The organism is Brumimicrobium mesophilum (assembly GCF_003025005.1).
Lineage (GTDB): Bacteria > Bacteroidota > Bacteroidia > Flavobacteriales_D > Crocinitomicaceae > Brumimicrobium > Brumimicrobium mesophilum.
Genome location: NZ_PVSS01000002.1, coordinates 1 through 57,671 on the forward strand (window position 1 = coordinate 1; position 57,671 = coordinate 57,671).

Genomic DNA, 57,671 nt, shown 5'->3' on the forward strand with positions numbered 1-57,671 from the left:
GTATGGAAACCCAAGGCCACGAGAAAGCGAATATCTAATAGGTAGCGTGGGTTAATTAATCTTTTTTCCATTAAGTTCTATTAACTTCCGCTTGTCATAAAGTTGCTTCCTTTGAATTTCATTATTCGAAATCTGATAAACGGCATATCTATAGTCTCCAAGGTAGGATTCCCACTCACTTCCAAAAGGTTCAATATCTTGCCCAAAATTAGTGCTGTCAATACCCCAACCTTCCTTATATAAAGTTATAGTTATTGATTTCTCTTTAAGCGCTTCTTTGACAACCATACTATCAATTACATTCTTTTTTTCGTATAAATTATCACCTGTTACGATAAAAAACAGATGTTCTGAACTATTTATATTACATTTCTCATAAAATTTCGAAGGAAACTGGATTAACATATTTTTCTCACTCTTACATGAAAAAAGTACAACTGTTATAAGGATTAAAATAAATTTATACATATTAAAAACTACCTTTTATTGTGATAGGGATAACTAAATCATTTTTCATGGGCTCATACCTTCTTTGATACTGTAAAACCCAAAATACGGCAAGGGGAGAAAACATTCCTCGACCTCGCTACGGCGAGATTATTCTCGTGGTAGTATGAATCCTAGCTTCTACCAAAGTTAAAACTATAACTATTTTCAGATATTTACCAACACTACTCCATATAAAATTCCTTTCTCCCCGCTAAAATCAATAACACTGCTGTATGAATAATCTTTTGGTCGAAAAACATAAACTTGCGCTGTCTGGTTCATTTACATTTCTAAAGTAAGTGTTTTTTCTTGTCAAATATTAATTAATCACTTTTTTAATTTGCATTTATTTGCATTATATTTGTTTAATAATGTGATGGTAGGATTTTATTCTAAAAGCAATTACTAAATTAATAACATCATGAAAGAAATTACATTAAAAGTTCCCGATACAAAATTAAACTTCTTTATGGAACTCGTTAATCAGCTTGGTTTAGAGATTAAGAATGATGAAGTAAATATTCCTTTAGAACAGCAACAAGAAGTTCAAAGACGATTAGAACTTTTACAAGAAGGAAAAATGAAAACTAGAAGCTGGAGTGAAGCCAAACAAGATATTTTTAAACCATAATTGAATATTCTTTATCTATTTCAGAAGCCGCTGAGCTAGATATCCGAGACGCCTTTCTTTGGTATGAAGATCAAAAAGATAATCTAGGCCTAAACTTTGAAAAACACATCTCCAAAACCATCCAAAACATTCAGAAAACCCGCTGAAGATTCAAATTCGTTACAATCAAACCAGAGTGGCATTTTTAAATAAATTCCCTTACGGTGTGCATTTTAACATCAACGAAAATGAAATAATTATTATTGCCGTTTTTCATACTTCGCAAAGCCCGAAGATGTGGAATAAAAGTTAAGCCACGTCCTCGAAAAAACTTCATCAATATTCTTGGCAGCCCTTTAGGACTCTTTTATGGATTTTAAATCAAAACAAAATTAGAATTAGCGCATCCCCCACAAACGAGATGAAACCTCTCTCAAGTGGGTTCTAACTCTCACCTCTTTTGCTCTTGAGCAAAAGCAATTCATCTGGTACGGACGTTTTGTAAAACGTCCACCCACACCAGATAATGGAATTGCATATTATTCAAAAAAATGATTTCTACTAGTTTTTTTCTTTTTTAAGAACCCTATCTATTCCTCAATAATTCCCGATAAGAAACCACACGCTAACCTCAATAAATCCTTATCTTTGCAGTAAAACAAGTATTGTGAATTTCAAGGACAAAGAACTTATTATTTTCGATTTTGATGGAACACTCATAAACAGTATTCCAGATCTTACATCAGCTATCAACAAAATGTTGTCGCATTACAGCTTGTCTGCTTTAACCATTGAGCAAGTGACTCCTTTTATCGGAAATGGCGCAAAACCTTTGGTGAAAAGATCTTTAGAAGCATCGGTGAATCAGAATAGTGAAATAAAAATAGAGTTTGATGAAGCGTTCGACATTTATTTGTCAGCGTACAATGAAATAACGTGCGAAGATACTTTCATGTATCCTGGCGTTCTTGAAACCTTAAACTACCTTGATCAAAAAGGAGTTAAAATGGCAATTTGCACAAATAAGCCTTTCAAATTTATCGAACCTATTTTAGATACTTTAAAAATTAAACATTTCTTTAAATCTTGGGTTGGAGAAGATTCTTTGGCCGAGAAAAAACCAAATGCTTTACCGCTTGTTCACTTAGTAAATACGCTAAATTCATCAATTGAAAGAAGTATTATGATTGGAGATTCAAAAAATGATATTCTCGCTGCTCAAAATGCTAAAATGGAAAGTATTGGTGTGAGTTATGGATATAATTATAATGAAAAAATCTCTGATTACCACCCAACTTTAGTTGTCGATGATTTTGCCGATTTACAAAACTATTTCTAAAATGGATAAAATTTATAATGTAGGTGTCATTGGAGGTGGTGTTTCGGGCGTTGTTACCGCGTTAGAATTGGCTAAATACGGAATTGATACTGTTTTGTTCGAACAAGAAAATAGTGTTGTGAACGGTCCGCCTTTCTGTCATTTGCATGCCGGTGGAAATCTTTATCCTGATATTTCTGATGAACAATGCCGTTTGCTGATGAAACAATCCATTGAAATGGCGCGCTTATTTCCGCAATCTATCGATAAAAGACCTACGTTTATTAGTATTCCAAAATCACAAAAATATGATGTTGATATGATTCAGCATCGTTTAGATATGCTGGTTGAATACTACAAAACTTTAATTGATGAAGATCCGTTAAATGAAATTCTCGGAACTCCAGAAAATTATTATAAAACATATTCAAAAGAAGATTTAATTGAGTTAGCAAAGCAACCAACAGTTGATATCCCGAGTACTCCAGACCAATGGATCACTAATGCGATTAAATTTATTGATTACGAAAAATTGAAAACTCCAATTACTTTAGTTCAAGAATATGGATGGAATCAGTTTAGATTAGGAGCTCAAGCACAACTGGCCTTAAATAAATCGGAAAAGTGTCTTTTAAAAACGAATACTGAGGTAAAGCTAATTAAAGACGTTCGCAATGAAAATGTCGACTACAATTGGGAAATCCATACAGAATATGAAGTTTTTAAGGTCAATTATTTAGTCAATTCTTGTGGATTTAAAACAGGAAAATTCGACGAGTCTCTTCACATCAATTCGGGTAGACTAATTGAATTTAAAGCAGCCTATGTTTCAAAATGGCAGCCTATCTCTGGTTTAATTCCTGAGTTGATCTTCCATGGAGAACGCGGTACGCCTAACGGAATGGTACAATTAACTCCCTACAGTCAAGATTATTATCAAATTCACGGGATGACCCAAAATATCACCCTATTCAAGGATGGATTAATACATTCTAATGATGATGAAGCACAACCAGAATTTAATGATGACATCAATCAAAAATTGTTTCGTGGTTGGGAATCGGATGATATAAAAACGAGAACAGAAAATGCAATTGACTCCGTTTCCAAGTTCGTTCCATCTTTTACAAATGCGACGGTTGGCGGTCCTCCCCTTTTTGGAGCCCAACAAATTCCTGGTGATGACGCAACTTTAAGGGTTGGCGAAGTAAGTTTTCCATATAAATCTTATGCAAGAAGCGAAATCGTGAAGGCTTCTTCAGCATTAACTGTGGCCAATCAGATTTTAGATAAAATTCAAGAAGAGAAAATTGTTCCTTTTATTTCAAAAAGAATTATCCAAAATTCATTACTCGAAGCTGTTTCTAAAAATGAAATTGATGAACTTTCAGCGGAATTAGCTATAGAACGTGGTTATCCAGAAGCGATGTCGAGGTTGATTATAGAACGAAATTAAAATTAAGAATTGAGCAATTACGAATGAGTTTAAGTTCAAATGTATTTCATTACGAATCACTTTCAAAATTCTCAAATTTATCTTTTTCTTTTGGGGCTGCCCTATTCAATTCTTTAACCAAAATAGCTCCATTTAAAAAGCAAATACAAAGAATTGAATAGGTCGGGTCATTCGCTATATCTTTTTATTTCCGCGAGTTTTCAACTCGTGATAATAAAAAGGATGCCGCTGCTACCCCTTAGCCGAGATTTAAGCTTGACAGAAAACTGTTCCCTCAAATTTCATTAATGAAATTTCCCTGCCATAGTACGGACGCTTTGCAAAGCGTCCATACAAGGCAACCGCTTTTTCGTTTGCGAAAAAGAAGGAAAAGATTCCTCATACATCTTTTAATAACATTTTTTTCTTAAACATTATGAACTTCAACCCAACCAACCTATCCATTATTTTTTGGTTTTCCAACAATCACATATTTCACAAAATACTCATACAAATATATCAATCCAATTAAGCTGAAAATGTAGACAAATGCTAGAAAATAGATGCTTAAATTTTGACCCCATTCATCAGAGTTTGGTCCATACAACACCCTACCTAAACGAACGAAGGCAACCATCAAAATCGCTCCTGCTATTATAGTAAATAAAGTTTTCAAAGCGACAGAAAGTATGGAATAACGAAACAATTGATCTCTTTTGTATTGTTGGTAATTCATTTTCGAATGGGCTTGTGCCCTACTATTTCCTTTTCTCGTTCTACGGTTTACATCTTGCTGATATTTTTGCTTGACCCTTGGATTCGCTCGCTGCATACGTTGCATCTTAAGCAATCTGTCATAAGCCAAACGCGTTTTTCTATCAGACAAACAACTATATGCAACTTCAATTTCAATAAATTTATCTTTCGCGTTTTCCGATGAATTTAAATCTGGATGGTATTGTTTGGCTAGTTTTCTGAAAGCTTTTTTTATTTCAGATGAATCTGCATTTTCCGATATTTCTAATGTTGTGTAGTATGTGGACATGAAATAAATAATTCAAAATAACAAACCTACTAAATATTTCACTACCTAATTTCAATCAGGTTAAGAATTAACCGTCCATACGGACGGTTTTCAAACCGTCCCCAGCAAACCAACCTTTCCCTCAAATTTCATTAATGAAATTTCCCTGCCGTAGTACGGACGCTTTGCAAAGCGTCCGTACAAGGCAACCGCTTTTTCCTATGCGAAAACAAGGGAAATCTAAACTCCATCTTTAGATTGTATGCTACTTAATTCATTTTTTTTGGACGACTCAATTCTAGCCTTTTTTCATTCAATTATAAAATTAGTCTTACTTAAAAATATTACTTTTACAACCCTTGAATAAAGAAAATATTGATATTCTTCTTTGAAAGAATCCAAACTTTTAAATTCACTCCATAAATTAAAACAATTGAGTTTGTTAAAAAATAAATTCATATCCCCATCTAATATTTGTCTGATTATAATTTCAGTATCAGCAATTTTGTTCTCAATTCACGGGGGATTAACGGATATGAATGGAAATAATCGAAACACTATTTCTAGTGATGGCCTTGGATATTATAACTATTTACCTTCTATCTTTATTCATGACGACTTTTCAGATAAGTTCGAAAATAGCACATTCATTTTACCTTTGAATGACAGTACAGCCTATAATAAATACTTTTCAGGTACTGCTGTACTCATTAGTCCTTTTTTTGCTGCAGGCCATTTATCAGCCTATCTTTTCGGATATGAACAGAATGGATTTTCTATTCCGTATCAAACTTCTGTCGCATTTGCAGGATTATTCTATCTATTTCTAGGATTGCATTTTCTTCGGAAATTATTAAAGTCATATAATTTTTCAGAATTCTCTATTTCTGCAACATTACTTTTATTATTCTTTGGAACAAATTTGCTGTCATATAGCACTTTGAGTCCTTCTATGTCCCATGTTTACTCCTTTTCATTAATTTCAGTCGGACTTTATTTGGCAAGGAGTTATTGGGTTTCAAATGAAAGTAAAACCAAAAATCTGATTGCTTTTAGCATTGTTTTAGCCCTGATTGTCTTGATTCGTCCAATTAATGGTTGCGTTCTATTCCTTTTCCCCTTTCTTTCAAACAATTACATTCAATGGAAAAATGAATGGAAATCAATCCTCGGCGATAGAAGCACTTATTTTTCTGCCATTATTTTTATTGCAATTCTGTTTGTTCAACCCTATTTGTGGTATTTACAAACTGGTCAATGGTTTATTTGGAGTTATGCTGGTGAAGGTTTTAACTTTTCGGAACCTAGAATCACAGATGTGCTCTTTAGTTTTAGAAAAGGTTGGTGGATTTATACTCCATTGATGATTATTTCTACAATTGGATTATTCTTCTGGTTCAAAAAGAATGTTTTTTTAGCAATTGGTCTTAGTTTCTTCGTTTTATTTTTCATTTATATAACGAGTAGTTGGTGGAATTGGTATTATGGATCCTCATTCGGACAACGACCTTTTATCGATATATATGGAATTATGGCATTGGGCTTGGCTGTTCTTTTGGATCATTTCACTAATTGGAAAAAATATGTTTTGCTTTCCCTTGGTGTCATTTTTTCTGCTTTAAACCTAGTCCAAACTTACCAATATGAAAATCAAATTTTGTCTCCAGATTTTATGACAAAAGAGAAATATGAATTTGTTTTCTTAGAAACAGACGAGTCTTTTAAAGACATTTTTGGTGGTTATTCTGATATTGAGCCTTTCAATGCAGAACTAAAATCAGTATATCATCATAAAGTTGAAAATTTCGATTGTAAAAATGTAGAATATTGTGGTATTCCAAAGAAGAATATTGACACCTATGAAAGTCAAGGTTTGTGGTTAGAAGTGAATGTAAAATGGGAAACTTTTGAAAAACTTAGCCCAGATAGTGTTCTCTTGGTTGTTCAATTAGCAAATCAAGAAAAGAGTATTTCATATTTTACAGCAGGGTTAACACCAGTTCCTAGAAATAAAGCAAATTTAGTTGAGGATGAAAATTATACTTTCCACTTCAAAGAATACCGCGAAGATAATTGTGATGTATCTATTTTTATATGGAATAGATCTTTGTCAGACTTTAAAATAAATTCAATCGACGCCGAAATTTCAACAATTAATTTCAATGATTAACTCCTTGCGAAACTGTAGCGTAATTATATAGAAGAAAATCAAATTCAATCAATAATTATTGATAAAAAACACTGTAATTGAATCTCATGTTTTTTAACTATTTTAGTAACATGAAAAAATTATCACTACTGATATTAGTTATTTTTGCATTCACCTCTTGCAATAAAGAGGGAGTTAAAATTGATGATTCCATTTCTTTTTCAGATGTAAAAACTCAATTCTACTCTGATATTATTGTTATTATAGAATATGATGTAACCGTAGAAGGAAATCCTATTTTTCGAGAAAGTGGAACAATTATTACCGTTGATCCTGAAGTTTCATATTTTAATCATAAGGTTAAGAATGAAGAGGAGTTTAAAGAAAACGTGAGCATAAATTTGAGTGTAGAGGCTGAAACGCAATATTATGTAAGACCTTATGTTATTACTTTTGAAGATACTGTTTATGGAGATGTCCAATCCTTTATGTCTGGCTCATATTTTAAAGATGGAAATGGCGTTTCTGATGCTTCAGGAAATAATTATGAGACTATAATTCTTGGAAATCAAGAATGGATGGCTGAAAATTTGAAAAGTTCTCAATACTGTAATGGAGATTCAATTCCATTCTCGGTGAATGACACCATCTATTTTGAACGCTATAACGAAGCACAGTCAGTGTATTATGACTATGACACAAGCAACTTCAACACTTATGGCATGATGTACTCCGGTTATGCCATTTTAGATAGTAGAAATATCTGCCCATGTGGTTGGAGTGTGCCAACAAGCTATGATTGGGATGAATTATTTACGTATTTAGGGAATAACAAGTTTGTTGGAGGAAAAATGAAATCAACGGGTGTCTTAGAAGACGGAACTGGCTTATGGGAAAGTCCAAATGGTTTAGCTAATAATCTATCTGGATTTACAGCTCTCCCTGGAGGATACCAAGTAAGTCCTAGTTCTTTTTATGGAAAAAATTCCTACGGAAACTTCACTTTTATAAACGCAAATGAATCACAACCCTTTGTACAAATGATTTCAATTGATTATATACGTGGCCAAATACATGTTTTAAATAATAATAACAGCAGCGGAATGTATGTAAGGTGTATAAAAGATGCTTAACTGGCATGAATAATTGAAATCGACATAACGCAAATATAATTTAGTTATACTATTTAATTAATGATTTTAGTCAAAAGAATTATAGCTTAATCAGTTTAGCTGTTTTACTTTCATCTTCGCCATATAAATTGATAAAGTAAACACCTTTTCTTTGACCAGTTAAATCTATCTTTAAAAAGTTCTGATCTAGGACTTTTCCTTCTTGAATTAATTGACCCATGGCGTTGACAATTTTATAGTTTTCAAAATCAAACTCCATATCCTGAAAATTAATTTCGAATGTAGATGTGAAAGGGTTAGGATATACATTTAAGTTTAGGTTTTCATCAACATTTCTAACATCCATTGGTCGAATTGTTTGTGGAGTTAAAACCCAATCATCAATTTCAAATTTTAATACAGAAAGAACTGGTGAATATCTCCAGGTATCGGAAATTGGATATTCACTATCTGCCGAAAAACTTGGACCAGTTAAAACAAAAAAGCCATCCTTAACATCAAAAGATGCCTCCCAAGCTCTTTGATTGATCAACTTCTTCCCTTTATATTCTCCATCTAAGCTATACCGTTGAATCATGGTGTTTTTAGTTTCAAAATCTTCACCCATAAAGTAGATGTAGTTTTCGTCTTTCTTTACTTGCAGTGGTACCATTCCTTGGTTGTCCGTTGTAACATTTGCCCTCAATACTCTATTTTGTTTTTGATCATAAATCAAGGTATATTCTGAGACTTCGAAGCACTCATTCCCTATCTCATTTTGAAATTCATATATATCAGTCTGAATTACACCACTTGAAAGTCCTTTTACTAATACTTTTCCGTCATTCAGTTGTGTTGCCACACCATTATAGTGCAGGCTGTTTCCCGAGATTACCAACCTTTGTTTTTCATTACCATCAAAATCATAAACAATTAATACACCTCCCCAACTATCAGTGGCACATGACCAACTCCTATTTTGAGAACAATAAACAAGAATTTCCTTGGTTTCTTTATTCAGTTCTATACTTCTAATATCACCAATAAAATCACTCCAATTGGTTAAAACATTTTTGGCCCATATAAAATTACCTTCATCATCATATTTTGCTAAAAAACTTTGATGTGTCCAATCACTTAACAGTATAGTGTCGTTTAAATCAAGTTCATAATCATTGTATTTTCCAGACATATAAAAATTGTCTTCACCATCAACCTCAACTTTAAAAAATTCAGGGTCATCTGTAAATGTTGTTTTATACAAGATTTTAATATCTGTGACGTCACCAGTTTCACTGTCTAGTTTTGCCCAATACCTGTTAGATTCACTTAGCGCTAGGGTATCAGAATCAAAATAACCTTCGTTGTATAAAACTCCATAAACATGAACATTTCCTTCACTATCCAATGAAAACTGATCATAATCAGAAAAGAGTTTGTAATAACTTCCTATTCCTTTCATCCACTGAAGTTCGCCATACTTGTCATATTTGGCATAAACATCTGATATTCTATTTTTAACACGTGATTTGCTCGCTAAATCATAATAAATATTATCCTCACGCAAACCTCCGTATTGATTATTTGTAAAACTAACATAGGTTGCCCCTGCATTATCAATAATTGTGTTTTGAGATCGTAAATTGTCTGCATATTCCACACATACTCTACCCTCATGATCAAATCCAATTTCTGTGTACCACGTTTCTGAATCAAAAGATCTGTTGGTGGGTTGAGGGTTTACAACAGCGTTCCATTTCCACCTATAAACTTTACTTAATTCTGATTGTGAATTTTGAGTTATGTAATAAATATAATCATCATAAGGAAGTATCCTTACCCTTGAAGAGTTGAATTCAGGTGCTTTACTCAATGATACCAGGGAATCAGGTCTTACTTCATAGAGGTAAACACTTTCATCATTACCATTACTTAAAAAAGCATATGATTTATTATCATGTTCGAAAAACGCTGTGTTATAACTCGGAGTGCCTCCTATACTGCAATATCGAAAAGGTACGCTAGAAAATTCCCCTTCATTTAAATCTTTGATCAATTCTATTGAATCATTCTGATTTACAACACCTAACTCTATTCCTAAATCGTGGTCAACAATACTATAAATTTTATTCCGTCCCGACTCAAGTGAATAGGAATGATTTTTATTTAACAACTCACTTTTCAGCTTCATCTCAGCCCCAATAATCAAACTATCATTTACAAATTCTCCTTTAAAAAAACCACCTGAATAACCTTCTGTTCTAACGTTACACTCATTATTTGAGGTAGGATGAATCTCTTGAATATTATTTGCAGTAATTGTTGAAGTCTCAAATGTATTTCTGTTAATCCTTACGACATGAACTGAGTCTGAGTTAAAATTATTTCGTACGTACCAATTTAAAGTGTCACTCGTTGGTACTAAATAGGGGTCATATACATACTGATAGCTATCATTTGCCAAAATGGTTTTAACTCCATTATGATCCAATAAAATCACATTACCAATCGAAGGAGTAAAGTGTTCTATAAACAAAAGTCCTTCTTCAAAGACATTAATGAACCTCAAATCTCCAGTACTTTGATATAATGTATCTTGTTCTTGAGTATGGGTATTAAATTTAAAAAGTATTTCCCTGTATTCTTTTTCAACTTCGTAAAATAAGTTTTCGTTGTGTTGATAAAAACTCCTTAGATAATCTGGATTATCATGTGATAGGATTTGACTTACCTCCTGATCTGCATTGCACATGTGCAACTCTAAGACATCAGGGTGATCATCAATGACGAAGAAATATAAATTTTCATTTATTTCATAAAATTTAGAAGAAACCGATTCATAACCGAAATCTTTAACCAATTTCGGAACACGTTCATCTTCATTTAACACATAGAGTTGTCTGCGATAATTTCTCGATGCGTAATACAAATTAGATTGCATCTTTACTACAGATACATTTGAATAACTATCGTAAAAATCACCTCGTTTATCATAGGGTATTTCTCCCATGAACTCAAATTGTGAAAATAGGGAGCTCGAGAATAAAAACAATGTACAAATCAAAGTTGCACATTGTTGTAAATAGATTTTTTTCAGAGTAGTCATTTTATAAAAATATAGAATTTAATTTTTTAAAACTATAAATCTTAAATTAAAACTAAAATCAGTTAAAAAGCTCAACAACTATTTGAACTATGAACCAGGTATAATCTTAACAATCTCCCCCGCACCATTCCTATCAAATCCGCTATATTTACATCCATGGAATACAAAAAGATAATCATCTCAGAATTTGGTGGTCCTGAAGTTTTAAAAGTAGTTACCGAACCAAAACTTCCCGAACCCAAAGAAGGCCAAGTTCGTGTAAAGGTTTCTGTTACAAGCGCTGCTTTTACTGACACACTCATTCGACGAGGAATTTATTTAGGAATCAAAAACAAACCTCCATTTTCTCCTGGATATGATCTTATTGGAACAGTTGATAAACTCGGAGAAGGAGTAACAGATTTCCAAGTCGGTCAAAAAATTGCTGAGCTGACGGTAATTGGAGCATACACAGAATATATTTGCTTGGATGTAAAAACTCTTGTTCCTGTCCCAGATAATTTAGAGGATTCAGAGAGTGTGAGCTTGGTACTCTCCTATATAACGGCCTACCAAATGCTTCATCGTTCCGCAAAAGTCAAAAATGGTCAAACGATACTAATTCATGCTTGCTCCGGTGCCGTTGGAATTGCCATACTTCAACTTGGACAATTGATGAACCTAAAAATGTATGGTACAGCATCCAAATCAAAGCACGATTTTATCAAACAATATGGCGCTATTCCTATCGATTATAAAAACGAAGACTTCCTTGAAGTTTTAAAAAAGGAAGAACCAAATGGTATCGATGCTGTTTTTGATCCAATTGGAGGAAGTTATTTTCCGCGTTCCTTAAAAGTACTCAAGAAAAAAGGAACTTTGGTTGGTTTTGGTTATCAGAATTCTGCCAATGGAAAAGATGGAAATGTTGTGCTGGACTTCTTTAAAATTCTATTTTGGAACATACTTCCCTGGAAACCTTCTGCTAAATTTTACATCATTAGTGAATTGCACAAAAAACATCCAGATTGGTTTAAAGAAGATATGTCTCAACTTTTAAATCTATTGAAAGATGGAAAAATCAAACCAGAAATAGGATTAACGCTCCCATTAAGTGAAGCTGTTAAGGCCCATAAACTGGTTGAAGAAGGTGAAATCAAAGGAAAGATTGTTTTGAAAGTGGGGTAATGCAACCAAACACATCGAACAGAAGTTTTGTAAAACATCCCTTTTGCAATGACATTTTCGGATACAAAATAGAAAAAAGAACCAAGGCTTCATGGTCTTGTTTTTTTTGCTGCATTTTTTTTTCGATTCATGAAATCAAACATATTAGACCAAAATCAGCCTTTCCTCAAATTTCAATAAGAAAATTGCCTTATGTACATTCCCGTGTTTTGACCTTTTTGCATTTAAAAAAAAGTGTTAGTAAAAATTTTTAACCCTAACAGGCACTATTACAATCTGGTAATCAAACCTGTACGATAAATACTGGGATTCTAGGCTTGTTTTTCAATTCTCAAGGGACATTTTCAAGAGAAAATTATTATGTTTGCGCGCATCAAACCTAGGATATCTACTTAATTATTTATCCTACTAAAAACTACTATAATGAACAAAACAAGAGCTCCAGTACCCAATTCATATCTTTAAATAAACTTTTTAAAACGTGGAAATATTTCCCAAAACAAATACAAAAAAATATAAAAATGAATTCATTAAAACTAATTGCCACAGCCCTATTTATTACAATTTTATCTTCTCAAGCCTACTCTCAACTAAGTTTGGGTGGACAGGTTTCTTACCTAAATTTATTTGGAGGAACAGGTCTAAAAAGCTTTGGTGTCGGGGTAAAAGGAGATTATGCTATAGACGACAAAACAGTGCTTTCAGGTGGATTAAACTTTTATTTGCCTTCAACGTTAACAGAAGGAGCATATGCAAATGCTTTCAGCAACCAAACAAGTCCTAGTCAAATAGTGATTGATACTGAAAATAAAATTTCATTCATTCATTTATATTTTGGCGGAAAAAGATATTTCGTTGGTGACTACGAAGATGATTTTGGATTCTATGGATTGGCTGAAATAGGTATCCTACTTGCACCTACAAAAACTACTCTTGAGGAATTTGATGAATCAAAATACTACTCAACTGTAGAAGAAGGAAGAGAAACCTTATCCAACTTCACTATAAATTTTGGTGCTGGAGTTGAAAAAGAAATCGATTTTGGATATATCTTCTTAGATTTGAAATTAAATCTACCTGCAAATCAAGCGAACGGTCAAACAGTGGCTGTGGAAATTCCATTTTCAGCTAGTATCAATGCTGGTGTGAGAATTCCACTATAACATTCTTATTCAATTACTCAAGAAAACCAAGGCTTCGAGTCTTGGTTTTTTTTGCTTCAAATTCTTATCGATTCATAGAATCAAACCTTTAATACCAAAATCAGCTTTTCCTCAAATTTCATTTATGAAATTTCCCCACCCATCGCACGGAATTTTTGCAAAGCGTCCACTCCAATTCAATCGCTTTATCACTTGCGAAAAAGAAAAAAAATATTTCAAATTCTTCCTTTTCATTTAAAAATCCCCTTACCTTTAAAATCATAAATTATTCTCTTGAAAACATCATTAAAATACCTATCAATATTCGTTGTTGCAATTATTACTGCAAGCTGCTCTAAGAAAACTGAAGTTACTCGAGGTTTCTATGCTTGGCAATCTCATTACGATGTTGATGAAGTAAAAAATCAAAAATTATTTCAATCTTTTGCAGGTGAACGTCTTTATTTAAAGATGTTTGAAGTCACTTATGATGAAAAGTCTGGTGCTATTCCTGTTTCTAAAACGAACACGAAATTACACAACGAATTTATGTCTAACGCTGAATTGGTACCTTGTGTATTTATTGAAAATGAGGTGTTGAGTAAATTAAGTTCTATTCAACTCAATGAGTTGGCAGATAATATTATTTTCCTGGTTAATAAATATGTTGATAATGAAGTGTTTCAATATTCAGCAAAGAATAATACTTATACAGAAATTCAATTGGATTGCGATTGGTCAAAAGCCAATCAAAACAGCTATTTCGAATTGATTAAGCTCATAAAGGAAAAATCTCAAAAGACTGTCTCATGTACAATGCGCTTGTATCCTTACAAATACAGAGATGAAATGGGAACACCGCCTGTCGACCGAATCATGTTGCTGTGCTATAATTTATTGAATCCAACGAAAAACACAGATAAAAACAGTATACTAGAAATCGAAGAATTAAAGAAATACATTGATTTTGACACGCCATATCCTGTTCCTGTGGATGTCGCGCTTCCAGCCTACTCTTCTGGATATCGCTTCGATCAACAACGTTTTGCAGGAATTTTTCATGCTGTTCCCGAAAATTTCGAGGAAATTGCTGTTGCCACAAAGGATAACTTGCATTTCATCGTAAAAGAAGACACTTCAATTAATCATAAATATTTCCGGAAAGGAGAAAAAATCAAGATTGAACGAATAAGCGAATCCGTTTTGTTAGAAGCCGCAGAGTTAATCTCAAATCATATTAATCAGTCCGAAATGAATGTGGTAATTTACCATTTGGACCATGAAGAAATATATCAATACAAACATGAAATACTGGATAGCGTCTTTTCTATTTTTAACTAGTTTCTCTATTTCATTTGCCTGCGGACCTTGGTATCCTTATGGCGAAGAAACACGTTTCTCATTACTCTATCCAGGGTGGTTTGACAATGGAGGACTTTCTGAATTTTACTATTCTGCAGACTATATTGCGGAGGTTTATGAGTTCTCTGCTGAGAATGATAAGAATGTTTTAGACTGGTGCGAAACGACGGACAATAATGTAAGTAAAGAATCTGTTTTTCATGTACTTTACGGCATGAGTATTAAAGAAATACATGAAGCTAAAAACGAACCATTTATCAATGCGTTAAAATACAATGGGAAGGAAGCCTATATCGATTATCTTGTATTTGCGAAAACATATTCTCACCTCAATGATGTCACAAATGACTATTGGGAAAGAGATGAAACCTACCATGACTCATTAAGAAATGTTGCAGTAGAATTAGCCATTCAAAAAGCCGAATCCACAACGGATGAAATACTCAAAAGAAGATATGCTTTTCTTGCTTTGAGGTTCCAATTTTATAGCGGAAATGAAGCTGAAGTTGTTGAATTGTATCAGCACTATTTTTATGGAAAATCGGAATTAGCAATCGATCGTTGGGCGGAATATCACCGTTTACATTATGAAAATAACTCGGTAGAAAGAAATTTCCGTGTTGCTCAATTGTTTGCTTCTGTTCATTCAAAACGACGTGGACTTTGGAATTTATTTAATAAAAACGTTCCTAAATCTCAAATCCTCGAATTGGCCAAAACAAATCAAGAAAAAGCCAATATTCACGCGATGTACATGTTAAGAGAAAGAGGGAAATCACTGGAGAACATCAAAACGATTTATCAATTAGATCCCAAAAATGAACTCTTACCTTTCTTTGTGATTCGTGAAGTGAATAAATTGGAAAACTGGGTTTTAGGTCCTGAAATTACCGCGTATGAACCTGTAATTCGTTCGCATGAAGTTAACGAAGAAATTGCATCTGGCATAATGAAAGAACGCATCGTTGAAGATCGTTTGTATGCAAAAAAGTTGCTGAATTGGATTACAAATGATGCCATGGAACTTAATGCTGACGTAAAATCTGCAAGTATCGCAATATTGTCACTTGTGGTGAATCAGCCAAAAATTGGATTGGAACATCTAGAAAGTCAAACCTTCTCCTCTCCTGAACTCTCAAATTGGAAAAAGAATATTTCAATTTTGTTGAATGTCAAGAATTCGAAAAATCCAAAATTGGAAGATTTCGAAATTGATACTTTGTTGATCACTGATTATCGTTTTAAAAATGCATTGATTTTTGCCATCGGAAGAACATTAGAGTTTAGCGGAAATATCACCGAATCGATGTTGCTCTTCAGTCATATCAATCACAACAACAAATATTACAATTCATTTACTTGGTCAGAATCGAATGGCTTGGCAGCCTACAATGTTGACTTTTACTATGATGGTTTCGATTATTTCGACGCCAATTATTCTGCTGCTGAAATTGAAAAAGGCTGGAATAAAATTGAAAAGCAGGGAAATTCTTTCTTAACAGAACCAATTTTGAATGACAAATTGAACTGGTTAGACCTGATAGGAACAAAGTATTTACGAGAAGAAAATCTAAAGAAATCAATTGCCATTTGGGAGGAAATTCCAGTTGAATATTGGTCATCGGAAGCACGTAACTACGATGATTATTTACAAGCCAATCCATTTTATGCCGACTTCTACTCTAGTCACGAGAAAACAAAAGGCGACACGATTTCATATACGAAACTAGAAATCGCCCAAGAATTACAAAAGCGAATCAAACAAAGCAAAAAGTTGAAAGGAAATGCAAGAGCGAAAGTTTTGTTCGAAATAGCGAATTGCTACTACAACATGACGCAATACGGAAATTCCTGGATGATGAAACGTTACTATTGGTCAATACACAATTACAACACCATTTACGCCGACAACGTTGATTTCAACACTTGTGTAAACGCCAAAAAATACTACATGCTCGCAAAACAAGCCACGCAATCAAGCGACTTTCAAGCCCTTTGCCTCCGCATGGCCGGAAAATGTGAATCTTTGAGCGCTCGTTTTAACAAAAACTATTACGAAAACAATAAATATTACAATCAGCTGAAAAAGGAATTCCCTAATGATCAGGAAGAATTGTTGACGAATTGCTTTTCTTTTGAGAGGTATTGGGAGTCTTTAAAATAAATTGATAATTCAGGGAAAGAATTAATTGTATATTTAGGATATATAGAAAACAATAAAAATGGAATTCAAATTTCAAAATGAGTTGATTTAATAAAATTTAACTTTGAAAACAACAATATTGACATCCATTAATAAACCCAAAATCAGTTAAATGACAAAAAGAATTTTACTGATTACCATAACATTTATGAGTATGTTGAATCTATTCGGACAAGGAAAAAAAGGTAAACCTGAATTTAAATTTAGTGATGCAGAAAATAAAGCTGTTTTCACTTGCAATCATGTCCTAGATGAGAAAAATCCCATTTTATATGCTATTCATGACAGTGACGGAGATTGGCAATTCTTATGTGGACTGAATGAACATACAGAAGGAAATGCAAAGATTATTTCTTTAAAAAACGCAGTAGAATTAGACAACTCTCTAAACGATTTGTTTGAAATGCCATTAGGAGTTGGAGCGGTACGCAATCGAGTTGGCGAAAAATGGAAACCGTTTAAATTGTAAATAAAATACACGTACCTGAAAAACCTAAGAAAAGATGGACAGAAACCCACTTCTAAATCCCTATGCTTCTTAGTTAGGTCATAATAAAGGCAATATCGATGATAACAAAAACCTACATTTGGAAACTTCCTATTTTCTTACTTTTTTGGTGTATAAATTATGCGTGTTCAGTTGAATCCAATCCCGCTATACCTGATTCTTCTAATAATCTAGTTAAATTAAATAAACTTATTAACCTAGAGACCTACCCTCCATCAAAGGCAAAATGGACTTTTAGCAAAATGGGAAATCAGTCTGAATCAAGGACGCCAGGACCGAATGATTACAAATTGCAAGCAGTTCTCGAATTTGATTATGATGTCATCAAAAAATTAAAGGAAAATTACAAGTATCTTTCTACTACCATAAGTGAATTACATAAAGATCAATTTAGATTTAAATGGTTAGACAAAAAAAACTTGAAGAAGCTTAATAACAAAAACAACCTTTTCTATTATCATCCCTATTTCTTCGAGAAAGGATCTTTCAGGCATGGTGGATATGTAATAATAGATGATTATACCGTTTTACTGAGCCTGGTTACAATGTAAACAGATAACTAAAACAATAAAGAAACTAAATCTTAATAATTAGTATCTTGCAGGGAAAATTGATTTAAAAATGAAGTTGAAAGAAAAAATATCGTTAGAAGAAGTTCGTGATCAATCATTTAATGATAAATTGAGGGAATCTTCCGAATACGGTAAAGCAGTATTTACTCATTATTTACATAACTATAAAAACGGATTTTCAAAAATTTATAAAAAGGAAGCGGTTTCACACGTAAAAATTGCATTAGAGTATAAATATCCTGAAGAAAACTTCTCTTCAGAAGTTGCTGAAGAAGCTTTACAATATATGCTTTTCGATTTTAAAGAAGATATTCCATTCCCCAAACCAAAAAAGCCAAAGTTTAAATTTATTGACCTTTTTGCAGGTATTGGCGGTTTTCGGTTAGCACTGCAAAATCTACAAGGAAAGTGTGTTTATACCAGTGAATGGGATAAATATTCAAAGAAAACTTACGAAGCTAATTTTGGAGAAATTCCATTTGGAGATATCACTAAGCCAGAGACAAAAAACTTTATTCCAGATAACTTTGATGTACTATGCGCAGGATTTCCATGTCAAGCTTTTTCGATAGCAGGAAGACGTGGCGGATTTGAGGATACAAGAGGAACGTTGTTTTTCGATGTAGCAGAAATAATAAAGAAAAAACAACCAAAAGCTATTTTCCTCGAAAATGTCAAAGGACTTCGAAGTCACGACAAAGGAAAGACTTTAGCTACTATTTTAAATGTGCTAAGGGAAGACTTAAACTATTTTGTTCCTGAACCGCAGGTTATAAATGCAAAGGAGTTCGGTGTTCCTCAAAACAGAGAAAGAATTTTTATTGTTGGCTTTAGGAAAGATTTAGGGATTTCTGATTTTGCATATCCTAAACCGACAAATAAAAAAGCTGTCTTAGAAGACATTTTAGAGAAGAATGAAGTTTCTGTAAAATACTATTTATCGACAACTTATGTACAAACTTTAAAAGACCACAGGTCAAGACACGAAAGTAAAGGCAATGGTTTCGGTTATGAAATCATTCCAAATGATGGAACTGCAAATGCGGTAGTTTGTGGAGGAATGGGTCGAGAAAGAAATTTAGTCCTGGATGATAGATTAACGAACTTTGTTCCCATAACCCACATTAAAGGTACAGTCAATCGAGAAGGAATAAGAAAAATGACACCACGAGAATGGGCAAGGCTTCAAGGTTTTCCTGATGAATTCAAAATTGTAGTTTCAGACGCGCAAGCGTATAAACAATTCGGAAATTCAGTAGCAGTTCCAGCAATTCAAGCAACAGCAAAAAAAATCATAGAAAAACTTAACATCATATGATTACAGGAAATAAAGGAGAATGGAGCGAGATATATGCTTTATTTAAATTATTAGGAGATAAACAGTTATTTCTTGGTAACAAAGACATAGAAAGATTAGAAGGTATAGTATATCCCATTATTAAAATACTTCGCACTGAGAATAATGGAAATTTTGAATACTCAATTCAAGATGAAATAATTTTAATTTCAGGAAATGAATTAGTATTAAAAATTCCAATTTCAGATTTTAAGAGTAAGGCAATTTTTCTTCTTAATGCGATTAAAGAAAATAAAGAAAGAACGTTTTCTATTCCTGAAATAGAGGAATTCATGCAATCTATTAATTGTATTTCTCTAAAAGCAGGTTCGTCAGCAAAAACGGATATTACAATTGTGGTCCACGACCAAAGAACAAATCAACAACCAACTCTTGGATTTAGTATAAAATCTCAACTTGGAAGTCCTTCCACTCTCCTTAATGCAGGTAAGACAACAAACTTCATTTTTAAAATTGTTGGAACGGACTTAACTAAAAATGACATTGATCAAATCAATAAGATTGATTCCAGAAGCAAGATAATGGATAGAATCGTGCAAATAAAAAACAAAGGAGGAGAGTTTGTTTTTGTGAAAACCGAAAGGCAAATATTCTCAAATAATCTTGTTTTAATAGATAGTTTACTTCCAGAGATTTTATCTCAAATAGTTTTTGATTTTTATTCAAGTGAATATTCACACTTGACAGATCTAGTCCACAAAACAGCTATCAAAAATCCATTGAACTTTGATATCGAAAATGAACACAAGTTTTATGAATACAAAATTAAAAGATTCTTAACTGATGTTGCACTTGGAATGATGCCTTCAAAAGTTTGGACAGGACAATATGACGCAACGGGAGGATATTTAATCGTAAAAGAAAATGGGGATGTATTATGCTATCATATTTACAACAGAAATGAATTTGATGATTACTTGTTAAACAATACAAAACTTGATACGGCAAGTTCATCCCGACACGGTTTTGGGGAAATTTATGAAGCAAACGGAGATTTATACTTTAATCTGAATTTGCAAATTAGATTTACTAAATAAAGAAGAGATAAATAATTATATATTCTAATCATTTTTATTTCGAAAATGAAAGACTATTGGTAATCACACCCCCAAAAACCCAAAATGAGAAAATACATCCTCCTCCTTCTAATCATTGGAATTCCATTATTGGCATTCAACAGAAAACATCTTTTTGTTTATGATAGTGATGAGTTAATTATGGATATTCAGCTATTAGGATTGGCGCTTGTATTGCTTTCTCTTATTTTATCTCTGATTCCAAAGCTTCGCAAACCAATATTTTTAAGGGTTTTATTAATAATCTCAATTTCAATAGTCTCAACAGAACTAATTCTATCCTACAGATCATTACAAGTATTCAATAGAATTAGTTTTACAAATAACTATAATGACCACAATTGCGATAAACTTTTGGAACGGTTTGAATATGATAAAACTCAAAATAAATTCGCTTATTTTGAAGCTGGAATAGGAATTGATTCAGAAGGAATTAAACGTGAATTTAAGGAGAAATACAATGTCGACGTTGTTGCTATTGGTTTAGGCTGTTCCGGAGATAGTGAAAATCATTGTTACAATATGGCTTTAATGGATTATTTAGAATCAAAGAAATAATTACGAGAACAAACACGCCCTTGCGCCGGATGAGCTTTAAAAATAAAAGGTAAAACGACAAAAATGAAACTACTCGATTGGTTTAAATTAGCTATAAATCTGTTTATAGGTTTTCTGACTCTTTTGCTTCAGAATTTTATACCTTTTGATAACGAAATTTCCTTGGTTTTTCTAATCACCTTACCCATTACCATAGTTTTATCATTTCTTTCTTCAATTATCTACATTATTCTAAGGAATAAAAAATCAAAAAATATGGTCTTGTTGATTACCATAATTATAAACTCATTCATCTCATTCGCGATGTATCCTTATGCTTAATATCGAATGAAAACTTTCAATTTTAAGAAATACAAATCTTGGACTATATATTTAATTGTACTTCCCGTTATTCTTATCCTAACTATTGGAGTTGAATATTTATTGAATGTCAAAGAAACTTTGAACGGTAGTTTCAAATATGAATTTATGTTTGGTGCAGATTCTATTCCAATTCCATGGTTCATGAAAACGAAGGATTTATACATCAAATATTGTTTACTGTATGGCTCATCCCTAATTCTTATTGTGATTGGATATTTATTGGCTATTTTTAAAAGAAATAAAATTATTCAAATTGTAACTGGGATTATTGTTGTTCTAATTTTAATCTTCGAACAAAACGTGTATTTTATTTCACTACCGTGATTGATACACATGTTAAAATCACAATCATATGAATTGCTTACTCTGTAATGATTAGTTTATTGAACAATAAAATAGAATTCATTACCTTGCAACCTTGAATAACCCAAAATCTACTCCATGGAAATAAAATTCGCAAATAATAATTCCTTCACTTTTGAAGAAGTCATAGAAGCAAAAAACAATGGCGGATCATTTGTCACTTATCAATGGATTATTCCTCTACCTCTATTTTATCCTGTGCGTAGGTTGTCGAAAGTTTACTTTATTCCAAAAGGTGGAAACCAAGCCAAGTATGCGAAAAAATTCAATATAATTTCATTAATTTCTTTTGGGGCTGCCCTTTTCAATTCTTTAATTAAAATAACTCCATTTATAAAGCGAATACAAAGAATTGAATAGGTCGGGTCATTCGCTGTATCTTTTTGTTACCGCGAGTTTTCAACGCGTGATAATAAAAAGGTTGCCGCTGCTACCCCTCAGCCGAAATCATACGTTAAAGTGAGCATTTTTCCTCAAATTCCATTTATGAAATTACCCTAAGCATGCTAAGGACGCTTTGCTGAGATATGGATGGTTTGCAAACCAATTGTACGGACGGTTTGCAAACCGTCCTCAGCAAACCTACTTATCCTTGCAACGACTTTCTCACATTTATAATAAGAAGAAAAATATACTTGAGTTTATAGTTTATTTTTCACAATATTTGAAACACCCCTTCGTTTTCTAAGAAATTACTAAAACATAAAAAATGAAATCTAAAATTGTTCTGCCTGCCTTTGCAATCATGTCTTTATCTTTTCTAACAATAGGACAAGAGAAATTAGAAACTCCTATAAAAAGAATTACCGTTCATGATATTTATATTTCAACTGGAACAATCAATAACCGAGTAGCCAGAGGGACTTATGATGATTTTAAAGCCTTAGCTCCTCAATCTGATTTATTAAATCAAGGTGAATTTAACTTCTCGCAATCTGGTGGATATAGTTACAACGGCAATTCTACAATCGCTATTATGTTAGGCTTAAAATTCAGCGATAAAGAAAAATCTAACTATAAATTAAACCCTGTTTTACGTTTAGGGTTTAATTATTCCAATGGAACTAATCTATCAACTGGAGGTTATAAGGAAACACGTGAACCTTTCGATACTTTGATATCTTCTCAAACAGGTCAAGCTACCTATATTGATTCAGTTTTTACTGAAAATTATGGGGCAAATTATTCAACTGATCAATTAAGTATTGTGGGTTCTTTGATTTTCAGTACAGATCCTGAAGCGAGATGGTCTTTGTACTCAGGAATTGGTATTGCTGCTGGAATATCCCTAAATTCGAATACTCACATTTATTACAGTACGGATAGATATCAAGAAACTTTATTTGACAATTCAAATGGTTCAGGATATGGAAATTCATATGGTAGTTCAACAGAAACGGAACATGAAACAATCACCAACAAAACATCTTTTGGAGGTATGGCCTACATTCCACTAGGAATTGATTTTAGAATAGCAAACAGAAGTGAATTTTGGAAACGTGTTCATGTTTTTTATGAAATTAAACCTGGTCTAGGATTTACCTCAATTCCAGAATTAAACACTATTGTTAACACCAATTTCCAACAAGGATTCGGACTGAGGGTAACTTTCGATTAAATGAAATATAAAAGTAGAATCTAACTTTTCTCACGATCCGTTAGATTCTACTCTTTACAAGGAAAAATTTATTTGAATTATTAAAACTTATTCCCCATTATCCTTCTGATGTTAATATTTTCGCTTTTGATTTTTTCTTGAATAGATAGATCTTTAGTTGTAATAAACCGACCATTGAAACAAACGCAACAACAGAAATTAAAATAAGCATATTTACCTCTGTGCTAATGGATGACATATCTCCACCGTAAAAAGCAACTTTTCTAAATCCTGCCAAGAATTGTGTCAACGGAATATATTGTGCAACATTTGATATTGCAGTAGGGATTGCCATGGTAGGCCAAGTAAATCCACTCAAAACAAAGGCTGGCGTAGAAATCACCATGAGTAATTCTGTCGCTTTCAATTGACTTGGAATTGCGATTGAGAACAACATACCTATATACATTGATGCAATTGTTAACAATGAAGCTAAAATGATCATCGGAGTATTAAAAATCGAAGCATCTACACTAAAAAATGGTAAAAACATACTTACGCCAATCCACATAATTGGGAGCATCAATAGAAATGGAGTTGATTTAAGTAAAATATGATATAAAGCGTTATTGCTTTTACCTACTAATTTCCCAAAATATCCATCTTCAAAATCACGTGAAAACACCAAGGCCATTCCCAGAAAAATAATTTGTTGCATTATTCCAGCCAATAATCCAGGCAGCATGAATGTGACGTAGTTTCCCGTAGAATTATATAATTTATTGAAGTTGATTTTAAAACTTTCATATGAGGAAACCGCTTGCTCAGGATGCATTCCTTGTTTTTTTAATCCTTCAATCTCTATTCCTGCATTCAAGGTCATTAAAACAGATTGAATATTTTTACTTGCTGTATTTGCATTTAAAATATTCGCCATATTTAAATCAACGCGCACCTCTGGATGTTTTTTCTGTAACAATTTTGCTTCAAAATCATTAGGTAAAGTAATCACCGCCGCATATTGTTTTACGGGCATTTCTTCGATGATGTTTCCTGCTGTATATCGAATATCTTCCACAAACAATCCTTCATTGTCTTGAAAGGCATCAATTATTTTATCAGACATAGGACTTCTGTCCTGATCAACAATAACAATCGGCAAATCAACTACTTTAGCTTGTTGATAAACATATCCAAATAAAAAACCATAAAGTACAGGTGCTCCGAAAAAAATCGCCATTAAAACACCGTTTGAAAATATCCGTTTAAACTCAATTCGGATCAACGCTAAAAATTTCTTCATGATATTACTATTTAATTAAAACTGTACTGTTCAAGTAAAATGACTGATTATTTACTTTGCCTATAGGAACAATTTTCAGTTCATAAATTGATTCATCCAATTCATACAATGGCGATGTACTTGTGATATTCGCATATTGAGGGAGTTGCTTAATAGCTATTATTTTTGCTTGGTAATCTTCCTTGGTATATGGGTTTGTTAAGGTTAACTCTTGATTCACTTTAAACTCATAAATCTTCGATTCAGGAATTGTAAAACGAAAATAAATACTATTCGTTTTGTATCCGTTAAACAATGTATATCCAGGCGTAAGTAGCTCTCCTTCATCTAAACTAATCGTCTCAATCGACATATCAGTTGGCGCAATTAAATACTTTTCACTCGATGCAACAGTAACCTCTTCTTTCGCTCCCAAAGCTCTGTCTAATTGACCTTTCGCTTGACTAATTTGCTCAAAACGTGTACCTTTTGTTACCTCTTGTTTTTTCGCTTCTACGGCATGTACCTGTGCTTTAGCCATGGTTAATTTCATTTTCACTTCGTCAAATTGTTGCTGACTCACCAAAGAATCCTTATGCATTTTTTCTAAACGATTAAATGATTCTTGCGCAAAGTCTAATTGAGCTTGAGCAGCTTTCAGTTTCTGATCAACTTGGTTCAATTGTTCTGTTGTCGCTCCATTAAACGCCATTTCTAACTGACCTTGTGCCGACATAATCGCACCTTCAACTTGCATCATTTTCGCCATTACTTCTGGCACATCAATAAAAGCCAATGTATCACCTTTCTTTACTTGTTGACCTTCTTCAACATACAGTTTTGAAATTCTTCCAGCTAGTTTTCCACTCAAAGAAATTGTTTCAAATTTTACTTTTCCTCTATTTGATGTTATTTTATCCTCTCCTGAACATGAACTTACACTTAGTAAAACTAGGCTGCTCATGATTAATATTTTAATTGATTTCATTTTTTTTCTTTAATTCTTGTGATTAATAGCTTAATGTACCTTTAGCGTGAAGCAAGGCTGTTATTGCCTGACGTTGATTGAAAACAGCTTCTTGATATTTAAAATTGGTTTTCTCTAACTCTGTTAAAGCGTCCAAAACATCATTGATCGAAACTAAATTACTTTTGTATTGCTCATTCACCATGTTATAGGTCTCTTGAGCTAATTCCACTTCTTTCTCAACTATTCTAACAGATTGAACTTTTGCACCCAAATTCAACTGAGCATTTACAACACTCAATGCAATCATTTCTTCGGCCTCCTTGATTTGCTCCCTATACTTTAAACTTTCAAGCTGCGTTTTCTTTGCTTTTATTCGTGATTGATTCCCATCAAAAACATTCCATTTTATTCCAACTCCGACATACCATTTAGGATCAAGAAGAGACAAATTTTCTTCAAGAAATTCGTAATGACCTTTTAGTGCTACTTTAGGAATAAAATTACTTTTCTGCATTTTGGATTTATAAAGTGTTGCCATCTCTGCTTCTTCTAATGCCTTTACTTCATTTCGTTTTTCGCTTTCTTGAGCCGAATTAATTCCAGCAATTTGAAGTTTAGGAACCATTAGTTTTAACTCCTCTCTCTCCACACCCGTCAATTGATTTAACTGTTCTATTAACAAGGTTTTGTTATTTTGATAATCAATCTTCTTGCCTTCCAATTGTTGTTGTGCTAATTCAATTTTTTTTCTTCCAATCGGCGTTGCTAAACCATTTTCAATTGCTTTTCTAACGAAAAGTTCTTGTTCTTTTAAATACTCTTCAGAGGTCGTTAAAACTTTTTCAGATGCATAAACTAAAGCCAATTGATCGTAAGCTGTTATTATTTGAATTGCGATTTTATCTTTCTCCGCCATTCCCAAATAATTTAAAGAAGAAGCCTTATGTTTACTCGCTTTAATTGCATTTGTAGCTTCCATTCCACTAAACAAAATCCAATCCACATCAACAGAAGATCTCAGTATATTTTTATCTTGTAGATTAGCTGGTTCCCGAAGCTCAATTCCTTCAGGAAGAGCAACATTAAAAGGAACACCCACCGCTTCTTTTATCAAAAGTTTTTGAGTGGCCATCAACAAATCTTGAGTTTCTTGATCGAAAGTTATATCGTCATCTAATCGAGTAAAGCTTCCATTTAAGGTAACTTTTGGAATGAATGTAGATTTTGCCAAACGTTGGTCGAGCACTGCTTGTTCCACATTCATTTCATTAATTTTTACGGTTTGACTCTTGTTCAGTCCCTTACTAATCAAATCTTGGAGATAAGGATCCAATTCTTGAGAAAAGCTAGAAAACGAAACAAGTCCGATAAGCGGAACAACCAACAGGTTTGTTATGATTTTATCTATTTGCATTGTTTTGGTTTTTTAATACAGTGCAAATATCAAGAGATAGAATACCTATTCCTTTGACATAAATCAAAAACCAACAACAACACCTTTTTTAACAGATTTTTTTCTTTTCTGAAAACCTTTATTGAAAATACCTGATTGAGGAATTTAATGAATTAATTTTCATAGAAATCTTGGTATAGGCAGAATTCCTATCTTCTAATTCGACTTAAAGTTTCTTGCGTCATTCCTAAATAAGATGCTATATAACCAAGTGGAACTCGAGTAGAAATATTTGGAAATTCTTCTAACATATACTGATAGCGCTCTTTGGCCGTTTGAAATTGAATCGCATTCAACTTGTGAACCACTTTTGTCAACATTTCTATTGAGACCAATCGACCTAGTTGTTCCATCTGGTGATACTTTGAAAATAAATGATCTAAATTTACCTTTGAGATACTATAAATTACAGATTTTTCTAATGTTTCCAAATAGTACAAGCTAGGGGTTTGTTGAAAAAAACTATCCGCACTTGCCATAAATTTACCACTACCAAAAAACCACTGTGTAACTTCTTTACCATCTTTTTTTAAATAGTAACTTCTGCCCATACCGTTTTCAACAAAATACAAGTTGTGACTTATTTCACCTTCATTGATTAAAATGGTGTTTTTTTCATAAACTTTTTTATCAAAATATGATAAAATATCACTTAATTCATCTGTGTTCAAATTAATTAAGGAATGTAAAAAGTCAGATAAATTCATTTTAAAATAATATATTAGAAATAGAAGAAAATCAGTAGTTTCAAATATAGTTAAATGATAAAGAAAAGTATAAAATATTTCTACTCATACTTACTCCTAAAAAATCATTTTAGCTTTCGTACATTGAAATGAAAATAAGGTATCAACACCTGTAATATTGAAACTTTAAAGTAATGAAATCGAAAAATCGTTAAATTTTAATCATTTAAAGCTATATTTGCATCATTTCCATACTATTAGAAAGAACCTGATTTAAAACCAAGCAAAATGAAAAAAACATTACTCTTACTCGTTTCTCACCTTTTTTTATCTTCTCTATTCGCTCAAACAGCCACTGATTTGATTGATTTAGAAACACCAAAGTTAGATGAATCATCTGGTTTACTTTTTTACAACAACAAAGTTATCACTTTTAATGATAGCGAAGGAGAAGCAGAATTATATGAAATTGACATTAATTCGGGTAACATTTCTAGAACAATAATTATTAATAATGCAATCAATACAGACTGGGAAGACATCGCTCAAGACAATGATTTCATTTATATTGGTGATTTTGGAAATAATACGGGAGATAGAACTGATTTAAAAATCTATAAAATTTCTAAAACTGATTATGATGACGCCAGTAACACAGCTGATGCTGAAATAATTAACTTTTCATACGCCGATCAAACAGATTTCACAATAAATGCAACAACTAATTTTGACGCAGAAGGTTTAATTTCAATTGGAAATAATTTAATCATATTTTCTAAAAATTGGGGAGATAATATGGTCAAAGCTTATTCTATTCCAAAAACTATAGGAACCCATAGTGCAATTTTAGAAAGCACTTATGACGTAAACGGTTTGATTTCTGGTGCAGAGATTTCTTCTGATGAAAAAACAATCTTTCTAACTGGCTACAGCTCCTCTTCTGCACCATTCATGTACACAATTAACAATATTCCAAATGCGAGTTTAGATGTTTTTTCGGGAAATGTTTCGAACAAAATAATAAATATTGTTCCTTTTGGAAATATCATTGAAGGTGTAGCACTTTTTGAAGTTACATCCAGTGAATACAGATTATATTTAACTAATGAAAAATTTATTGCAACAGCTGGTCCAATTACGGTTCCTTTTCCTGCAAAATTATGGTCTATTGAAATTGAAGATGAATCTTTAAGTATTACACAAAACGATTTGAGTTCAATGGTTACTGTTTATCCAAATCCAGTGAATAATCTTATAAAACTAAGTGATAAAGTTGATGCAGTAAAAATCTATAATTCATATGGAAAACTAATAATAATGGATGAATTAACCTCTGAAGTAGCGGTTGATGATCTTGTCAAAGGTGTCTACTTTATTCATTTGAATATTAATAATACAATTGTAATTCAAAAAATAATCAAGAATTAAAAAGAACTAATTTTATTTCACATTATCCTAAATTTATGTAGTTGTTATGAAAAGTAAAGTTGAAAAATTAGTAGAAACACTAAATTTATCACCACATCCAGAAGGTGGATTTTATAGAGAAACCTACAGAAGCTCAGGAAATGTAAGTGAATCTAGTTTAGGTTCTAAATATCAAGGAGAAAGAAGTTACTCAACATGTATATATTTTCTATTGACCTCAGATAATTTTTCTGCTTTTCACAAAATAAAACAGGATGAAATTTGGCACCACTACGATGGCTCACCAATAAAATTGCACATGATTTCTGCACAAGGGGAATATTCCGTTCAGATTATAGGAAAAGATATTGAAAATGGTCAACTGCCTCAATATGTGGTAGAAGGTGGTTGCTGGTTTGGATCTGAAGTACTTAACGAGAATGATTACTCTCTAACGGGTTGTACTGTTTCGCCAGGTTTTAGCTTTGAAGATTTTGAACTTTTTTCACGAAAAGAATTAATTGCACTCTATCCACAATTTGATAAAGAGATTACTCATCTGACCCATTTTTAGAACTTCGCAAGTTTTTCTTCAAATGCCTTAAATCAAATTCTGGATTAGCTCCTTGAATGGTTGAAAAGAACTCAATAATTTTTTCGATATCTAATACCTCATTATCAGATGTATAAATAAGATCTCCAACCAAAACCACCCTGCTCTTATAGTCAAAACCAATCAAAACTATTGGAATATTGGCTGTTTTAGCAATGTGATAAAATCCTGTTTTTAATTTATTCACTCGCTTTCGTGTTCCTTCGGGAGATACGCCAATAATCAATCTATTATTTTCATTATAATACTTTGCTATTTGATCCACAACTCCTAGTTTGGCCTTACGATCGACAGGAATTCCTCCCATATTTTTAAGTATTTTCCCAAATGGACCTTCAAATAATTCTTTCTTCCCCATAAATTTAGCGTCCTTTATTCCCAATTTAGGTCGAGCAGCAAATCCTATCAAAATATCTATCCAACTTGTATGCGGTGCAATTACAAGAATCATTTTGTTGATTTTTGGAGGAATAGAACCAACAATTTTCCAACCGTAAATCTTCCAGTAAATTTTTGATATTAATGTGATCATGAAAATAATATTAGGTGAATAAGTTCCAATTGAATTATGGAACTGAGTGATGCGTAAATATATCATATTTATTTCGCTCAGAAATTAATTAAGGCAAAAGATGATTGCATTTTTATATTAAGAATGATATTCTAAAAATTAATCCACTCAAAACTATTTCTAACGATTGAATTCTATTAATTTTGAAAGGATGAATTTTGTATACCCAAATATACTGTATTTCCTGTTATTGCTAATCATTCCGATTATCATTCACCTATTTAATTTTAGGCGATACAAGAAACTCTATTTCTCAAGTCTACAATTCATTAAAAAGGTTGAAAAAGAGACCAATGCAACTAAAAACTTAAGACATTATCTTATTCTTACCTGCCGAATGTTAGCTTTCACAGCTTTAATTTTCGCATTTGCTCAACCGTATATTCCAACTTCAACCCAAGCTAAATCCTATGAGAATTTGATTCCAATTTATTTGGACAATTCTTTTTCGATGTCTGCTAAAGGAAGTAATGGCAGCTTACTAAATCAAGGGAAAACCACTGTTCAGCAAATTGCAGATGCATATCCAAAAGGTCAGCGATATTTGTTGGTTACAAATGCCCTGAATGGCACTGAACATCGGGTAATTACACGTTCTGAGTTGCAAGACAAACTAGAATATGTGAACCTCTCTCCTATTTCTCGAGCGATTACTAATCCCTTAGAAAGTATGAAGGAATATTTGAATTCCATTTCTTATGATGGAAATTCACATTATTATGTTATTTCCGATTTTCAAAAACGTAACCTTACAGAGACTAGACCGGCTATAGATACTGCTGCAAATTATTCTTTTCTTCAACTTACACCCCAAATTAATCGAAATTTATACATCGATTCTATTTGGTTTGAACAGCCATTCCAGCGTGTGAATACGAACAACACTCTGAATATTCGAGTGCAAAACACAGGAAACGAAAAATTAACCAACGTTGAGTTAAATCTAAACGTTGGCGGGACCAAACGTCAAACCTTAACTGATTTAGAAGCCAATAATAGTACTATTGTGGCTATGAATTATACAGATAAATCTACAGGCATAAAAGAAGGAATTATTGAACTTATGGATGAAAATTTATACTTTGATAATCGTTTTCATTTTACATATAAGGTCGAGGAATCAATAAATATTCTAATTATAAATGATGAAAACAGTACTCCTTTACCAGGAATGGTATACGAAACCGACGATTTTTATGATATTGAAGAAACTTCAGTTGCACAATTAAAAACAAATTTATTAAGTGAAGCAGACTTGATTGTTTTAAACGGATTAAGCAATATTAGCTCCGGAATTCAAACACAATTAAAACAATTAGCGACCAATGGAATTCACGTTTTAATAATTCCTTCTCCAGAATTCAATATGACTTCATATAATAATCTTTTGAGTTCTTTTCAATTACCACTTTTCGGTAAAGCTACATCACAAGAAATACGAATAGGTAAAATTTCATCAGAATTAGATTTCTTCATTGGAATGTTTGACGGAAATGTAGACAATATTCGAATGCCACCATTAACGAACTATATTTCATCCTCGACCTATTCGAATGCTAACTTCAATACTTTGATTCAATACGAAAACGGAATGCCTCTCTTAGTTGAGCAAGCCAAAGGGAAAAATGTCTATGCACTATACTCTCCTGTTGATCCAAATTTCAACAACTTTGGAAAATCTGCATTATTTTCTTCTTTATTGTTAAGAGTTGGTGAAAAAAGTCAAGGTCAATTGCCTTTATCCCTTACCATTGGTTCTTCCAATAACTACCGAATAAAAATGAAAGGTCAAAATGAAAGCGCATTGATTCTAAAACAAAAAGATGCCGAATTTATACCTGAAATCACTAAAAATGTTGGATTTACTTCCATTTCAGTACGTAATTCAATAGACAATCAATCCATTAATGATGGTGTTTATTCAATATTAAATGATGGAAAAACACTTGGAAAATTAGCATTAAATTATAATCGTTATGAGTCTGACATGAGTTATGCCTCTGAAAATGAAATTACAAATTACTTTAAAAGCATAAATGTCAGTAAACTCAATACCGCAGGAATTTCAGCCCTATCGGATATTCAACAATTAACCCTGAAAAAACCCAATGAATTTTGGAGAATTCTCTTAATTTTGGCACTTACGTTTTTTCTTTTAGAAATGTTAATACTCATCTTTTGGAAAGTATAAAATGAAAATCTTACTCAAACAAGCAACAATATTAGATAGCGAATCTGCGTTTTTTAATCAAAAAGTGGACATCTTAATTACAGATGGAAAGATTTCTAAAATAGAAGAAAATATTCTTGATGATGGCGCTCAAGAAATAACCAGCAAGGAACTTTATGTATCTCAAAGTTGGGTTGATTTAAAAGCTGACTTTTGTGACCCAGGATTTGAATACAACGAAGATATACAAACGGGTCTAGCAGCTGCGTGCGATGGTGGATTTGGACATGTTTTTATCGTTCCTACAACTTCTCCAATCGTAGACAGTAAAGGTCAGGTGAATTATCTGAAAGCTGAAAGCTCAAACCACATTACAGACTTGTATCCAATGGGTGCTATTTCTAAAGAAGCACAAGGTGAAAGTCTATCCGAAATGTACGATATGTATAAAGTTGGGGTCCGTTTATTTACAGACAATACTCACTTTATTTCTGCCGGAATATTATTTAGAGCTTTACTTTATGTAAAAAACTTCGGTGGTAAAATTATCTCTTTTCCTCAAAATGAATCTTTGAGTCATGGCGGACAAGTGAATGAAGGGATAGCATCTTTAAAAACTGGTTTAAAGGCCATTCCTGCGATTGGAGAACAAATACAAGTGCAGAGAGATTTAAGTTTATTAGAATATACAGAAGGTGAATTACATTTTTCTGGAATTTCATCAGAAGCATCCTTAAATTTAATTCGAGAAGCTAAAGAAAAAGGAGCTAAAGTAACTTGTGATGTGCATGTACATCAATTAATTTTCAATGAATTAGACACTTTAAATTATGATACCAATCATAAAGTTTTTCCTCCATATAGAAAGGAGAATGATAGATTGGCACTTTGGGAAGGATTAAAAGATGGTACCGTTGACTGTATTGTTTCAAATCACCAACCTAAAACTGTTGAGGAAAAAGATATAGAATTTGATAATGCAGGGTTTGGAAGTATAACCTTACAGAGTTTTTACGCTTCGTTAGTTGAAAAAAATGTAGTAAATCAAGCAACTTTTATTGATAAAATCTCGGTTCAACCACGTAAAATCGCTAAATTTGAGAATGACACAAGTTTAAACGAAGGTAATTCTGCTGATATAACTATTTTTGATCCTACAATTGATTGGGAATATGGTGTGGATACAAACCTTTCGAAAAGTAAAAATTCCCCATTTTTTGGACAAAAGTTAAAAGGAAAGGCTTTGGGAATTATTAAAAATAACAAACTCACTTTAAATATTTAGATCACTTGGACAATAAGAAAGATAATTTCCTAAAAGAATTCTTTAAAGAACGTAAAACAGTTGGAGCAATTCGTCCTAGCTCTAAATCTTTGGGAAATAAAATGTTGAAAAACGTTGATTTCAAAACTTCCAACGTCATCGTAGAATTTGGTCCTGGAACAGGTGTTTTTACTCGTCGAATCATCGAAAAAATGAATCCTAGCGCCAACTTATATGTTTTTGAATTACACGAACCTTTCTATAAAAAACTGAAAAAGGAATTTGAAAATGATAAAAGAGTACAAGTAATTTATGACAGTGCTGCAAATTTGAGAAAATACCTCGATGCCGATCATAAGAAGTTTGCTGATGTCATTATTTCATCTTTACCATTGACCAACTTTGATCAGATGTTAACAATGAGAATCTTGAAATCTGCAGAAATTGCATTGAAACCAGAAGGAAAGTATATCCAATTTCAATATTCTTTAAATGCGCGTAAATTGTTGATTAAAATATTCAACTCAATTTCAATTCAATTCACAGCTAACAACCTTCCACCCGCTTTTGTATATACATGCAAAAAAAAATAAGTCCAATTGCTCAGACTTATTTTAGAGATCCCATCAGTAGTAATGTTTAAAATCTACAACATAGACGTTGGCAGTTTAAACTAAGTTGCTTCGAAAGTGAAAAAATATTAAGTATTTTTAACATAAGTAATAATCCCCTATTTTACAGAGAGATATCAATAAATTTTATTGATTCAAATTTTCTAATTTTTTCTTACCTTTGAATAACACTAAAAATTTATGTCCATGAGTGCTAACTTATATATTGTTCCCCATGATTTTACAAGCGTTGGAGATGCAGCGCTTGAATATGCTATTTTTTTGGCTAAGCCAAGAAATACTTCGATTACCCTATTACATATTATTAGTAGTCAAAAAGAAGAGAAATCAGCTTATGAGAAACTTAACAAAGTGATCGCTGAACTACAATTAGGTTCTGATGATATACATATTGAAGCAAAAGTTGTCGAAGGAAGTATATTCGAGGATATAGCAAAAATAGCAGCTGACGCAACTGCTCGTCTAATTATAATGGGAACACATGGTGCAAAAGGAATGCAGAAATTATTTGGTTCCTATGCAATGAAAGTTGTAAGTAATTCCTCTGTTCCTTTTTTAGTTGTTCAAGACGGTGTTGAACATAAATCATTAAAGAATATTGTGGTTCCAATCACTACATCAAAAGAAAGTTTACAAATTATTCATCTTGCCGGTGAAATCGCATTGACTTTTGATAGTAAAATTCATGTTATAGCGGAACATCAAACCGATCAACGACTAGCGCAGCAATTAAAAGTCAGAATTTCCTTGGTTAAAAATCAATTTGAAGAAAGAGGAATCGATTCTGATATTCATATTTTGAAAGATAAAAAAGCATTTCATTCAGTAGTTATCGAATTTGCTCAGAAAAATAACTGCGATATGATTGCAGTTTCACACCATTCTGATAGCTTGTTTGCTCAATTCGAAAAATATACCCAAAGCTTAATTACAAACGAAGAAAACTTTCCTTGTTTAATTGTTAATGCGAAGTTACTCTCGAAACTGTATTACTAAAAAAGTTAAGTTAACTTTGCAGGAGTAAATATTGATTATGGTTTATATAGGAGAATACGCAGATTTAAGAATTGACCGTTTCACAAGTGTTGGAGCGTTTTTGGAAGATGACCAGGGTTTCGAGGTTTTATTACCGAACAAATACCTAACGGACGACATGGAGGAAAACCAAACGGTAAAAGTTTATATCTATAATGACTCTGAAGATCGTCCTGTAGCCACAACTGAAACTCCAAAAATTGAACTTAATGATTTTGCTTTTCTTAAGGTAAAGGCCGTAAGTAATTTTGGAGCCTTCTTAGATTGGGGATTAGAAAAAGACCTATTGGTTCCTTTTAAGGAACAAACAGCCAAAATGGTAGAAGATGGAGTATATTTAATTAGACTTTATCGTGATGACCAAACAAATCGTTTGGTTGGATCTGCAAGAATAAATCGATATTTGGAAGATGAAGTTACCGACCTAGAACAAGGTGACGAAGTAGATTTATTTGTAGCCGAAATTTCTGACTTAGGAAGAAAAGTTATCGTTAATGAAAAATACAGTGGTCTTATTTTTAAAGATCGCCTCGTTCGTCCGTTAAGAAATGGTGAAAGAACTAAAGGTTACGTTGAATTTGTACGTGAAGATGGTAAAATTGATATTTCTCTCGTTCCAATTGGATTAGAGAAATTTGATGAATTTTCAGAACAACTTTTGGAATATCTTAAAGCTCACGATGGTGTTAGCCATGTAACGGATAAATCTAGTCCTGACCTTATCAGAGATGTGCTAGGGATGAGCAAAAAGTCATTCAAAAAAGCAGTCGGAAATCTATACAAAAACAAGAAAATTAAATTAACCGATAAAACAATCGAGTTGATTTAAGTTAGAAAATATCAATCATGCAATTCGAATAAAACAAAAGAGACACACGGCCGTGTGTCTCTTTTGTTTTATTCGTGTGTTTCCTCTGATTTACACCTGTGTCACTTCTAATTTACACCTGTGTTTCCTCTGTTTTATACATGTGGCTCTTCTGTTTTATACGCTATTAGGCCAAGAGAAAAGTGTTTCGCTCAACTAACTTTTGGTGTTTTGGGTCAAACATAGTTGGAAACCATCTACAAAACAAAAGAGGTTGCCACTTTCGCGACAACCTCTCAATAATGATAAATCTAATTATTATTCTCCTGCATCAATCGCATCAGCACGCTTCTTATACTCTAACGCTTTGTCAGTATTTCCAGCATTTCTGTGCACTTGAAACAATACATTCAAAACACCAGAGTTATTAGGATCTTGTTTAATGTAAATTTCTAAAGGTTCAATCGCTTTTTTATACATCTCTTGACTTCTTTTACTTACATCATCATAATCAGGATTGTTGAAATCCATTTGACTAGCTGTAGTCTTCAATTTTTCTCCTCTTCCTAAGTATAATACTCCAAGATTATATGCCGCTTCAGCATATTCAGAATCAATTTTAATTGCACGTTTAAGATTAGTTTCTGCCTTTGTATACAACTCCTCTACCTCTTCAGATTTTTGTTGATATCCCTCTTGCGTGATTTCCATTTTAGAAAAATCAGCATAAGCTTTATCTGCTGCTGTCAAATATATAGAACCCATATTAGAAAACAATATTTTATTTTCTGGTGAAGATTTAGCTGCGGCATCAAAGTATGCTTCTGCTTTTACCAAATCACCATTATCAAGAGCAATGTTTACACCCGAAATTGCCAAATCAGCACTTTCTGGGAATAACTCAAGAGCACCAGAAATGAAATTTAAAGCCTTCTCTGATTCTCCAGATTTACTCAAGGTATCGATATAGTTTCTTCCAGCAATAATTGCATTTGTTTTCATTGCTTCTTGCTCCTCTTCAATGTTTGCAATTTGCTTCATTTGATAAGCTCCAGCAAAACCAGCAAAAGCCAATTCATAATTCTTTTGCTTAAACATCATCTCACCTATCGTTACCGCTTGAGCAATCTTACGGTTGAAGAATACATCAACATCTTGCTTATAGCGTTTTTTAGATTCGGTGTGCTTAATAGAATTTGCAATCACATCCTTAATTGAATCACTTCTATATAACATCAAATCCTCATGATTTGTTTTACCCGATAATTCTACTAAACTGTAATTAATTACAGCATTGTAGTAATTTGCCTTCGGATCAGTCTTAGTTGACTCATCCTTCATCGCAGGATCAATATATCTTTTTGCTTGTAGCAAATAGGTTTTCGCGTTCTTTAAATCATCTTTTGCAATTGCAGGTTCGTATTTTTGAAACTCAAGTGCAGCAGAAACAACATTGCTGTTTTGTGAAAACCCTTGCGCACCAACAAAAAAAGTTGCGCAAATGATTCCTAAATTAACTTTATTCAATTTCATTCTGATTAATTTTTATTGTTTTACTCTTCAGTAGTATCATTTTCTGTGCCATCTTCTTCTGATGTGTCTGTATTTTCAGAATCTGACTCTTTTGAATCAACTTCGTCTCCTTCAACAGATTCACCATCAATGACTTCACCTTCTACTATCTCTACTTCGTCTTCTTTTGGAACTTTTGCAACAGCTGCTATTTCACCACCTTTCGAAAGGTTGATTACTCTAACTCCTTGAGCAGCACGACCCATCACACGAATTTGATCAACTCTTGAACGAATTGTAATTCCACGTTTAGTGATAATCATTAAATCATCTTCATCCGTAACATTCAAAATAGCAATTAAATCACCCGTTTTTTCAGTAACAGAAAGTGTTTTAACACCTTTTCCACCACGGTTCGTTACACGATAAATTGGGTCTCCTGTTTCTGGATCATTAAAGAATGAACGTTTTCCATAACCATTTTCAGAAACAACCAAAATACTGTTCTCACTGTCTGGTTCTAAACAAATCATTCCAATAACTTCATCGTTTTCTGGACGACTCATTGTTACACCCTTAACACCAATTGAGTTTCTTCCTACAGTTCTAACCGTAGACTCATTGAATCGAATAGCATAACCTGATCTTTTCGCTAAGATGATTTCTTGCGTACCGTTTGTTAACTTGGCACTTAATAATTCATCACCTTCATTAATATTAATTGCATTAATACCGTTAGAACGTGGACGAGAATAAGCTTCTAACTTCGTTTTCTTAATGATACCTTTCTTAGTACACATAACAATAAAGTTATTGTCAACATACTCTTCATTCGTTAAATCCTCAACGTTGATGTATGCTTTAATTTTATCGTCTTGCTCTATATTAATCAAGTTTTGAATCGCTCTTCCTTTAGAAGTTTTACTTCCTTCTGGGACTTCAAACACACGCATCCAGAAGCATTTACCTTTTTCAGTAAATACCATTAGATAATTGTGGTTCGTAGCTACAAAAATTGTTTCTAAGAAATCTTTATCTCGCGTAGTAGAACCTTTAGATCCAGTTCCACCTCTATTTTGAACTTTGTATTCGCTTAAACTTGTGCGTTTTATATAACCCGCGTGAGAAATTGTTACAACAACCTCTTCATCTGGAATTAAATCCTCAATTCTCATCTCTGATGCCGAGTATTCAATCACAGAACGACGCTCATCACCGTATTTATCACGGATATATTCTAATTCTTCTCGAATGATTGCCATTCTGCGTGACTCATGAGCTAAAATATCTTTCAAGTCGGCAATCGTTAACATTAACTCAGCATATTCTGCTCTTAACTTATCTTGCTCAAGTCCTGTTAATTGTCTCAATCGCATTTCAACAATCGCACGAGACTGAAGATCTGAAAGTTCAAAACGCTTAATTAAGTTTTCTCTAGCTTCATCAGGACTACTAGACGCACGTATGATCTTAATTACTTCATCAATATTATCTGATGCAATGATTAATCCTTCTAAAAGATGAGCTCTTTCTTCTGCTTTCTTTAATTCGTATTTAGTTCTTCTTACAATCACTTCGTGACGGAACTCAACGAATTTTTCAATCATTTGTTTTAAGTTCAACAACTCAGGTCGACCATCAACCAAACAAATGTTATTAACTGAAAATGAGGTTTGTAAAGACGTGTATTTAAATAACTTATTTAACACAACATTAGGAATAGCATCACGCTTCAATTCATAAACAACGCGTAAACCATTACGGTCAGATTCATCACGGATATCAGTAATCCCTTCGATTCTGCCTTCATTTACCATGTCTGCAGTTTTCTTGATCATATCTGCCTTATTCACTTGATAAGGAATTTCAGATACTACAATATGTTCACGACCGTGTTTATTTTCTTCAATAATTGCCTTAGCACGAATTACAACACGTCCTTTTCCAGTTTCAAAAGCAGATTTTACACCATCATAACCATAAATGATTCCTCCAGTTGGGAAATCAGGAGCGGTAATGTGCTTCATTAAACCGTCAATCTCTATCTCTTTATCATCAACATACGCAATTGTACCGTTAATAACTTCTGTCAAGTTATGCGGTGCCATATTTGTTGCCATACCCACGGCAATTCCACTTGCTCCATTAATTAGAAGATTAGGAATTTTCGTAGGTAAAACCGTAGGCTCAGTTAAACTATCATCAAAATTTGGAATGAAATCAACAGTATCTTTGTCAAGATCACCCAACATTTCTTCAGAAATCTTTCTTAAACGTGCCTCAGTATAACGCATTGCGGCTGGACTATCGCCATCCATTGAACCAAAGTTACCTTGTCCATCAACCAAAGGATAACGCAATGACCAATATTGAGCCATACGTACCATTGTATCATAAACTGAACTATCACCATGCGGGTGGTATTTACCCAAAACCTCACCAACGATTCTCGCTGATTTTTTATGTGCCTTGTTGGAGTAAACTCCTAAGTCTTGCATTCCATAGAGTACGCGTCTGTGTACTGGTTTAAATCCATCACGTACATCTGGAAGAGCACGCGAAACAATTACTGACATCGAGTAATCGATGTAAGCGGATTTCATTTCATCTTCGATATTAATCTTAATGATTCTTTCTCCTTCTGCCATCTTGTCATTTAATTTATTACTGCACGAAAGTTGCGTGCTTTTAGAATGTCCGAAAATAAGGATTTAAATCAAGGTAGAGGGTAGTATTTTTATTAATTATAAACAAAAACCTGTGAATAATTGTGGAGAACTTAAACCTTTCACTTGCTAAATCGTTTTATTTTTGAAAGTGTTATTTACTCATTAAGTAAGCAACACAAAATTTATGTATATTCGTAAAACTATGGAAGCAAAATTTTCACCAAGAGTAAAAGACGTTATCAACTTTAGTCGAGAGGAAGCTCTTCGATTAGGGAATGATTATATAGGTGTCGAACACCTACTGCTTGGTCTAATTCGTGAAGGAGAAGGCTTGGGCATACGCGTATTAAAAGAGTTTAACTTAGATTTAGAACAAATACGATATCAAATCGAATCGTATTTGAATAAATCTTCAAATAATTCAGCAAAAGATTTAACCAATATACCATTGGTAAAACAAGCTGAAAAAGTACTAAAAATCACATATTTAGAAGCAAAGTTATTTAAAAGCCCGGTAATTGGAACTGAACATTTGTTACTGTCTATATTAAAGGACGAAAACAATGTGGCTTGCAGAACTTTGAACAGATATGGTGTGATATATGACAACATTAAAGATGAAATTGAAGCTATGTTAGAAGAAAATAACCCAAGGGCTGAATTCCCTGGTGCTGGTGAAGGTAGCGGAGACGCTGGTTTTGCTGGTAGTGGACCAACTGGAGGTGGTGCTAGAAAATCAGGAGATACAAAGTCGAAAACGCCTGTATTAGACAATTTCGGTAGAGATTTAACCAAACTTGCAGAAAATGATCAACTTGATCCAATCGTTGGACGAGAAAAAGAAATTGAACGTGTAAGTCAAATCTTATCACGTAGAAAAAAGAACAATCCTATTCTTATAGGTGAACCTGGAGTTGGTAAAAGTGCCATCGCTGAAGGTTTAGCATTAAGAATTGTACAACGTAAAGTTTCGCGTGTACTTTTTGATAAAAGAATTGTATCACTTGATTTGGCTTCACTAGTTGCGGGCACAAAATACCGTGGTCAGTTTGAAGAACGTATGAAAGCTGTAATGGCTGAAATCGAAAAAAACAGAGATGTCATTCTTTTCATTGATGAGATTCATACTATAGTTGGTGCTGGAGGAGCAAGTGGTTCTTTAGATGCTTCTAACATGTTCAAACCTGCATTGGCAAGAGGAGAACTCCAAGCAATTGGTGCAACGACGCTTGATGAATACCGTCAACATATTGAAAAAGATGGTGCTTTAGAACGTCGTTTCCAAAAAGTATTGGTTGAACCAACTACTGCAGAAGAAACTGTTGAAATTTTGAACAACATTAAGGAGCGTTATGAAGATCACCACAGTGTGACTTATACTCCAGAAGCCATTAAAGCTTGTGTTTCTTTAACTGATAGATATATTTCAGATCGCCATTTACCAGACAAGGCTATTGATGCTTTGGATGAAGTAGGTTCTCGTGTTCACTTAACGAACATTAATGTACCGAAACAAATTATCGATATTGAAGGGAAAATTGAAGAAATTAAAGACAAGAAGAATGATGTAATTAAGTCTCAGCAATATGAAAAAGCTGCTGAACTTCGTGACTCTGAAAAGAAACTTCAAGATGAACTCGAAGAAGAGAAATTAAAGTGGGAAGAAGATACTAAGAATCATAAAGTAACTGTCACTGAAGAAAATGTTGCAGATGTTGTGGCAATGATGACCGGTATTCCGGTCCAACGAATCGCTGAAAAAGAAAGTGGTAAGTTGGCAAAAATGTATGAAGAAGTTAGAAGTCATATTATTGGACAAGACGAGGCTGTTTCTAAGGTTGTGAAAGCAATTCAAAGAAACCGTGCGGGATTAAAAGATCCTAACAAGCCAATCGGTTCATTCTTCTTCCTAGGGCCAACAGGAGTTGGTAAAACATTATTGGCTAAAGTATTGGCTAGACAAATGTTTGACTCAGAAGAAGCTTTAATTAGAGTTGATATGTCTGAATACATGGAGAAATTCTCTATTTCTAGACTAGTTGGAGCACCTCCAGGATACGTTGGATACGAAGAAGGTGGTCAATTAACTGAAAAAGTGAGAAGAAAGCCCTACTCTATCATTCTTTTAGATGAGATTGAAAAAGCGCATCCAGATGTATTCAATATCTTATTGCAAGCTTTAGACGAAGGTCACATGACTGATGGATTAGGTCGTAAAATCGATTTTAAAAACACAATTGTTATTATGACTTCTAACATTGGAGCAAGACAATTGCAAGACTTCGGAACAGGTGTTGGATTTGGAACTGCAGCAAGAGCAGCAGCAACTGATGATGATCAAAAATCAGTAATTCAAAGTGCATTGCGTAAAGCGTTCTCACCAGAATTCTTAAACCGAGTAGACGATATGATTATGTTCAAATCTCTTGAACGTGAAGATATTCATAAGATTATTGATTTGGAATTGGTTCACTTATATAAGCGTATTAATAACTTAGGTTATGAAATCGAATTGGATGATGCAGCGAAAGACTTTATTGTTGACAAGGGATACGATTCTAAATTTGGAGCTAGACCATTGAGTCGTGCGATTCAAAAATACATTGAAGATCCATTGGCTGAACAAATCATCAATGCTTCAATCAAAGAAGGAGACAAAATAAAAATGACTTTGAACGAGGCAAAAGATGCTTTGACCACCGAAGTTGAAAAAGGTGAGAAAAAAGTGAATGATGCAAAAGAAGATGAAAAATAAACCTTAATATTTTTAATAGAAGGGAGTGTTTTAATGCTCCCTTTTTTTATTCTTTCAATATGAAAAAACTATCCTTACTCCTATTGTTTGCTTTGTCATTCAATACTTACAACGCTCAAGTAAACCCTAACTTGGTTGATATTCCTCATGAAGTTTTTGTGAATGAAGGAAAAACCGATTTCAATAAAATCCTTTCTCAGGATACATCTATCATGAGTAAAGTAAGAGATCTCCACAGATTTAATGAATTGAGTCATGATTTAACTATACAAACCAATAATTTTGATGAGTATTGGGAAAGATATGCTTCACAATGGTATTCTTTCAAATTCCATAAAAATCAAGAGGCAATGTTATTATTCATGGGTCTTAAAAATGATTTGGATGAAAGAGAATATGTTGAGATATTTGACTTAGAAAAAGGAATAGAGCAAAAAGGAGTGTATGGAAATGTTGGAAGACTTTTAGCCTACAAATTTCACCCGCTAACAAATGAGCTTATACTTTACACACATAAATACCCTTGTTGTGCAGGTGCTAGCCACAATATTTACCGCATCAGAAAAGTAAATGACAAATTAAAAGTTGAGGACCGATTCTTTGTAGGAAGAGACTCCGGAGATATGGTAGGTCCATTTTTCCCTGAGAAAGTAAACTTCTCTGACAAATACCACAAACTAGACAAAAAAACTGAACTTCGTTGGTCTCCTGCAATAGTAAATGAAAATGCATTTGAGGATTATACAGAATCAAATTTGATTATCAATTACAACAAAGGTGCAACATACAAAATTCTACATGAGAAAAACGATTGGCAATTTGTCGTGTTTTTTAACGGTATAGCCGAAGAACAAAGTATGGTTTTGAACTATACGAATTTCAAGAACAAAGGAGTTTATGGATGGATTAAGGTGGTAAATACGACTAAGAATTTATAGTTTTAAATGGATTGGGTGGATTTGAAAATCAAAGTAAATTCATTAATCCAAAGAATCAAAGAACAGCCAATTGGGTGGAATTTTCAAACTCCTTATTCACTTGGCTCTATCTCATCTTTCCCAAAAGTTCAGTATATTTGCACCCGAAATGAAATTGAATTACAAAGAAAAGCTTAAGCATCCCGTTTTTAAAGTTACACGAGATATTATTACCGAACTAGGATTGGAAGCCTATGTTATCGGTGGATATGTTAGGGATTTACTTTTGGAAAGACCTTCGAAAGACATTGATATTGTTGTTGTTGGGAATGGATTAGAATTAGCTAAAAAAGTAGCAGAAAAGTTACGTGTTAAAAAAGTGACCACTTTTAAGTCATTTGGAACTGCACATTTTATATATAAAGATCTTGACATTGAATTTGTTGGCGCGCGAAAGGAATCTTACAATAGAGATTCAAGAAAACCAATTGTTGAAGATGGCACACTTGATGAAGATCAAAAAAGAAGAGATTTTTCTATAAATGCACTGGCCCTTTCATTGCATGAAGACAGTTTTGGTGACATAATTGATCCTTTTGATGGAATAGCAGATTTAGAAAACGGAATTATTCGTACACCATTAGATCCTGAAACAACTTATTCTGATGATCCTTTGAGAATGTTGCGTGCAATTCGATTTGCCACTCAACTTGATTTTAAAATTGAAAACGAGAGTTTAACCGCTATTAAGGAAAATGCTGAACGTCTTTCGATTATTTCTGAAGAAAGAATCATGGATGAACTCAATAAAATCATTCTAAGTAAATCACCTTCTCGAGGATTTAAACTTTTGTATTCGACACACCTACTCCATCAATTTTTCCCTGAAATGGTAAATTTAGCTGGAATTGAAACAATCAATGGACATTCGCACAAAGACAATTTCTACCATACTTTAGAAGTTTTAGATAATATTTCAGAAAATACAGACGATCTATGGTTGAGATGGGCGGCAATTATGCACGATATTGCAAAACCACCAACAAAAAGATACAATCAAAAAGTAGGTTGGACTTTCCACGGTCACGAAGATTTAGGTGCTAAAATGGTACCTAAATTATTCCGTAGAATGAAATTACCTATGGATGCCAAAATGAAATACGTACAAAAACTTGTACGCCTTCATTTACGTCCAATTGCTTTGGTAAAAGGTGATGTTACAGATTCGGCAATTCGCAGGTTATTGAATGAAGCGGGCGATGATGTGGATGATTTGATGACACTATGTAATGCAGACATCACTTCAAAAAACGATTTTAAGGTTAAGAAATTCAGAAACAACTTTATAAAAGTTAAAGAAAAACTTAAAACCGTAGAGGAAAAAGACAGTGTTCGAAATTTCCAACCACCAATTGATGGTAAAATTATCATGGAAACATTCGATATAAAACCTTGCGGTGAGATTGGAACAATTAAAAATCGAATTAAAGAAGCAATCTTAGAAGGAGAAATCCAAAACGACTTTGATGAGGCATTTGGAATGATGTTAAAATTAGGGGAAGAATTGGGGTTGAAAAGATAGAAAACTATTAACTTCGCTGATTGTTCAATAGGAAACAATAGTATGGCAGGACTAAAATTTAGAATATTACTCGATAGTGTTGAGAAAACAGAAGTTTTTAGAGATATTTTAATCAACGACGATTTTAATTTCGAACATTTTTACAATACTATATTGGATGCTTTTGGTTTTTCAAATGATCAAATGGCATCCTTCTTTGTGAGTGATGAAGATTGGAATAAAGGAGAAGAAATCTCATTAATGGATATGTCCTTTGGTCAATTAGACGAAGAAGAGGCTCCGGTTGAAATGAATTCTTTGCTTTTAAAAGAAAGAATCGAAAATACAAAACAACGTTTTATTCTAGTTCACGACTTTTTATCTATGTGGATTTTCTTAATTGAACTTCACGAAATTACAGATGAGGAAGTTGAACATCCCCAATTAATTTTAGAGGTCGGTGAAATTCCTCCGGGCATCTTGGATAAGGGGCATAAAAATCTAGAAGAAATGAAATTCGAAACAGATCGTGATCCAAACGCGGAAGATTTTGATGATTTCAATGACTTCGATGATGAATTTGGAAATGGTCAATTCGATAATATTGACGATTACGATATATAGTTAGATCAAATAAAATGAACACAAAAGACCCTATCGGTTCCGCTATCTGGGATTTTCATACCAACAATAATCCCATTGATATTACAGTGGAATCAGATTTAATCGATGACGATTTTCTACCTATCAATCATTTAATGCGCGAATACACCGACTTTCCTAAGTTAGAAGCAACAGCCATGAATTTTTGTGAAGGGAAAATTTTAGATGTTGGTGCAGCAGCAGGACCACATGCCAAGTATTTACTTGAAAAAGGTCACGACGTTACAACATTAGAAGTAAGTCCAAAAGCTTTTAAATATTTAAACGAAGTTTATCCAACAGCAAAGCACTACTCTACCCCAATCTTAGAATTTAATTCAGGTAAATACGATACCATTTTATTATTGATGAATGGAATTGGATTAGCTGGCACGTTTAATGAAGTTACTCCATTTTTAAAACATGTTGCCTCCTTATTAGCGCCTGGAGGAAGTATTTTATGCGATTCTACTGATGTTCAAAATGTATTTGAAGACGAAGAAGGTGGACTTTGGGTTGATTTGAACGCCAATTATTATGGAGAATTCAAATTTAATATGAAATACAAAGACCATGAGAGTGGCTGGTTTAACTGGGTTTATGTGGATTTAAAAAACCTTGAGGAGTTTGCAAATGAAGCAGGACTATCATTAACTTTATTAGACGAAGATGAAAATTCATTTTTAGTTCAATTAACAAAACAAGTATGAAAAGATTACTGACAATAATTACAAGCTTATTTTTTGTTGCGCAATTTGGGATTGCTCAAGAAGCAACGACATCTTCACTTTTATGGGAAATTACAGGGAAGAAAGTGAAATCTCCTTCCTATTTATTTGGAACAATGCATTTAATTCCAAATGATGATTTTTTATTTCCAGAATCATTACAGGAAAAAGTGAAGGAATCTGACATTTTAGTGATGGAAATTGGCGGATTGAACGAACAAATGAAAGCCATGAAATTGATGATGTTGGATTCTGGAACGATGTTCGATAAATTTAATGAAGAACAATTAGATTCTATTTTTACTTATTCGAAAGAAAACTTAGGTTTTGAAGAAGCACAGATGAGAATGGCTTTTGGAAAAATGAAACCTTTCGTATTATTACAATTGTTTATCAAAGATGCTTTTGGAGAAAATCCACAAAGCTATGAGATGTCATTTGAACAAATCGCAAAGGCCGAGGAAATTGAAATTATTGGGTTGGAAACCATTGAAGAACAAATGGGTTTTATAGACAATTTAAGTGATGAAGAACAAGTGAAAATGGTAATGGACGCGTTAAAAGATGAAGAGGATGGCGCAGAATCTTCAAGGGAACTCGTCGACATTTACTTATCTCAAGATGTGGAAAAAATTCATGAATTTACAACAAGTTCTAACATGAGTTCACCAGAGTTTGAAGAAGATTTCTTAAACAACAGAAATCAAAATTGGATCAAACCAATTAGAAAAATAATTAAGAAAAATAAAGCTTTTATTGCTGTTGGAGCGGCTCACCTAGGTGGTCCGGAAGGAGTAATCGAATTATTAAGAGCTCAAGGATATACTTTAACACCAGTAAAACTATAAGCATGAGGTGGATTGGATTTATTTTACTCTTAGCATCAATTTCAAGTTGTACCACGTATTCGGATAACGATTTAGAATCATTCGACCAAAAAATTCAGAAATACATTGATTCCACCGGTCTTGACATGGAGAAAACAGAAAATGGCCTCTACTACTCCATTTTGGAAGAAGGTGAAGGTGAAGAATTTATCAAATACAAAGACCAAGTTACATTTCACTACAAAGGTTCATTTCTAACAGGAAACACATTTCAGGTTATTGATGAAAATGATCCTTTAAGTTTTAAAGTAAACCAATTAATTATTGGCTGGCAAGATGGCTTAATGATGTTAAAAAAAGGTGGTCGAATTCATTTAATCATCCCACCGCAATTGGGTTATGCCGATAAAAGTTCGGATGTTATTCCCACAAATACGATATTAGAATACAAATTAACGGTTTTAGATGTGCAGTAGGCTTGCCCTACTAAGGCATGCCTACATTGCACACATGCCTACCGCCCACTGTTAACCATAAATTTATCACCATTCCAACACTATTGCGAAACCTTAAATTCAACCGCAATATACCACCGCGTTTCAAAACAGAATGTGATACCAAATTCACAGGGGAATTACAAAACACAATTAAATTATCATCCAATAAAAAAATCGTAGATTTCTATTTTTCAATATTATTTCCATAAAACCCAAAAAGGACGCACAATTCGTGCGTCCTTTTTTAATATATCTTTCATTACTGTGAGCTTAATGCCCTCGGTAGCTTAAAATTAACTCCTAGTAATAAATCAATCTTCTCACTTTAGCTACATATTTAGCTAAACGAATAACTTGTTTAGTATATCCAAACTCATTATCATACCAAGTGTAAAGCACTACGTTTTTCTTATCATTTGAAACAATTGTTGCTGGCGAATCAAATACCGAACAGCAAGTGTTTCCGATGATATCGCTTGATACCAACTCTTCATCAACTGAGTAATGAATCTGGTTGATTAAGTTTCCATTTAATGCTGCATGCTTAACTGCCTCATTAACTTCTTCTGTAGAAATTTCTTTATCCAATTCTAAAGATAAAATTGCTAAAGAACCATTTGGCGTAGGTACACGAACAGCATTTGCAGTTAATTTATCTTCTAAATCAGGAATAACTTTAGTTACCGCTTTACCAGCTCCAGTTGATGTAATAACCATGTTGATTGCAGCAGAACGACCTCTTCTTGGTTTTTTGTGCATGTTATCCAACAAGTTTTGGTCATTTGTATAAGCGTGAACAGTTTCAATATGTCCTTTCTTTACACCAAACTTATCATTAATTACATTCAATATTGGTGCAATAGCATTGGTTGTACAAGATGCTGCAGAGAAAATCTTAGTATCTTCCAAATTTAACGTTCCTTGGTTAATTCCATAAACAATATTTGGAATTCCTTTTCCTGGAGCTGTTAAAATAACACGAGATGCTCCTTTTGCTTGAAGGTGTCTTGATAAACTTTCTTTATCTGTAAAAACTCCAGTGTTGTCAATAATTAAAGCATTATTGATTCCATATTTTGTATAATCGATATCTTCTGGATTTTTGGCTTCAATCATTTGAACCTTCATTCCGTTGATATTCAATACTTCATTTTCAGCATCAACGTCAACTATTCCGTCAAAAGCACCATGCACAGAATCATTCATAAACAATGCCGCACGTTTTTCGATTATTGCTGGATTAACATCTCTTGTTACAATTGCTCTAAGTCTCAATTGTTGACCTTTACCAGCTTGTTTAATTAATTCACGCGCAGCTAATCTACCAATACGACCAAATCCAAACAAAACCACATCACGAGGTTCAGTTTTTGCTTTATCTTGACCAATAAAATCTTTTAATGTTTCTTTTAAAAACTCAGTTGAATTATTGTATTTGTCTTTTGACTCATTGAATTCATAAGCCAAACGACCGATATCTAATTTAGAAGGTGCTAAATCAATAGATAACAATGCTTCTGCCATATCTGATGTAGTGTAAACATCGATTGGTTTTTGAACTACCTTGCGTGAATAGTCATGCAAGTTCATTATTTCAGAAACCGTTAATCCTACTAGGTGGTTTCTAAACAATACTAACTCCACTCCCTTGTCATAAAGAAGTTGACCGGTTTTACTAGCTAATTTTACAGCTGCTCTTTCTCTTTTAACATGAGCATCTAACTGTTCTTCATACCCGTTTGAAGTATCCATATTCTTAATTTATTGTTTGATATTTTTATTGATACATATAAAAAAGGGGCTGCTAATAATAGCAGCCCCCAAATTTCTTATCCTAAATAAGCCTTCAAAAGTTTGTTTCGCGAAGTGTGTCGCAACCTCCTAATAGCCTTTTCTTTAATCTGTCTTACTCGCTCTCTAGTTAAGTTGAATTTAGATCCAATCTCTTCTAAAGTTAATCCATGGTTCATTCCAATTCCGAAGAACAAACGAATGATTTCACGTTCTTTATCAGTTAATGTTGAAAGTGAACGCTCAATTTCTCTTTGCAAAGATTCAGCCATCAATAAAGTATCTGCCTTTGGTGAATCACCGTTAGCCATAACGTCCATCAATGTTCCTCCGTCTTCATTAGCCGATAATGGTGCATCCATAGATACGTGACGACCCGAAACGTTCATACTTTCTTTAATCTTATCTTCTGGAACTTCCAAAGCCTCTGCCAATTCCTCAGCTGAAGGTGGACGTTCGTATTCTTGTTCTAAACGAGAAAATGCTTTATTGATTTTGTTCAAAGAACCTACTTGATTCAAAGGCAAACGAACAATACGTGCTTGTTCTGCCAATGCTGACAAAATAGATTGACGAATCCACCAAACTGCATAAGAGATAAATTTGAATCCACGAGTTTCATCAAATTTCTGAGCCGCTTTAATCAAACCTAAATTACCTTCATTAATTAAATCTGGAAGTGTAAGTCCTTGGTTTTGATACTGCTTTGCTACTGAGACAACGAATCTAAGGTTTGCTCTGGTCAATTTTTCTAAAGCGCGTTGGTCTCCTTGTTTGATCTTTCTTGCCAACACAACCTCTTCATCGGCTGTAATCAATTCTTCCTTACCAATGTCTTGTAGATATTTATCTAATGATTGACTTTCGCGGTTAGTAATCGACTTCGTAATTTTAAGTTGTCTCATGTTTTTTTAATCCTTATTTAATATAATGTGAAATAAAGTTCGGCAAATTTACACCAATAAAACTATTCTACAAAATATAAGTGAGTGCAAATTTTAAATATGTTAGTAATTGAATTCCTTCAAATAGAAACGCCCTCAAACAAACTTGTTCAAGAGCGTTAATGTACGAATAATTATTGAATTCTTACAATCCGAATCCAACATAATCTTTTTTACCACTTTCAGTCATTATTTCTAATAAGACTCCTTTTTGATCTTTGCGTTTCAGAAACTCTGTTAACTGCTCAACACTTGTGACTTCAACATTGTTGATTTTTGTAATAATTATTCCCTTAGATAAACCTATCGATCTTAACTTCCCAGATGAAATAGATGATATTTTAACTCCATTTGAAATATTCAATTCTTTTTTCTCAGAGTTTGTTAACTCTGCAAATGATGCGCCTAAAGCAGAATATTTTTCAACATCTTCCTTAGAAGTCAAATCGGTATTTCCATCTATGTTTTTTAATAGCACATCTTTCGTGATTACATCACCATCTCTTCTTAATGTTAAAGTAACAATATCACCAGGTCTTCTTCTTCCAATCTCTTCTTGTAATTCTGCCACTGAGTTAATTGGTTTACTTCCTACCTTTAATATAACGTCTCCTTCCTTAACTTTTGCTTTTTCTGCTCCAGAATCAGCATTTACTCCAGCTACATATAGTCCTTGGGAATCAGAAAGGTTTTTAGCATCAATTAATTCTTGTGTTACTTCTTGAATTTGGACTCCTAAGAATCCACGTTGAACCATTCCAAAATCAATTAAATCACTCATAATTTTTGCAACTAATCTTGAAGGAACAGCAAATGAATAACCTGCGTAGTTACCCGTTTGAGAAGCAATTGCCGTATTTATCCCTATCAATTGACCTTGAGTATTCACCAAAGCACCACCTGAATTCCCAGGATTTACCGCCGCATCCGTTTGAATGAATGATTCAATTGGCATAATCTCCTTATTTTGACTTCCTATAATATTGATGTTTCTTGCTTTTGCAGATACAATTCCAGCCGTTACCGTTGAGTTCAAATTAAATGGATTTCCTACAGCCAATACCCACTGCCCTACTTTAACATCATCGCTATTGGCAATTGGTATAGCTCGCAAACCAGTTTTGTTAATTTTTAGAACTGCAATATCCGTTGATGGATCTGTTCCTACAACCTCTGCATCATAAGTTGTGTTGTTATTTAACGTCACTTGAATTTCACTAGCGTTTTGAATTACGTGATTATTGGTGACGATATATCCATCTTGAGATACAATTACACCAGAACCAGAACCACTACCATATTGTTTTCGTTCTCGACCAGAACCTGGTCCATAAAAGAATTCCAAGAAAGGATCTCTTTGCACATAAGATTGGACAACTTTAGTTTTAACGTGAACGACAGAATGTACACTTTCTTCACTTGCTTTTGTAAAATCCAATTTTCCATCCAATTCAGATGAAACAAAATTAACATTAGATACTGGAGCGCCTAAATTATTATTTGAATAGCCATTTGCATCAAAATTATCGTTCAGTTCTGATGTATTCAACATAAAAAACACGCCCAAAGGCAATAGTCCTCCAAGGACTCCTAAACCAATAGATTTTATATTCTTTTTCATATTTATTATTTTATTAATCATTTTTTCTACGTCAATAATAACTCCAAAACTTATTTTTTATGCATGTTGTCATGTTAAATGATGTTAAGCACATTATTCATTCTTTTTATGTACTTTTGTGAAGCTTTAGACCATTAAAAATTAATGAAAAAAATACTCTTATATTTAATACTTTTACTTGCGGGTGTTGGAATAGGTTACCTTCTAAATTCCACTTTACATAACAGCGAATTAGATCAAAAAGACCCTGAAACTGTTTACGTTGAAAAAATCAAGAAAAAGATAGTTCGTGACACGATAAAAATCAAGAAATACATTGATGTTCCCTCTCGTGTTGACTCTGTATTTATTTCAGATACGGTTTATCTTTCAGACAGTTTAATTACTGATGAAGAAAATAAAGAATTCCTTTCTACTGAAGAAGATGGTAGCGAAGAAATCATTATTATGGAAGAGATGATTTCTCAAAGAACGATTTCCTTAACTTCTATTCCTAATGATTCAACGGATGTTTCTGAAATTTTGAATTTGAAAAGCAGCTCATTTTCTAAAGATATCATTGTAGAGTTTTGGCAGAGTCCGCTAAATTTAACAGGTTATGAATTAACAAGAAATAGACTTAAATTATTTGGATTTAATCCAAATGAAGTTATCACTTTACAAATTGACAAAAATGAAGAACAGATTTTATTGAACGCTGAATCAATGAGCTTGGTTCTGCGAAAAACGAAACAATTTAAGACACTGAAATTAAGATGACAATTAGGTTTACAAAATATCAAGGGACAGGAAATGATTTCATTATGGTTGATTGCACGTCTTCCAATAATTTTAAGTTAGAAAATGAACAAATTCAAGCGCTTTGTGACAGAAGATTTGGAATCGGAGCTGATGGAGTAATCCTTATATCTAAGCACCCCTCCCTAGATTTTAAAATGACCTACTATAATTCTGATGGATCTCAGAGCTTTTGTGGAAATGGTGCTCGATGTGCAGTTCAATTTTCGAAATCCTTAGGGTTATTTAAAACAAAAACTTCTTTTGAAGCTATTGATGGTGAGCATTCAGCAACCATAGAGGGAGATTTAATTTCATTAAAAATGAATGATGTTCCAACTTTCTCAAAAGATGACACAGCATACATAATTAATACAGGAAGTCCACATTACGTTAAATTTGTGCAAGATGTTGACAATGAAAATATTGTTGAGTATGGTAGAAATATTCGTTATTCCAAAAAATACAATGCTGAAGGCATCAATGTAAATCTTGTTGAAGTACTAGCAGACAATGAATTAGAAATGTTGACCTATGAACGAGGAGTTGAAGATGAAACTTATTCTTGTGGAACCGGAGCAACTGCTGTAGGCTTAGCTTTCGCCTTGGTTTTGGACTATGACGATGTAGATGTCAAGATTTTCGTTAAAGGTGGTGAATTGTTTGTGAAGGCCGAACGCAATGATGATTCGTTCGACCATATTTACCTTATTGGACCAGCGGAAAAGGTTTATGACGGATTGATTACAATCTAAATTCTTATCCTTAAAAAAGAACAAATCGTTAACCTCATTTTTTCTGAAACCTAAAATTATTCTAAGAATAAAGGATTCTGATAGAAATGTTGCCGAAAATCTTATATTTGAAGGATAATGCTGAAAGGAAATAAAATATATCTTCGACAACTGGAAGAAGATGATGTAAACTTGTTGTTGCTTTGGGAAAATGACACAGAAAACTGGAGATATAGCGAGTCTGAAGCACCTTTTTCATTACATCAACTCCAACATTATGTAAAAAACGCAAGTCATGTTCGTGAAAATCGGCAATTGCGATTGATTATATGTTTAAATGAAAACGATTTATCTATTGGAACAATTGATTTATTTAAGATTGATTTCAAAAATCAACGCAGCGGAGTTGGAATCCTAATTGCCAGTAAAGAGAATCGAAATCAAGGATTTGCATATGAGGCACTGGACATAATTTCTAAGTTTGCTGCACAACGTATGGGAATGAGTCAACTTTTCTGTGATATTCAAGCAGATAATACCTCGAGTATTGCGCTTTTTGAAAAATGTGGATTCCAGAAAACGGGTACAAGAAAAAACTGGTATATTTTCAAAAACAAAGCAATTGATGCTTATTTTTACCAAAAATTTATTTAATGATGAATAAGGGATTCAAACTAATGAACTACTTATGTATTTTAGCATTTCTATTGATGCTACATTCGTGTACTTCGATATCCGCTTATTTTGGTGGTAAAAAGGAAACTTTAAATCAAAATAATACTGAATTTTACATTCCAACGGGAACTGGAATTGAAGCGCTAAAAATGCTTTTAATTCAACATAAAATTATTGATGATGTAGACGCTTTTCAGGCAGTTCTAGACTATAAAGAATTCGGAAATAAGAAAATTGGAGCAGGTAAATATATAATTGCCCCAAACACTGAGTACAAAACATTAATTAATGGGTTTACTCAGAACAGTTTAGACAATGGAAACAAAGAAGTTGAAGTTGAAGTAACTTTTAATAACTGCTTGCACATCAGAGACATAGCAAGTAAAGTTTCTAAACAAATTGAAATGGACAGCGCCACATTCGTTGACTATATTTTATCAGATGAAATTCTTAAAAAATATGGATTCAATGAAGCTAAAATAGGAGCCCTTTTCCTGCCAAATACATACCGTTTTTATTGGGACACTGATCATGTGCAATTTATTGAAAAAATGGCCAGCGAATTTAAAACTTTTTGGACAGCAGATCGCATGACAAAATTAAAACAAGTTGGTCTAACTAGTCAATCTGATGCAGTAACATTAGCTTCAATTATATATAGAGAACAGGATAAATATCCAGAAGAATGGAAAACAATTGCTGGGTTGTATTTAAACAGAGTACGCAATGGATGGTTATTACAATCTGATCCAACTTTTAAATTCTGTTGGGGTGATGAATTAAAAGGTGTTGAAAGATTAACCTACGAACACAGAGCTCGAGATTGTCCTTACAACACATATATTTATCCTGGCCTTCCTCCGGGACCAATATTTATTCCTCCTGCAGCGGTCGTGGATGCCGTCTTAAACGCAGAAAACAATGATTACTTTTACATGTGCGCCAAGCCAAGAGGAAATGGCCTACATAATTTTGCGAAATCACTGGCTCAACATAATAGGAATGCTCGAGAATTTCAAAATTGGATTAGAAATAGATAAAAATGGAAATGATGAAAACATTGGTGCTCGACGAAAAAAAAATTAATCAAAAGTTGGATAGAATAGCTTATGAAATAGTTGAAAACAACTTTGATGCTGAAAATTTATATCTTGTTGGAATCAAAGGTAATGGATTCGAAATCGCTAAAGAACTAGGTAAAAGATTAGAAGATATTGGTCAGCAAAAAATTGAAGTTTGTGAATTAACTATTGATAAGAAAAAGCCACTTGAACATGATATAACAACTAGCATGTCCATGGAAAAATTTGATAATCAAGCCATAATATTAATAGACGATGTGATTAACTCTGGTCGAACAATGCAATATGCACTGATGAAATTACTCGAAAGACCAACAAAAAGAGTCAAAACAGTTGCCCTGGTTGACAGAAAACATAGAAATTTCCCTATCCGATGTGATTATGTAGGCCTTACCCTTTCTACTACTCTTCAAGATCGAATTGAGGTGACTTTAGATGGTGAGAAAAAAGCTTATTTAGTTTAGGAATAATTGATACTGGACAATTGTGTACTTCTCCATATTGCCTTAAAGGCTGCGCATGCTTGTAATGTTTAATTGATAATTCGTAATTCCAAATTAATTATCTTGATTATAATATTCATCCAAAAACTCAAATAAGGGTCTATTTTTCCTCTTTAATAAGCCAGGACATTCTTTATAATAGGTAGTAATTACAGCAAAGAATTCTGCTTCAGAAGTTCCACCATAGTCAGGAATAGTAGATTCATTGGCATTAATTTTATCCATCGCTTCTTTCATTAAACGCACCCATAATTTCTTGTCTTCTTCACCTAGGTATTCAGGAATACCATCAATATCCCCATCTGATTTATCCAATAGATGAGCAAATTCATGTACCCCAACATTGTGCTTATCGTTATCAATTTGAAAGCCTCTTTCTAAAGCTGGCAAAGACAATATCATTGTGTTGTTCATTAATCCACCATGATGAACTTTTCCATTAACTATTCCTCTCTTATTTAGAGAATTGTCCATATCGAAGTTGGTAGGATAAATCAAGACTTCTCTCAAATCTCCATAGTTATAGTAAGGCAATCCCCAAAAAGCGATAACTGCACTTGCCCCAACATAAATACATGTTTCCTTTTCAGGTTTTTCTTTTCCTATCTCGGTAATCGTTACATCAGCAATAAAAATCCCTACTCTATCTTCAAAAATGACTTTGTCTTGTTTACTCAATTTTTTGTAGAAAGAAATATTTTCAATCATCCAATGTTTATCGTTAACCGATAATGAGACTTTATTATTTCTAGGTGATTTTTTACGAGAATTGATTTTCCAGAACCACAAAGCTGCGACAACAGAAATAACCACAATTACTCCAATAATTCTAGCGCTTGTGAAACCTTTGAAATGAAGAATTACAGGAATACTTGACAAGCACACTAAAAAAAGGACAATCCACGGTAAAAATGATTTATTTTTCATGGGTTAAAGATAGGAGTTATCTTGATTTTTGCAATGAGCACCAAATTTCAAACCTGTTTAAGAAGCACTACTTTCAATAAAATAACTATACTCCCTTCGAACCATTT

General features: G+C 33.2%; 50 protein-coding genes. 36 read left to right on the forward strand and 14 right to left on the reverse strand.

The features are described 5' to 3' along the window. Positions 1–51 precede the first annotated feature (51 nt). Positions 52–405 (reverse strand): hypothetical protein, encoded by a 354-nt coding sequence (locus C6368_RS01695; RefSeq protein ID WP_159038369.1) that lies wholly within the window; start codon positions 403–405, stop codon positions 52–54. Positions 406–910: 505 nt separating this feature from the next. Between C6368_RS01695 and C6368_RS01700 the strand changes: the two genes are divergently transcribed. From C6368_RS01700 to C6368_RS01710, 3 genes are all read left to right on the forward strand, one after another. Continuing rightward, positions 911–1,120 carry an addiction module protein gene (locus C6368_RS01700; RefSeq protein WP_107037450.1) on the forward strand — a complete coding sequence of 70 codons (210 nt, stop codon included), beginning with the start codon at positions 911–913 and terminating at the stop codon, positions 1,118–1,120. Between the two features lie 646 nt (positions 1,121–1,766). Then, positions 1,767–2,438, forward strand: a complete 672-nt coding sequence (locus tag C6368_RS01705) for a phosphoglycolate phosphatase (RefSeq protein WP_159038370.1) — start codon at positions 1,767–1,769, stop codon at positions 2,436–2,438. Position 2,439: 1 nt separating this feature from the next. Beyond that, positions 2,440–3,873, forward strand: a complete 1,434-nt coding sequence (locus C6368_RS01710) for an FAD-dependent monooxygenase (protein ID WP_159038371.1) — start codon at positions 2,440–2,442, stop codon at positions 3,871–3,873. A 436-nt stretch (positions 3,874–4,309) separates the two neighbouring features. On the opposite strand, the gene C6368_RS01715 is transcribed toward C6368_RS01710, so the two are convergent. After that, complete coding sequence (locus C6368_RS01715) at positions 4,310–4,897, reverse strand: J domain-containing protein (protein WP_107037453.1); 588 nt, start codon at positions 4,895–4,897, stop codon at positions 4,310–4,312. Positions 4,898–5,315: 418 nt separating this feature from the next. Here C6368_RS01715 and C6368_RS01720 point away from each other — a divergent pair, with 418 nt between their 5' ends. Next, positions 5,316–7,046 (forward strand): hypothetical protein, encoded by a 1,731-nt coding sequence (locus C6368_RS01720; protein ID WP_159038372.1) that lies wholly within the window; start codon positions 5,316–5,318, stop codon positions 7,044–7,046. A 110-nt stretch (positions 7,047–7,156) separates the two neighbouring features. Continuing rightward, complete coding sequence (locus C6368_RS01725) at positions 7,157–8,158, forward strand: fibrobacter succinogenes major paralogous domain-containing protein (protein ID WP_159038373.1); 1,002 nt, start codon at positions 7,157–7,159, stop codon at positions 8,156–8,158. Between the two features lie 79 nt (positions 8,159–8,237). Here C6368_RS01725 and C6368_RS01730 read toward each other — a convergent pair whose 3' ends face one another. After that, positions 8,238–11,147: a T9SS type A sorting domain-containing protein gene (locus tag C6368_RS01730; protein ID WP_159038374.1), complete on the reverse strand. Its 2,910-nt coding sequence runs from the start codon at positions 11,145–11,147 to the stop codon at positions 8,238–8,240. A 252-nt stretch (positions 11,148–11,399) separates the two neighbouring features. Here C6368_RS01730 and C6368_RS01735 point away from each other — a divergent pair, with 252 nt between their 5' ends. The 12 genes from C6368_RS01735 (at position 11,400) to C6368_RS01795 (ending at position 23,532) form a co-directional block, all read left to right on the forward strand. Then, positions 11,400–12,410, forward strand: a complete 1,011-nt coding sequence (locus tag C6368_RS01735) for a medium chain dehydrogenase/reductase family protein (protein WP_107037457.1) — start codon at positions 11,400–11,402, stop codon at positions 12,408–12,410. Between the two features lie 521 nt (positions 12,411–12,931). Then, the gene (locus tag C6368_RS01745) at positions 12,932–13,573 is read left to right on the forward strand and encodes a fimbrial protein (RefSeq protein WP_107037459.1); all 642 of its coding nucleotides are present in this window, start codon (positions 12,932–12,934) and stop codon (positions 13,571–13,573) included. 273 nt (positions 13,574–13,846) lie between these two features. Continuing rightward, positions 13,847–14,893 (forward strand): hypothetical protein, encoded by a 1,047-nt coding sequence (locus tag C6368_RS01750; protein ID WP_107037460.1) that lies wholly within the window; start codon positions 13,847–13,849, stop codon positions 14,891–14,893. Beyond that, the gene (locus C6368_RS01755; protein WP_159038375.1) at positions 14,856–17,078 is read left to right on the forward strand and encodes a hypothetical protein; all 2,223 of its coding nucleotides are present in this window, start codon (positions 14,856–14,858) and stop codon (positions 17,076–17,078) included. Before C6368_RS01750 ends, C6368_RS01755 begins: the two co-directional genes overlap by 38 nt. A 151-nt stretch (positions 17,079–17,229) precedes the next feature. Beyond that, positions 17,230–17,586 carry a hypothetical protein gene (locus C6368_RS01760; RefSeq protein ID WP_234369066.1) on the forward strand — a complete coding sequence of 119 codons (357 nt, stop codon included), beginning with the start codon at positions 17,230–17,232 and terminating at the stop codon, positions 17,584–17,586. 98 nt (positions 17,587–17,684) lie between these two features. Continuing rightward, complete coding sequence (locus C6368_RS01765; protein ID WP_107037463.1) at positions 17,685–18,176, forward strand: hypothetical protein; 492 nt, start codon at positions 17,685–17,687, stop codon at positions 18,174–18,176. A gap of 70 nt (positions 18,177–18,246) precedes the next feature. Further along, positions 18,247–19,515, forward strand: a complete 1,269-nt coding sequence (gene dcm / locus C6368_RS01770; RefSeq protein WP_107037464.1) for a DNA cytosine methyltransferase — start codon at positions 18,247–18,249, stop codon at positions 19,513–19,515. Beyond that, positions 19,512–20,591 (forward strand): HpaII family restriction endonuclease, encoded by a 1,080-nt coding sequence (locus C6368_RS01775; RefSeq protein ID WP_107037465.1) that lies wholly within the window; start codon positions 19,512–19,514, stop codon positions 20,589–20,591. The genes dcm and C6368_RS01775 overlap by 4 nt, the downstream gene beginning before the upstream one ends. Before the next feature lie 84 nt (positions 20,592–20,675). Further along, on the forward strand, positions 20,676–21,188 hold the full coding sequence (locus C6368_RS01780; protein WP_107037466.1) for a hypothetical protein: 513 nt from the start codon (positions 20,676–20,678) through the stop codon (positions 21,186–21,188). A gap of 327 nt (positions 21,189–21,515) precedes the next feature. Then, positions 21,516–21,875, forward strand: coding sequence for a hypothetical protein (locus C6368_RS01785; protein ID WP_107037467.1), 360 nt, complete (start codon positions 21,516–21,518; stop codon positions 21,873–21,875). A 117-nt stretch (positions 21,876–21,992) separates the two neighbouring features. After that, the gene (locus C6368_RS01790) at positions 21,993–22,274 is read left to right on the forward strand and encodes a hypothetical protein (protein ID WP_107037468.1); all 282 of its coding nucleotides are present in this window, start codon (positions 21,993–21,995) and stop codon (positions 22,272–22,274) included. Positions 22,275–22,623: 349 nt separating this feature from the next. After that, positions 22,624–23,532 carry a hypothetical protein gene (locus tag C6368_RS01795; protein WP_159038376.1) on the forward strand — a complete coding sequence of 303 codons (909 nt, stop codon included), beginning with the start codon at positions 22,624–22,626 and terminating at the stop codon, positions 23,530–23,532. Between the two features lie 97 nt (positions 23,533–23,629). Here C6368_RS01795 and C6368_RS01800 read toward each other — a convergent pair whose 3' ends face one another. The 4 genes from C6368_RS01800 to C6368_RS01815 form a co-directional block, all read right to left on the reverse strand. After that, positions 23,630–24,814 (reverse strand): ABC transporter permease, encoded by a 1,185-nt coding sequence (locus tag C6368_RS01800; protein WP_107037470.1) that lies wholly within the window; start codon positions 24,812–24,814, stop codon positions 23,630–23,632. Between the two features lie 7 nt (positions 24,815–24,821). Continuing rightward, positions 24,822–25,781, reverse strand: coding sequence for an HlyD family secretion protein (locus C6368_RS01805; protein WP_107037471.1), 960 nt, complete (start codon positions 25,779–25,781; stop codon positions 24,822–24,824). 22 nt (positions 25,782–25,803) lie between these two features. Continuing rightward, positions 25,804–27,177, reverse strand: coding sequence for a TolC family protein (locus C6368_RS01810; RefSeq protein ID WP_107037472.1), 1,374 nt, complete (start codon positions 27,175–27,177; stop codon positions 25,804–25,806). A gap of 188 nt (positions 27,178–27,365) precedes the next feature. After that, entirely contained in the window at positions 27,366–27,923 is a 558-nt protein-coding gene (locus tag C6368_RS01815) for a Crp/Fnr family transcriptional regulator (RefSeq protein WP_107037473.1), read from the reverse strand. Positions 27,924–28,190: 267 nt separating this feature from the next. Between C6368_RS01815 and C6368_RS01820 the strand changes: the two genes are divergently transcribed. Further along, complete coding sequence (locus tag C6368_RS01820; protein ID WP_107037474.1) at positions 28,191–29,330, forward strand: T9SS type A sorting domain-containing protein; 1,140 nt, start codon at positions 28,191–28,193, stop codon at positions 29,328–29,330. A 46-nt stretch (positions 29,331–29,376) separates the two neighbouring features. Continuing rightward, a complete protein-coding gene (locus C6368_RS01825) occupies positions 29,377–29,883 on the forward strand; it encodes a cupin domain-containing protein (protein WP_107037475.1) in 507 nt (168 codons plus the stop codon). On the opposite strand, the gene C6368_RS01830 is transcribed toward C6368_RS01825, so the two are convergent. Further along, entirely contained in the window at positions 29,861–30,520 is a 660-nt protein-coding gene (locus tag C6368_RS01830; RefSeq protein ID WP_107037476.1) for a 1-acyl-sn-glycerol-3-phosphate acyltransferase, read from the reverse strand. The two genes, C6368_RS01825 and C6368_RS01830, sit on opposite strands and share 23 nt — an antisense overlap. 124 nt (positions 30,521–30,644) lie before the next feature. Between C6368_RS01830 and C6368_RS01835 the strand changes: the two genes are divergently transcribed. From C6368_RS01835 to C6368_RS01855, 5 genes are all read left to right on the forward strand, one after another. After that, positions 30,645–32,684 carry a BatA domain-containing protein gene (locus C6368_RS01835; RefSeq protein ID WP_107037477.1) on the forward strand — a complete coding sequence of 680 codons (2,040 nt, stop codon included), beginning with the start codon at positions 30,645–30,647 and terminating at the stop codon, positions 32,682–32,684. A gap of 1 nt (position 32,685) precedes the next feature. Next, on the forward strand, positions 32,686–33,948 hold the full coding sequence (locus C6368_RS01840) for a dihydroorotase (RefSeq protein ID WP_107037478.1): 1,263 nt from the start codon (positions 32,686–32,688) through the stop codon (positions 33,946–33,948). A 5-nt stretch (positions 33,949–33,953) separates the two neighbouring features. Next, positions 33,954–34,520: a class I SAM-dependent methyltransferase gene (locus tag C6368_RS01845; RefSeq protein WP_107037479.1), complete on the forward strand. Its 567-nt coding sequence runs from the start codon at positions 33,954–33,956 to the stop codon at positions 34,518–34,520. Positions 34,521–34,745: 225 nt separating this feature from the next. Continuing rightward, positions 34,746–35,555, forward strand: coding sequence for a universal stress protein (locus C6368_RS01850; protein WP_159038377.1), 810 nt, complete (start codon positions 34,746–34,748; stop codon positions 35,553–35,555). Positions 35,556–35,592: 37 nt separating this feature from the next. Further along, complete coding sequence (locus C6368_RS01855) at positions 35,593–36,423, forward strand: CvfB family protein (RefSeq protein ID WP_107037481.1); 831 nt, start codon at positions 35,593–35,595, stop codon at positions 36,421–36,423. A gap of 297 nt (positions 36,424–36,720) precedes the next feature. Here C6368_RS01855 and C6368_RS01860 read toward each other — a convergent pair whose 3' ends face one another. Further along, a complete protein-coding gene (locus C6368_RS01860; protein ID WP_107037482.1) occupies positions 36,721–37,935 on the reverse strand; it encodes a tetratricopeptide repeat protein in 1,215 nt (404 codons plus the stop codon). Between the two features lie 20 nt (positions 37,936–37,955). Next, entirely contained in the window at positions 37,956–40,562 is a 2,607-nt protein-coding gene (gene gyrA / locus C6368_RS01865) for a DNA gyrase subunit A (RefSeq protein WP_107037483.1), read from the reverse strand. Between the two features lie 223 nt (positions 40,563–40,785). Between gyrA and C6368_RS01870 the strand changes: the two genes are divergently transcribed. The 7 genes from C6368_RS01870 to C6368_RS01900 all read left to right on the forward strand — a co-directional run bounded on the left by C6368_RS01870 (position 40,786) and on the right by C6368_RS01900 (position 48,489). Next, the gene (locus C6368_RS01870; RefSeq protein WP_107037744.1) at positions 40,786–43,338 is read left to right on the forward strand and encodes an ATP-dependent Clp protease ATP-binding subunit; all 2,553 of its coding nucleotides are present in this window, start codon (positions 40,786–40,788) and stop codon (positions 43,336–43,338) included. 59 nt (positions 43,339–43,397) lie between these two features. Further along, complete coding sequence (locus C6368_RS01875; protein ID WP_107037484.1) at positions 43,398–44,276, forward strand: hypothetical protein; 879 nt, start codon at positions 43,398–43,400, stop codon at positions 44,274–44,276. A 148-nt stretch (positions 44,277–44,424) separates the two neighbouring features. Further along, complete coding sequence (locus C6368_RS01880) at positions 44,425–45,837, forward strand: CCA tRNA nucleotidyltransferase (RefSeq protein WP_107037485.1); 1,413 nt, start codon at positions 44,425–44,427, stop codon at positions 45,835–45,837. A gap of 42 nt (positions 45,838–45,879) precedes the next feature. Continuing rightward, positions 45,880–46,440, forward strand: a complete 561-nt coding sequence (locus C6368_RS01885; protein WP_107037486.1) for an IS1096 element passenger TnpR family protein — start codon at positions 45,880–45,882, stop codon at positions 46,438–46,440. Between the two features lie 14 nt (positions 46,441–46,454). Continuing rightward, positions 46,455–47,168 carry a class I SAM-dependent methyltransferase gene (locus tag C6368_RS01890; RefSeq protein WP_107037487.1) on the forward strand — a complete coding sequence of 238 codons (714 nt, stop codon included), beginning with the start codon at positions 46,455–46,457 and terminating at the stop codon, positions 47,166–47,168. Further along, positions 47,165–48,034 carry a TraB/GumN family protein gene (locus tag C6368_RS01895; protein ID WP_107037488.1) on the forward strand — a complete coding sequence of 290 codons (870 nt, stop codon included), beginning with the start codon at positions 47,165–47,167 and terminating at the stop codon, positions 48,032–48,034. Before C6368_RS01890 ends, C6368_RS01895 begins: the two co-directional genes overlap by 4 nt. A 2-nt stretch (positions 48,035–48,036) precedes the next feature. After that, positions 48,037–48,489 (forward strand): FKBP-type peptidyl-prolyl cis-trans isomerase, encoded by a 453-nt coding sequence (locus tag C6368_RS01900; protein ID WP_107037489.1) that lies wholly within the window; start codon positions 48,037–48,039, stop codon positions 48,487–48,489. 321 nt (positions 48,490–48,810) lie between these two features. Here the strand turns inward: C6368_RS01900 and C6368_RS01905 are convergent, their stop codons facing one another. From C6368_RS01905 to C6368_RS01915, 3 genes are all read right to left on the reverse strand, one after another. Further along, the gene (locus tag C6368_RS01905; RefSeq protein ID WP_107037490.1) at positions 48,811–50,262 is read right to left on the reverse strand and encodes a glyceraldehyde-3-phosphate dehydrogenase; all 1,452 of its coding nucleotides are present in this window, start codon (positions 50,260–50,262) and stop codon (positions 48,811–48,813) included. 77 nt (positions 50,263–50,339) lie between these two features. Further along, the gene (locus tag C6368_RS01910; RefSeq protein ID WP_107037491.1) at positions 50,340–51,206 is read right to left on the reverse strand and encodes a sigma-70 family RNA polymerase sigma factor; all 867 of its coding nucleotides are present in this window, start codon (positions 51,204–51,206) and stop codon (positions 50,340–50,342) included. Positions 51,207–51,390: 184 nt separating this feature from the next. After that, entirely contained in the window at positions 51,391–52,866 is a 1,476-nt protein-coding gene (locus C6368_RS01915) for a Do family serine endopeptidase (RefSeq protein ID WP_107037745.1), read from the reverse strand. Positions 52,867–53,010: 144 nt separating this feature from the next. Here C6368_RS01915 and C6368_RS01920 point away from each other — a divergent pair, with 144 nt between their 5' ends. The 5 genes from C6368_RS01920 to C6368_RS01940 all read left to right on the forward strand — a co-directional run bounded on the left by C6368_RS01920 (position 53,011) and on the right by C6368_RS01940 (position 56,598). After that, positions 53,011–53,625, forward strand: coding sequence for a hypothetical protein (locus C6368_RS01920; protein ID WP_107037492.1), 615 nt, complete (start codon positions 53,011–53,013; stop codon positions 53,623–53,625). After that, positions 53,622–54,398 (forward strand): diaminopimelate epimerase, encoded by a 777-nt coding sequence (gene dapF / locus C6368_RS01925; protein ID WP_107037493.1) that lies wholly within the window; start codon positions 53,622–53,624, stop codon positions 54,396–54,398. The genes C6368_RS01920 and dapF overlap by 4 nt, the downstream gene beginning before the upstream one ends. Positions 54,399–54,515: 117 nt before the next feature. Beyond that, on the forward strand, positions 54,516–55,031 hold the full coding sequence (locus tag C6368_RS01930; protein WP_107037494.1) for a GNAT family N-acetyltransferase: 516 nt from the start codon (positions 54,516–54,518) through the stop codon (positions 55,029–55,031). Next, positions 55,031–56,092 carry an endolytic transglycosylase MltG gene (mltG, locus tag C6368_RS01935; RefSeq protein WP_107037495.1) on the forward strand — a complete coding sequence of 354 codons (1,062 nt, stop codon included), beginning with the start codon at positions 55,031–55,033 and terminating at the stop codon, positions 56,090–56,092. Before C6368_RS01930 ends, mltG begins: the two co-directional genes overlap by 1 nt. Positions 56,093–56,100: 8 nt before the next feature. Continuing rightward, positions 56,101–56,598 carry a phosphoribosyltransferase family protein gene (locus tag C6368_RS01940; RefSeq protein WP_159038378.1) on the forward strand — a complete coding sequence of 166 codons (498 nt, stop codon included), beginning with the start codon at positions 56,101–56,103 and terminating at the stop codon, positions 56,596–56,598. 93 nt (positions 56,599–56,691) lie between these two features. On the opposite strand, the gene C6368_RS01945 is transcribed toward C6368_RS01940, so the two are convergent. After that, positions 56,692–57,564: a M90 family metallopeptidase gene (locus C6368_RS01945; RefSeq protein ID WP_107037497.1), complete on the reverse strand. Its 873-nt coding sequence runs from the start codon at positions 57,562–57,564 to the stop codon at positions 56,692–56,694. Positions 57,565–57,671: the final 107 nt, after the last annotated feature.

Coding starts and splice junctions, on each gene's coding strand:
- C6368_RS01695 (WP_159038369.1), bottom strand. CDS start 405: ATGTTAATCCAGTTTCCTTCGAAATTTTATGAGAAATGTAATATAAAT.
- C6368_RS01700 (WP_107037450.1), top strand. CDS start 911: ATGAAAGAAATTACATTAAAAGTTCCCGATACAAAATTAAACTTCTTT.
- C6368_RS01710 (WP_159038371.1), top strand. CDS start 2,440: ATGGATAAAATTTATAATGTAGGTGTCATTGGAGGTGGTGTTTCGGGC.
- C6368_RS01715 (WP_107037453.1), bottom strand. CDS start 4,897: ATGTCCACATACTACACAACATTAGAAATATCGGAAAATGCAGATTCA.
- C6368_RS01725 (WP_159038373.1), top strand. CDS start 7,157: ATGAAAAAATTATCACTACTGATATTAGTTATTTTTGCATTCACCTCT.
- C6368_RS01730 (WP_159038374.1), bottom strand. CDS start 11,147: ATGGGAGAAATACCCTATGATAAACGAGGTGATTTTTACGATAGTTAT.
- C6368_RS01735 (WP_107037457.1), top strand. CDS start 11,400: ATGGAATACAAAAAGATAATCATCTCAGAATTTGGTGGTCCTGAAGTT.
- C6368_RS01745 (WP_107037459.1), top strand. CDS start 12,932: ATGAATTCATTAAAACTAATTGCCACAGCCCTATTTATTACAATTTTA.
- C6368_RS01755 (WP_159038375.1), top strand. CDS start 14,856: ATGAAATACTGGATAGCGTCTTTTCTATTTTTAACTAGTTTCTCTATT.
- C6368_RS01760 (WP_234369066.1), top strand. CDS start 17,230: ATGACAAAAAGAATTTTACTGATTACCATAACATTTATGAGTATGTTG.
- C6368_RS01765 (WP_107037463.1), top strand. CDS start 17,685: ATGATAACAAAAACCTACATTTGGAAACTTCCTATTTTCTTACTTTTT.
- dcm (WP_107037464.1), top strand. CDS start 18,247: ATGAAGTTGAAAGAAAAAATATCGTTAGAAGAAGTTCGTGATCAATCA.
- C6368_RS01775 (WP_107037465.1), top strand. CDS start 19,512: ATGATTACAGGAAATAAAGGAGAATGGAGCGAGATATATGCTTTATTT.
- C6368_RS01780 (WP_107037466.1), top strand. CDS start 20,676: ATGAGAAAATACATCCTCCTCCTTCTAATCATTGGAATTCCATTATTG.
- C6368_RS01785 (WP_107037467.1), top strand. CDS start 21,516: ATGAAAACTTTCAATTTTAAGAAATACAAATCTTGGACTATATATTTA.
- C6368_RS01790 (WP_107037468.1), top strand. CDS start 21,993: ATGGAAATAAAATTCGCAAATAATAATTCCTTCACTTTTGAAGAAGTC.
- C6368_RS01795 (WP_159038376.1), top strand. CDS start 22,624: ATGAAATCTAAAATTGTTCTGCCTGCCTTTGCAATCATGTCTTTATCT.
- C6368_RS01800 (WP_107037470.1), bottom strand. CDS start 24,814: ATGAAGAAATTTTTAGCGTTGATCCGAATTGAGTTTAAACGGATATTT.
- C6368_RS01805 (WP_107037471.1), bottom strand. CDS start 25,781: ATGAAATCAATTAAAATATTAATCATGAGCAGCCTAGTTTTACTAAGT.
- C6368_RS01810 (WP_107037472.1), bottom strand. CDS start 27,177: ATGCAAATAGATAAAATCATAACAAACCTGTTGGTTGTTCCGCTTATC.
- C6368_RS01815 (WP_107037473.1), bottom strand. CDS start 27,923: ATGAATTTATCTGACTTTTTACATTCCTTAATTAATTTGAACACAGAT.
- C6368_RS01820 (WP_107037474.1), top strand. CDS start 28,191: ATGAAAAAAACATTACTCTTACTCGTTTCTCACCTTTTTTTATCTTCT.
- C6368_RS01825 (WP_107037475.1), top strand. CDS start 29,377: ATGAAAAGTAAAGTTGAAAAATTAGTAGAAACACTAAATTTATCACCA.
- C6368_RS01830 (WP_107037476.1), bottom strand. CDS start 30,520: ATGATATATTTACGCATCACTCAGTTCCATAATTCAATTGGAACTTAT.
- C6368_RS01835 (WP_107037477.1), top strand. CDS start 30,645: ATGAATTTTGTATACCCAAATATACTGTATTTCCTGTTATTGCTAATC.
- C6368_RS01840 (WP_107037478.1), top strand. CDS start 32,686: ATGAAAATCTTACTCAAACAAGCAACAATATTAGATAGCGAATCTGCG.
- C6368_RS01850 (WP_159038377.1), top strand. CDS start 34,746: ATGAGTGCTAACTTATATATTGTTCCCCATGATTTTACAAGCGTTGGA.
- C6368_RS01855 (WP_107037481.1), top strand. CDS start 35,593: ATGGTTTATATAGGAGAATACGCAGATTTAAGAATTGACCGTTTCACA.
- C6368_RS01860 (WP_107037482.1), bottom strand. CDS start 37,935: ATGAAATTGAATAAAGTTAATTTAGGAATCATTTGCGCAACTTTTTTT.
- gyrA (WP_107037483.1), bottom strand. CDS start 40,562: ATGGCAGAAGGAGAAAGAATCATTAAGATTAATATCGAAGATGAAATG.
- C6368_RS01870 (WP_107037744.1), top strand. CDS start 40,786: ATGGAAGCAAAATTTTCACCAAGAGTAAAAGACGTTATCAACTTTAGT.
- C6368_RS01875 (WP_107037484.1), top strand. CDS start 43,398: ATGAAAAAACTATCCTTACTCCTATTGTTTGCTTTGTCATTCAATACT.
- C6368_RS01880 (WP_107037485.1), top strand. CDS start 44,425: ATGAAATTGAATTACAAAGAAAAGCTTAAGCATCCCGTTTTTAAAGTT.
- C6368_RS01885 (WP_107037486.1), top strand. CDS start 45,880: ATGGCAGGACTAAAATTTAGAATATTACTCGATAGTGTTGAGAAAACA.
- C6368_RS01890 (WP_107037487.1), top strand. CDS start 46,455: ATGAACACAAAAGACCCTATCGGTTCCGCTATCTGGGATTTTCATACC.
- C6368_RS01895 (WP_107037488.1), top strand. CDS start 47,165: ATGAAAAGATTACTGACAATAATTACAAGCTTATTTTTTGTTGCGCAA.
- C6368_RS01900 (WP_107037489.1), top strand. CDS start 48,037: ATGAGGTGGATTGGATTTATTTTACTCTTAGCATCAATTTCAAGTTGT.
- C6368_RS01905 (WP_107037490.1), bottom strand. CDS start 50,262: ATGGATACTTCAAACGGGTATGAAGAACAGTTAGATGCTCATGTTAAA.
- C6368_RS01910 (WP_107037491.1), bottom strand. CDS start 51,206: ATGAGACAACTTAAAATTACGAAGTCGATTACTAACCGCGAAAGTCAA.
- C6368_RS01915 (WP_107037745.1), bottom strand. CDS start 52,866: ATGAAAAAGAATATAAAATCTATTGGTTTAGGAGTCCTTGGAGGACTA.
- C6368_RS01920 (WP_107037492.1), top strand. CDS start 53,011: ATGAAAAAAATACTCTTATATTTAATACTTTTACTTGCGGGTGTTGGA.
- dapF (WP_107037493.1), top strand. CDS start 53,622: ATGACAATTAGGTTTACAAAATATCAAGGGACAGGAAATGATTTCATT.
- C6368_RS01930 (WP_107037494.1), top strand. CDS start 54,516: ATGCTGAAAGGAAATAAAATATATCTTCGACAACTGGAAGAAGATGAT.
- mltG (WP_107037495.1), top strand. CDS start 55,031: ATGATGAATAAGGGATTCAAACTAATGAACTACTTATGTATTTTAGCA.
- C6368_RS01940 (WP_159038378.1), top strand. CDS start 56,101: ATGATGAAAACATTGGTGCTCGACGAAAAAAAAATTAATCAAAAGTTG.
- C6368_RS01945 (WP_107037497.1), bottom strand. CDS start 57,564: ATGAAAAATAAATCATTTTTACCGTGGATTGTCCTTTTTTTAGTGTGC.